The organism is Lyngbya sp. PCC 8106, from assembly GCF_000169095.1.
Taxonomy (GTDB): domain Bacteria; phylum Cyanobacteriota; class Cyanobacteriia; order Cyanobacteriales; family Microcoleaceae; genus Capilliphycus.
The window spans coordinates 87,501-130,768 of record NZ_AAVU01000018.1 but is presented as its reverse complement, the minus strand read 5'-3'; the positions used below and the strand labels follow the sequence as shown (position 1 = coordinate 130,768).

Genomic DNA, 43,268 nt, shown 5'->3' with positions numbered 1-43,268 from the left:
CTGTCCGAGAACCCCAAACCTCCGAAAAGTAAGAAGCGGCGGGGACATAAAAATATTCAGGAACATCCCATTGGTAAGTCTTATAGGCTGATTTACGAAGTCTGTACCCGAGATAAAATCGTTGTAGTTTACTGGTTCGGACATCACCAAAAAGATTTCCATAAACCCAAGTTTGAACAAGGGTTGAAAAGCCAACAGAGGAAGTGGAGACAACTTAAACGCTAAGTTGTTATCTGATCGTTCCTCCTAACCCCCTTTTTGATCCCCCCTAGCCCCCCTTAAAAAGGGGGGAATAAGATGAGGGAAAGGGTTTAAAAGTCCCCCTTTCTAAGGGGGATTTAGGGGGATTTAAAGGGATCTCCCAAAAACTCTAATGGAAGAGGGTATTTCCAGTAACAGTTAGAATAACTGTACCGGATAAAAATGCGAATTCAAGGAAATTCCAGAATGTCCTATACCGTGATCACGTTTGCACCTGTTCAGGGTTTCATCGAAAATTCTCGTAAACTCAGAGACTTATACGGAAGTTCATTTATATTATCATATCTCGCCAAAGTTCTTTGTGAAGACGCCCAACGATATTTTGAGTACGAAAAAGGGAAATCTCCTCAAGAAAACGATCCGGTTATTTCTCCTGCTGTTATCAATGTTACTCAAGGAACTCCTAACCAAATTATCATCCGAGGAGAATATCCCGAAGCCGAAGCCCAACGAATTTTTAATGATGCGTGGCGAACTATTGTTAGCAGTTGTCAAGAAGCAATTGAAACCAAAGATGAGAACAAAACTTGGAACTACAATTGGAGTCGAGTCTGGAATGCTTGGGGAAATTATAGTTGGGAATTATTCTATTTTTGTGGTGGAGAAACGATTACAGAAGCCCGACAAAAGTTAAATGAAATTAAGCACTCGCGAAGTTGGGTGGGAATTAATTGGATTGGGGAAAGTTCAACATTGTCGGGTATCGATGAAATTGCATGGCCTGGAATGACCGATCAATTTAACCCCAAAAAAGACAGTATTAGCGAAGTCAACCAACGCATTGAAACCTTTTATCAACACCTCAGCGACAAGTTTACCGAAGCAATTATTTCGCCCAAAGAACAGCTTAGTATTCCCGAATTGGTGAAACGTTTAATTACTTTAGATGATGTTGCCGAAAAGCTAAATATTGCAGAAAATGAATATCCTAGCATTCAAATTCCCCGCAGTTTTCAAGACATTAGCCGCCAAAATGAAAACTCCGAAGATAATCGCTGGACAGGTTGGTTTCAGGGAGATGGGGATAAAATTGGTGATTATCTCAAAAGTTTGAACACATCTAATGAACCCAAGGAAGAAGAAGAAAACCTCAATAAATTTAGTTCTGCGATGATGAAATGGGGTGAATATTTCAAACAAGAATTTAAAAAAGAAATTCAGGATACTCAGTTAAAAGAATCAAAAGGTCGAATTATCTATGCAGGAGGAGATGATTTTCTCGGTGTACTTTATCGCCAACAATCAAAAATAACCGCGCAAGAATGTCTGGAATGGTTTTATAAGTTTCCCGATATTTGGAAGCAACACAAGCAAAAAATAACGGTTAGTGTAGGTTTTGTTTGGGCGGCGCCGAACGTTCCCCAACGAGACGTTTTACAACATTGTCGAGAAGCCGAACAATCTGCTAAAAAATCAGGACGCGATCGCATTGCTTTGAGGATTTTATTTAACAGTGGAAATCATTTGGAGTGGAATTGTCCTTGGGGGTTGTTAAAAAATTTACTCACCCATTATCGCGATCGCAACCAACTAAAAGACGAACAAAACTGGACTCATTTGTATAACGATATTGCTGTTTTAGAGTCTCGCCATGCGTTTACCCGAGAACAAACTAAAGTAGCAGAAGCACTGTTTAAAGCCTATTTTCCCTCACAGTTTTGGGAAGATATTGTCGGTGATGATAACTACGAGAAAGCTTTTAATCATCCCCAACCCTTTCAAACGGGAATATTGGGGGAGAGAAAAAACTACACCAATAAAAACGGCGAACTAGAACTTGAAAATGTTCGCAAAGACATTAACAACTGGGTGATTAATCTCGGAAAAGTAGGATTTCACCTGTTCACATTCTCGGATAAAAAATCCAAAAATTAATCCGAAAATCAACTCCAAAAACCTTGCTTAACTCTGTGAATTATGCTAGAATATGTAATAATTATTCAACCGTTAGGTCTGCTCTACGGAAGTTCGGGGCGATTCCTCTCACCCGAAAATTTAGTCGGACGTTCCGGCAGACAATTTCCACCCACAGCAGCTACATTATCCGGTTTATTTGCTTACTACGCACATCAAAATAATCAACCCGAAATCCTCAAAGATTTGTTATTAGCGGGGCCGTTTTGGGCGAAAGAAAATAATCCTCAAAACTTCTACGTTCCGACTCCGTTTAACTGTTTAGTTAAAGATAATGAGATTCAACATCAAATGTTCTTCGACGGGGAAAACTGGAAGGTTTGGAAAGATAACCAGCCCCAAATTCCCCCGGATGATAAGTATCAAAAGGGAACTTGGGTAGCAATTAACGACTGGGAAAAACTACAAAATACTCAAACTAGGGAACAGCCAACCGTTCAAACAAACCCCTGGAAATTCTTACCCCATCTTCATCCTCGCCTCCAACAACAACAGCGCCGGGTGGCGACAGACGCCGACGAAACTCAAGGAAGTTTATTCTTAGAAAATGCGGTACAACTTGACCCCGAAACCTGCTTAATTTATCTTTCTAATACCAAAATTGATGAGGGTTGGTATCGGTTTGGAGGTGAGGGACATTTGGTGAATTTAAGCTGTAAAAAGTTGGAAAATCCCGGAAAAGATTTGTTTAATCAACCCTTGAAAAAAAGCTTTGCTTTAATTGTCCCTGCGGTTTGGGGGAGTAACCGTCATTCCTATCGCAGTCCAGAATGTGACCCTATAACTAACAATTTGGGTTGGCCAGAAAATCAAATTAACAGTCTTCTCACCCAACGTCCTCAACCCTTCCGTTATCGGTTGGGGAAACGAAAAACCGACGATAAACCCATCTCGGAACCCTTTTCAACCCAAACTTTAACGGACGAAAATGAGCGGAATTATCAACCGTCTGGGTTGCTTTCTCGCGGACGTTACGCCGTACCCGCAGGTACTGTTTATGTGTTAGAAAAATCCCTAGAAAAACCTTGGTATCAGTGGGATAAAAGTTGGTTTCCCCAAGAGGGTTTTTATTCCCTAAAACGTTGGGGCTGTGGGTTGGCGTTGCCGTTAGAAGGCGCAATTTTATCTTAACACAAATTTCGATAACTTTATCAAACATTATTCACCCTAAAAAAAGGAGTCTCAAACCATGTACAAACAATATTACGGCATTATTGATACTCTCGCACCCCTGCATATTGGGGCGAGTGCGGGAGAAGAAACGGGGAATTTAAACCTAATTTTTCGCGACCAATTTACCCAAACGGGTATTGTTCCGGGGAGTTCTATTCGGGGACGTTTTCGGGCGGATATGCGCTTAGAACGCCTACAATATGAGGAAAAAAATAATACCGATATTCCCGAAGAAATCGACGATAATTTTTGGTATGGACACGAAAGTATCGACGGTCAAAAAGACGGGGGAACCACCGAAGCAATTATTAAATTTGAATACGCTTCTCTTGTCTGGTTTCCGGTATTTTGTCCGGGTCAGCCGATTGTTTGGATTAGTTGTCCGCGTCTTTTAAAACGATTTCAATTAATTGCGAATATTCAAGCAGAAAAAATTCCCCAACATGACGCAGAAATTCCCCAACATGACGCGACAATTCCCCCACCTTACACCGCTTCAAAAACCCTGATGGGACGACAAGTTGATGTGAATAAAAAGGTTTTATTCTTTAACTTAGGATTCATGGAAATTGAACATGAAGTTGATGAAAATTACCTCGAAAAATGGATTCCCAAAGGCGCGAACCTTTCCGCTTCTAACCTCGTTGTTGTCGATGATAACGATATTTCTCTCCTCCACGATATGGGGCTGTACCGTCAAAGTCGAGTTAAATTGTTGGATAATGTCAAAAAAGTCGAGAGTGGTGCTTTTTTCAACGTAGAAGCGTTACCGGAAGGATGCGTTTTGGCGTTTCCTATTGCGGCTAAAAAACAGTCTTGGGAGAAGGATAATACATTCAAAGATGTCGATTGGACTAACGCCCTGAAATACCAAGTTTCCGAAGATGATGATTATAACTGGGAAATATTGGAAGCAGAAAGTTATCAAAAAGACCTTTATTTTGGAGGTTTGGAATCAATCGGTTTTGGTCGCTGTCGGGTCACAATTAATCATGTTAAAGGAGGGAAATAATCATGGGTTGGAATTCTTACGGTTTGGATAAAATCGCTCAAGAGTTGGTTTTAAACGCCAAATTGCGCGATTCAGATTCTCTCAATCAATCCTATAAAATGCGGATGGCTGTTGCTTACGGTTTAGAACGTTTCTGGGGTGAACATTTGCGACTTCAGAAAAAAGAACCCGAAAAGTCTGTATTTTGGAAAGAGACTTGGGATGCTTTGGAAAAGGTTTTGAAAAAAGCGGGAATTACATTACCCAATGACCCCGTTAATGTGGACGATACCAAAGCAGTTAAAGCCATGAGTGAACGTTTGTGGAATGAACTTAATCTCGAAAAACAACGGGTTGCTTTGGCTATTCTTACCCAACTTTGTGACTGTATTGTTTGGTGGACACAACGATATAAAGGACGAAGTAAGGAGTAGGCTAATTTGACTCACGAACCCCCACCAACTTTCCCCTAAAAGGAGTAGGCTAATTTGACTCAAGAACCCCCACCAACCTCCCCAATCCCTCCGCCTACGGCACCTCCCTTAAAAAGGGAGGCAGGAGGAGGCTAAGAGTCGGCTAATTTGACTCACGAACCTCTACCAACTTTCCCCTAAAAGGAGGAGGCTAATTGTTCCCTTTCCTCGTAGGAGAGGGTTAGGGAGAGGTCAATAAATTACTCAAATCTATCTTAATTCAAACAATGGTTGAAATTCCTGACATTAATAACAAAATTCCGATGATATTTCGGGCGCAAACCGCAGGGCGCTGTCAACTGCAAAGAATCGATACCCAACGCAGTAAAAACAAAGAAAAACAAGACGTTGAACTTTGGGCGTCTGAATGGATTGACAAATCCTATCCCGATGCACCACAATTTGGAAAAGGCGTACAAACTCGCACCTATAAAATTAACTGGCGGTTTGTAACAAATGGCGGTCAAGATGATGGGATTATTCGCCCAGTTATCGGCGCTTACGGTTGGCCCTATTATCCCGGTAGCAGCATGAAAGGGATTTTTAAAACCGCTTGTACTGACGAACAAAAACGGCGTTATTGTGGCGAAGAAATAACCAATGAAAATAACAAGAAAGACTGGAAACCGGGAATTTTGCGGTTTCAAGGCGGCTACCCCAATAATGAAAATTGGCGGGAAAATTTGGTGGATATTGTTCACCCGCAACAGTCCTGGCAAGTGGGAATAGAAGATAATGAATCTAGAGGCGCAAAAGCCTTGATTTCTCTGTATCAACCCGAATTAATCTTTGGAATTTCTGCGACTCAACGGGTTGACTGGGATGAGGTTTGGCAGATTTGGGAAACGGCGCTTTCAAAAGGGATTGGCTGTCGCGTTAGTACGGGATACGGACAGTCTCAAAATACTCCCGAAAAACCTCTTTATTCCGCACAGTTGAAAGGTCAAGGAATGGCACCGAAATTGTTGAACGGCAAGGGTGAATTTCGACCCAATATTTTTCGGGGGGCGATAAGGGGTCATGCTTTAAGAATCTTTGGCGGTTTAACTGATGAAACCCAAGCAATAAACTTAGTTGAAACCCTATTTGGGGGGATTCAAGGTGACGGAACTGTGGGATTATTAGCAATGTCTTTTGAAGAAATTTCCCTCACTCTCGGCAATTTTGGTCGGGGGAGTTATGAAGTTCCCACTTATAATATAGAAGGCAAACTCAACTGGTTTTTAACTCAATCTCTCCCCGAACACCAACAAAAAGCACTGACCAATTTGATCAAGGCTTTGACTCAGTTTGCGATGGTTTTTGGCGGGTTTGGGAAGTCCTGGCGACGGGCGGATCATCGTTTATTTTACCCCGATTATTATCAACAAAACAACCCCAAAGCGTTGATTGGTTGTCATTGGCAATGGACGGGTAAGCGATCGCTGATTACCGATGTGAAAGTTCGTAAAATAGATAAAGTGGGCGACTTTATTGATCAGGTACGACAGGTGGCGATGGACTGGATGGAACTTCAAGGTGTCGCCCCCACTCCCGAGGATTTTTGTCACCCTTGGCGGGAAGCCTGGCACCCCGATAAAGTCCAGGTTTGGGGACGGTTGGCGGATGAGGCGGAAGACAGTCGGGCGGTGAATTGGTTTCACGGGCCATATCGTCGGGGCGATCGCCAATTTCGCATTACAGAAGGGACGATTTATGAATCTCATCTGACGGGAAAAGTGAGTCAAGTCGGACGAATTTGGCATCGGATGTATCCGCTTGTGGTATTGAAGAAAGATCCCAACAATCCTAAAAAACCTATCCCCAAGAAAACTACTCAATTTTTAGAGTTATTCATCTTTTTTCCTGATAGTTCCCAAGATTCTGAGGAGTTTCTACAGTTTCTCAACTCTGAACAAAAACTGTTTAAAAAGTTGTGGCCCCAAACTTCGGACTAGGGAATAACGAGGTGGGGAGGTGGGGAGGTGGGGGGATAGGGAGATGGGGAGATGGGGAGATGGGGAGGTGGGGAGGTGAGGAGATGGGGAGATGGGGAGGTGGGGAGGTAAGGCTATATCAGCGAGCAAGATGCTCCCACTTTTTCCTTTTATAAAAATAACGGAGAGGCGTTTTTTCCTCTCCTTTTTTGATGGTTATTTATCCGCTTTAACCCAGGCGGTCGGGCAACCTTTGATTACCCCAAAATCCTAGTCATACACGGGACGTTTCCAACTAATCCGCTTTAACCCAGGCGGTCGGGGCAGTCGCCTAGATGAATCAATAGCATTAAACTACGGGACGTTTCCAACTAATCCGCTTTAACCCAGGCGGTAGGGATAGCAGAAAAAGCAATGAAGGAGATGGCTCAAGGGTGGTTTCCAACTAATCCGCTTTAACCCAGGCGGTAGGGGCAACGAAAGATCTTGAGAGCAAAATCTCCCAACTTGTTTCCAACTAATCCGCTTTAACCCAGGCGGTAGGGTCAAGACTTGATCGAGATCTTCACCTCCTTGGTGAAGTTTCCAACTAATCCGCTTTAACCCAGGCGGTCGGGAAAAGCGACCCGTTCGACGCGCTGATAATGTGTGAGATTTACTTGTTTCCAACTAATCCGCTTTAACCCAGGCGGTAGGGTCAATAGAATCCGTGACACTGAAAGATTTTTTCTCGTTTCCAACTAATCCGCTTTAACCCAGGCGGTAGGGAGAGAAAAGGGATATGTAGTTAAACAATTGTTTAAGTTTCCAACTAATCCGCTTTAACCCAGGCGGTAGGGAGACAACAACAAAACAATCGCTTATTTTACTCCTCTCGGTTCGTTTCCAACTAATCCGCTTTAACCCAGGCGGTAGGGTGCAGACGATTCTAAATTAAATAGAAAAATCTTAACAGGAGAGTTTCCAACTAATCCGCTTTAACCCAGGCGGTAGGGTGTACATTACAGAGGTATTTATCAACGGTAAGTCAATCGTTTCCAACTAATCCGCTTTAACCCAGGCGGTAGGGAAGTTTTACTAATCAGTGGTTCAAACCCTATTGTTTAGTTTCCAACTAATCCGCTTTAACCCAGGCGGTAGGGGGCTAGGATGTAGAACCCTTGCACAATCGATATTGTAGAAGCAAAAATCGAGGCTGTCAAAAAAATAGACAAAATCCTCCTCCTCAACTCCGTTCAAAAACGCTGAAACCCAGACCAGCAAGGGTATCGAGGCTCTCAACGAGAGAATGCGGGTTTGAACCCAATTTGATCGAGCCTCGCAAAAGCCAGTCAAAGCCAAAATCAAAGATGGTCCCCCAAGCGATCGCACTGATAGCCACCCTCCGCGAGATAATGACCAAAAATGCGATCGCCGAAAAAACTCAAACCCCATCGTGGGTTAATTCACAAACTCCATCCGAATAAAAGGAGAATAAGATCGCCGTTCCGCTTCGGGATTGGCTATTTTAATCTTATTAGGATATTTTGAACCCTCCTGATCTTCACGAATTGCCCTCCAAACCAACAGACGCCAATCTTCGATAGAAACCAAATAGCGATCAGTCGTATTACCCGGTTTAAGCCAGCGTAAACCATTCCCCATATTGAGATGTTCAGCTTTATCAAAAAGATCTTTTGAACCCGCAACCTTCGATAAAAACCGGAACGGATCGCACTCATCCAAAAGAGCCAAATTCTCAAAACAATCTTTAATCGCTTTCTGAGATAAAAAAGGAACCAAAGCCGACGGTTTGCGTATTTCTTCCCAAAACAGAAAACCGATAGCAGAAAGCGTTACCCCTTCCGAAGATATTTCAACGAGAGGATCGAACCATTTTCTTTCCAGATAATCAACGCTGTTTTCCCACTTTTCCTTAGAGATAAAAGATTCCCGATCAATTTCTTCAAATAAAGGTTTATAAGCCTCAAATTGCGCCCGTTTAAATTCCAAAGGAAGTGGGGGAAGTTCGAGTAAAGCCGTCGATTGTTCAAAAATATAATCGCACTTAATCCCTTTCAGCATTCCCAACAATACCGTATAAGGAACTAGAGCTTTATAGCCCCCAGTGGGATTGAGAATAATATTACTCGCATCATATTTTTCAACCTGTTTTAGAATAAATTTAACAAACTCCACTACGCCCGTTTTCCGAAAAAGTTCGGCATCGTAAACCTGAAGTCCAGGGATTTTTTCTACCAAAACGCCGATCCCTTTCCAGTAATATTCCAGATATTTCTTAACCGCGAGAGCGCAGCAATATCCATCGTTTGTATTGGAAGACAGCAAAACAATTTGATCTTCGTTGGTTATCCCGATCCGAAATAGAGAATGTATCTCAGCAGACAAAGAAGACTTCAAATTTTGGTCTTCAGGAACCAGATCTCGGAACGTAGAAAACAAACTTTCTACAGCATCTTCCATACTGTTTTGTCCGTCAACCCAGTTTAACAGTTCTGCGGGTTTAACACCTAGCTTTTTCGCCGCACTCGTACCGACTGAACAGATAATTGTTTTAACCATTGACTGAGGGATGAATTTTTGACAACTCTAGACTAACACCCGCAGGAAGAAGGGTCTTCCATGTGGGATAAAAGTTACTTGAGAGGAGCTTTTTCTGTTTTTTTTACCTTGTTAAATTAACTTCAATAAAACCTCAACTAACTTCTGAATCATGGGACGGTTTGAAACATCTTCCCCTCGTTTCAAACCGTGAATACTTCCCCGCAAAATCGGAATTTCGGCAACCAGTTGATCTTCTATTCCCTCCAAGTTACTCTCTAAAATGGCGACTGTTTTTAAATTCAATTCACCACAAAAATCTAACCAATCTGACACCAAATTCAAATCTCTGGAGATAATAACCGCATGAGTGGCGTATTGCATTATTAATCGGTTTTTACCATCAATTTTCCCACCTACATCAATTAAATTGAAGGATAACGGTGTATTTTTGACATCATCTGCCACTTTTTGAGCAAATTCTGGAGTAAATTTAGATTTGTAATTTTTCTTCAGCTTTTCTGCTAAGACTGGATTGGATCTAACGGTTTCTGCATACCACGAACCTTCCCCATCAGGACAAGCTGTAATAAAGTATGGATATGGGGCTTGACCTTTTCGGTGTAATGCGTCAATCACCTGTTTTAACCCATGTCTTAAACAAGATTTTCCCGAGTGAGGTGGCCCGCACAAAACAACTTTCATTGATTTTTTGTTAATACTATAAGTTAATGTAGTACAACATATTACTTTTTGTCAACTCTTTTCTTAATCAACACAATCTCCCAATTTATAGTTCGGATTATGAGTAATAGCAATTACATATTTCCCCATCTTCGGATCAAACACCCCAACCGCGCCAAATAAATGACTAACCTTGTGGGCGATCACAAAAGCGACAGGCATACTACAAGGGCCATTAATCCGCAGCAACTCCCCGCCTTTGAGTTCACCTGTATTCGACATTTCCTCCAAACGCGCCGATGCGTCTGTCACAATTTGGTTATTTTGGGCTGGATCACCAAACCCAATTTGCATCACTCCATCAACCATTTCAATTTTGTAAGTTGTCATCTCAATTTCTCCTGTGACTATTTTGATTTTACCTGGCGTTGGAAGATGGTCTTTCCAAAAGCTGAGAAAATCACAACTCGAAGCTGGAAGTTTGGTCTTCCGGTACATGATAAGCTCAAATCACATCAAGTTGGAATCCATTAATGTTGCAGTTTGAAGCCAGTCCCCAACCCGAACTTTTACAATGGTTAGCCAGAGGTTCTCTGAAACAAAACCTACTGAGATCTATTCGTTTGTGGGCGTGGCTGCACAGTTTGTATGGCAACAATCAACACCGTTTGTTATTAGAAGAACCCTTTACCTTTGCGGACTGGCGTAATGCCTTTTTTAGTTCAACTCATCCGAGAGGTGAAACCGTTCCTCCTGTACACGATATAAACTGTGCTTGTGCTAAAACAGTTGCAGAATGGATATTAGATCCAAACTGGAATGTGCAGGAACTTCAATGGCGAAAAACCCTGCAACAACATGATGAAATTGACCGCAGCGAATTAGATCAACTGTTTCAACAGCGATTATTTGGAGTTACTCGTCGTTCCCTGCAAACTGATTTGCATATTTTAGCCGAATTGGGTTGGCTAAAGCGACAGGAAACCAAATATTATCGGGTGCAAGAATTTCCCACATTACCCGTTAGTGAAAACTCAATATTCTATCAGCCTCAAGCCCTTCCTGTCCTCAATCCTGACTTAGAATTAATCGCTCAAAATCTCTCTCAACCCCTCAACGGTGTACAGCGATTTTTTATGGAAGTTGTGTACATTGTTTCTCCAGAAAAACAAGAACGAGTAGAAGATTGGCAGGAACATTTTAAACTCCTTTGGCAAGATAATCCAGTGCCGCCCGTGCGATTAATTTATCAGAGTTCACGAGTTAAAAAAACTGTGTGCTGTATTGTCTATCCGGTTTGTATTTATTACGCCCAAAGAGCGGTTTATTTATGTGGTTTTGGACAAACTCCAACCGCAAAAGGTCAATGGTACAATTACCGTTTAGATAAAATTATCGAGATTGAAGACTTATCTTGGACTGATTTAGATCTACCTCAATTGTTGTTTGACTCTCATCAAAAAAGAAATTTACCCACTCCCGATGAGATTCAAATGCAAATGGATGGAGTCGCTTGGGGTTTTGATTTTTACTTAGAACATCAGGTGATGCTTTTACGTTTTGATCGTCAGTTTAGTGATTATTATATTGAAGGAACATTTCGCCATCAAACCTTTCAATCTATTTCTTATGAAGACGCTGAACAGTTAATTATCAAACAGGGAAAAACGGAGAAACAACAACTCCTCAAAGTGCTGCATTCTCGTTCAAAAACGGATGCTTATTATCGACTCGACTATCGAGAGGGAGATACAAATGTTGAATTACGGTTGCGGTCTTGGCGACCCAAAGTAGAGGTTATTTTACCCCTCAAACTTCGTCAAAAAATTGCTCAAGAAGTGCAGCAAGAAGCTCAATTCTATTCTGAAAATTGGAGTTAAATTCAATGAAATCACCACAATTAACCGAACGTTTTGAACAGGCTTTAGTTTATGCTCATCGCCTACATATTCATCAAACTCGCAAAGTCGGAAATATCCCCTATATCTCTCATTTGTTGAGTGTTGCAGCTTTGGTATTAGAAGCAGGAGGAAACGAAAATGAAGCGATATCAGCGTTACTTCACGATAGTATTGAAGATCAGGGCGGTGTTCAAACTCGTGAAGAAATTCGTCAACAGTTTGGGGAGTCTGTTGTCAATATTGTTGAGGGATGTACAGAGTCAGAAACAGTTCCCAAACCCCCTTGGAAAGAACGAAAGTTACGCTATTTAGCCCAAATTGAAACAGCATCTCCTTCGGTGCAGTTAGTTTCATTAGCCGATAAGTTACATAATGGGCGATCGCTTTTATCAGAATGTCAGCAATTGGGGGATGATATTTGGAAAATTTTTCCAGTGGGAAAAACAGAAACGCTGTGGTTTTATAACTCCCTACTGCAAATTTATCAACAGACTTCCTATCATCAATTGGTAGAGGAGTTTCGCCAAGTGGTTAAAAGTTTGCAGTTATTATAGGGCTTCGCAAAGGTAAAATCTCCCTATCTCCCCATCTCCCTATTTCGCGAGTTAGGGATTTACCAGAGCGCTCGTCTAGGCTGTGTTGGTTCTAAACTCGAACGATTCGCCGTATCATCAGAAAAACGTTGATAGGGGAAACGTCCTGTTTCTGAGTTAAACCATTGCTCCCAAAGTTCGGTATTTTCTGTACTGGTAATTGTAGAATTGATAAAACTACCCCAATCTGTGTTATTCTGTGGAAAAATACAACCATAGTTTTCAAAACTCAACGGTTCTTGAGGAATCAAACGATAGGATTTCATGTCTTCCCCTTGCTTCCAGATTTCTCCAATCAGTAAAATTCCATCACTGGCGATCGCATCAATTTCATTACTTTTTAGACGTCGTAAACCTTCAGTTCGACTTCCTAAAAGTTGCCAGTCCGCTTCGGGATAAATCGGTTTAAAATTGGTATCAGTTGTTGTTCCTTGAATAAAAGCGATCAAAACATTACCGGGTGCAATCTGTTCTAATTCTTCTTCTGTTCTAAGAGTTGGATCGAAACGTTCAGCATTTTCTTGTTGAACTAATAACTGTATTCCTGTTGTGAAAAACGGGATTGAAAATTCAACCGTCTGTTCTCGTTCTACCGTAATACTATCGGCTCCGCAGACCAAATCAACAGTCCCATTTTCAACCGAACTAAACCGATTTTGAATCGTAACAGGTTTTAACTGAAGTTGAATTGATCGATTTAATTCTTGTTCGAGACGAAGATGAATTAACTCCATCAACTCCACCGAATACCCTTCAAAATTATTGCTTTCATTTGAATAGCTAAACGGAATCGCATCTTCACGCACACCCACCCTTAAAACCCCAGTCCGGTTCACTTTTTCCAAAACCGTTTCGGCGAGACTCGGAAGCTGAAAACCAACGGTCAACAAAAGGCTAAATAAAGAAATTGTAATTTTAGTGTTCATTTGACCCCATAAAAAAATTAAGAATAGACCATTTAGGAATAAATGACAAATTCCTAATCTCTGTCCCCGGTTTCCTGTTCAGGCTAATCTTCTTGAAAAATAACCTGTTGTCCAGACGGAGAAGTTGCATAGCCTAAAATTGCTTGTACAGCCGGACTTGCAGGTTGTTTATAAACATAATACAATTGTCGTTGATAGGGATAACTCAAAGAACCGGGTTGTACCCCTTCGATGGAAACCGTTCGCACCGTTTGCTGATTAACCACTTGAGTAAATGTCGCGTATCCAATCCCGTCTGTCCCCAATTGTCGCAACATTCCTGTCGTTTCATCTCGGGGTAAAGTCGTAATATTCGGTGTTGTTCCAAAGGTTCGACCCTGCAAAATCATCTCTTGAAACGCTTGATGAGTTCCGCTAACAGGGGGACGGTTAATCACTTGAATGGTTGCATTTGGCCCTCCAACTTCTGACCAATTCGTGATTTGTCCAGTGAAAATATTGTAGACTTGAGTATCGGTTAGTCCGCCTTGGTAGGGGTTATCCACACCGACGACAATGGCAATTTGATCAGAAGCAATCGGTAAAGCCTTTAACCCCTGGTTTTCCTCTTGAGGAGTCAGCGATCGCGATATTCCCGCAATATCAGCTTCTCCATTGAGAACGGCTTTAATCCCATTGTTGGTACCGTTCGCCACCGTGTCAACAGTAGCGTTTGGAAATTGACGCGAAAATCCTTGTTTGAGATTCTCAGTAATTGTTACCATACTGGTCGAACCATCAATTTTAATCTGAGTATTCGGGGGAACCGATACTGGGGTGGGAAAAATTTCCGCATCAGGAGGGGGAGGAGGCGCAACAGTGGGTTGAACGGTGGACGTGATATTTCCCGGTTGATCAGCAGGTTTCCTCATAAAAAACCAATACCCTAAACCCAGTAAAACTAGAAAAATTATAATATAAACAATGGGAGGTGGGCCACTCGACTTTGCCATAACCAATGTCTCCTTGATTAATGTTCTTTATGATCTAATCAGATGGTTGATGAGATTTTCTGAAAGTTTCCAAACGACGTGAAATTTCGTCTTCTGTCGCCAGACGTTCGATATCTCCACCAAGATTTTCCTCCGCGTTCATGGTGAGTTCTGCGAGTGCTTGCTGTTCGAGATTGCGCTGTTCGACTGTGTTTTTAATTTCCTCAAATTGCGATCGCGCTGAATTAATATTAAACTCATCATTAACTTTTTCCACCCATTCTAATGCCTGATTAATTTCTTGCATATCCTTGAAGTTTGCCAAATCGATTTGATAAGCTTCGAGTTTCATTCGTTCTTGATTCAACCGTTCTTGAGATAGATTAACATAGTCTTCTGCTCGTTTAACTTGCCCAGCGAGTTGCGGTAAAAATTTCTCAATTTGAATGGCTTTAGACAGGGCTAAACGGGCTTCCTGTTCATTGCCATTTTGTTGAGCAACCCAAGCCAATTGCTCTAATTTTTCAATTTCTTTAACTTTTGCTTGATACTTTTGTTGGGCGCGTTGGTAAGTAGAAGTTTGAGTAGAAACGGCTTCGGCTAGTTTTTTCACCGACTCTCGCATCAACTGCAAGGACTGTTCAGCAGCTTCTAGAGAAATTTGGGGTTCCGGGGACTCTGGTTGTCTTCCCCATAACCAGTTCCAAACTGCGAACATGGCTTTTCCACCTTTTTCTCCCATTAACCAATAGATCAACTTCTTCATAAGGGAATATCGTTAAGCTTGGATTTATTTCTAGTTTAATCGGTCGAGAGTCATCTGGGGTAAAATGTGAGCTAATATTTATACTTAAGACGATTGTTCACGAATCATCGCTAAGACCAAAGCATAAATAATCATATAAAAAAGTGAAATAAATAGACAAATCGGGATCAGTAACAAGATTAACCAAGGCACCACACTCGCCCCATAAAAGGCTTCTCCCATATTCACCCCTAAAATCAAACAGGAATTCGCATTTCCTTCATTCAGAACACAATTTCCTTGATCGGCTAAAAACCGCACTAAAATAATACCCAATACACTCGGAATAATCGGAATATACCAAATACAAAATAAAGACCAAAAAAATTGTTGGCGACCTCGTAACGTTAGATGAATCAAAATCACAATAATCGTGATCGCGATAAACGCTGGAAGAATTCCCTGGGGTGACATCATCAAAGGAAAATGCCAAGTCAGTTGAATGAATTTCTCGATTAAAATCCCTATATTCAATCCAAAAACCAGACATTGAGAAGATTGTTCTCCAACTAACACACAACCTTGAGTTTGGGAAAACAGAACCAAAAAAGATGCTGTTATAATGGGTAAAATAAAGCTATTAATCAGAATAAACAAACTTATTTTACTCAATTTATTATTCATAGTTTCTCATTCAAACTGACTGTTGTTATCTGAAGGAATGCAAGGCCTGCGCCCAAAAATTTAAAGTATTAACCACCCCAAACTAACAAACCTCCTCAATTCTAGCCTTTGGAGAGAGAGAATTGAGAAGGAAAAATGAGTCAAATAAGAAATTGTCAAATTTATTGAGAAACTTGAGCCATACTGCTGATATTTTCTAAGGCAATATTAGAACAAGTCCGTTTCACCAAACCCGTTAAAACCTTACCGGGGCCTATTTCAATCACCTGTTCAATTCCCTGTTGTGAAAGCTGTAAACAAGTTTCTCGCCAACGGACAGAACCCGTCATTTGTTGAACGAGGCGTTGTTTCAACCGATCTGATTGTGTAGTGGGAGTCGGGTCAACATTTGATAAGATTGGAAATTGAGCCTCCAAAAAATTAACCGTTGCTAAAATCTCCTCAAATTCTGTAGCCGCATTTGCCATCATCGGGGAGTGAAAGGCACCGGAAACATTCAATTTTACGACTCGTTTAGCTTTGACATTGGCAATAATCTGATCAACCGCTGCGGGTGTTCCTGAAATGACAACCTGCGCCGAACTATTATCATTAGCCAGAACAACATTTTCAGTGACTTGAAGTTGCTGTTCAAGTTGTTGGCGATCAAAGCCAATAAACGCCGCCATTTGACCTCCTGCGGCATTATTCATCAATTCTGCTCGTCGTTTAACCAACGTTAATCCTGTGGCAAAATCAAACACTCCAGCCGCATATAATGCCACATATTCACCCAAACTGTGACCCGCAACAACATCCGGAGAACGTCCTTGTTTTTTCAGGTGTTCAGCAAGGAGACTTTCCACGACATACAAACAAGGTTGAGTGTAGAGTGTACAAGAGAGTTTATCATCATCAGATTGACAGACATCAGAAACAGACCAACCGAGTATTTTTTCAGCAATATCTAACTGAGGTTGTACTGCGGGTAAATCAAATAAATCAGCACCCATCCCCACCGCTTGAGAACCCTGACCCGGAAAAACCCATGCTATTTTTGTCATTTCTATCTAAATTAATCGTTCAACACAAAAGAGGTAAAATTGTCAAAGATAAACAGGCTAAACTCCCCATTTAAAAATTGCCGCACCCCAGGTTAATCCAGCACCAAAACCAGAAGTGGCAATCACATCACCCGGTTTAATTTTGCCGGATCGAACCGCTTCATCGAGTGCAATGGGAATAGAAGCCGCCGAAGTATTGCCATAATTGGCAAGATTACTAATCACATTTTCCGAGGGAATATTGAGGCGTTGAGCCACCGCATCCATAATTCGCTGGTTAGCCTGATGTAGAATCAGCCAATTGATCTGATCAACCGTTAAGTCCGCTCGAAATAAAGCTTTTTCGATCACTTCTGGCACTTTTTTCACCGCAAAGCGATAGACCTCTTTCCCATTCATGGTAATCGGTTGATAAGTCCCTGAACTAACCGTAATCTGATCAATTAACGGTTGAGGCTGGGCTTGAAACGACAAGTTCAGACAACCATTTTGACTCCCATCACTTCGCAATTCAAACCCTAAAAGGCGATCGCAGTCTGAGGCTTGCAATACCACCGCCCCCGCACCATCGCCAAACAAAACACAAGTCCGTCGATCTGACCAGTCTACCCACCGGGAGAGAATATCACCCCCAATCAGGAGAACAGTTTTGTAGACCCCTGTACGGATAAACTGAGCAGCAGTGACCAGACCAAAGATAAAACCCGAACAAGCCGCAGTCAGATCAAAAGCCACCGCTTGAGGGGCGTCAAGTTGGGCTTGAATTTGACTAGCACTCCCAAATAAATCATCAGGAGTGGACGTCGCCAGTATAATCAGATCAATCTCCGACGAGTCAATTTGTGCCATTGCGATCGCCTGTTTTGAAGCCGCCGTTGCGAGCGAACACAAACTCGTTTGAGGATCTGCAACTCGGCGATCGCGAATTCCAGTTCGAGAAGCAATCCATTCGTCGGAAGTCTCAACGATTTGTGAAAGTCTTTGATTATCCAGAGAAACGGGCGGAGTAGCCGAGCCACTGCCAATCATTGCAATACCTGTATTCGTCATCTTTTCTATGGCAGGAGACTCCCGTTAGACCCTTCGATTTGCTCTAGGGCAAGCCTTCGATTTAACGGGAGAGGAATGCCAGTCCTTTATGTAGGTTTACAACTAGGTGACTTGAATAGCGAAGTAAGCGGGTGTTTTTGTCAGTTACACCTTGCTTCAACCTCTTTTTCTTCGGGAAAAACTGATACAAATCGTTGGCACTGATATACCCCTTAAGGGTAGAACGCCTAGTTTTGTATTCAACATAATCCCCGTTTTTGAAAGAATGCGTTCTTTTCATACCACCATAAGTATCACGAATTCCACCTTTTTTCACGGTTAAATCGTGCATTTTACGGGGTCTTGAAGGAAGACGTTCTACGATACCGAAGGTAAAAGGTGTCACCTGAATTACCCCCTTCCATTGGTATCCGGTTTGAAAACCAGTCGTATTAGGTGCGTATCGAATGAAGTGTCTAGATGCTAGAGCTATGGCATCCGATACATGAGCGTTGGGAGTCTGTTCGGCTTTGTTTTTAGACTTGGGAAGTTTGAGCCATTCCCTTGTAGCTGATGTCTCCCATCCCTTCACTAAGGCAACTGGAAAATATTTTCCTAGTTCTTTAATTAGGAATGTTTGACCTTGTGCTGCGACTGTAAAGCCCGGGCTGTCAGACTTATTGAGTCGTTCTATGTATGCGTGGGTAATGGGATACAATTGCCGCAATTCGTCTACAACTCTCAGTTCAAGTTGCTTGTTAGCTCGAATACTGGGAGGTAATTTAGATTGGCGACGATTATCAAAACGCTTTTGCCTGTGGTTACGCTTTTTGAATGACAGGCTTCTTTTAATCCGTCGCCCACGTCGAGTTCTGCGTAATACTGCTCTCTCTGTTAGCCGTTTTTGAACTTGCTTTTTGGGTAAGTTCAAGTTCAGTCCAATCAATGTATCTCGTTTGGACTGAACGGCTACACCTGTGAAGCAGGAACCTGGGTCAATGCCAAGACTAATATCTTGCATTTCTCTTCCTGTCGGTTCTTCTACTAGCTGAACGCAGAATACCTGTAAGTCGTTCTGTACTACTATTGCCTGGCCATCTCTAACCCAACGCCTTGCCCTAGATGATTTGGTAGGCATCGCTGGTGAGCCATCGGGATTGAGAACGGGTACACGCTTGTTAAACATTGGAGATAATCCAGTTAACTGTATTTGTGGATAAAACCACTACACCTCGCCCATTTTTTGCCGCGATTCCCAACAACTGGTTGGGTCAAACAGATAATTCTTGCGCTCTGTGGTACAAGAAAGTGTGTAACGTCAAAAAACTCAATGGGCTATTCAACTTGCTTTTTACTGCTTGAAGTCCAGTGTTTCTGCTCCATAAAACGTGTACAAAGCGTCACAAGAAGATACTTTGTGTGTTTATTTCCTGCTTCAAAGGGGGCATGGGAGCGGTTAACCCGACCCAGGCTTACGAGTCGAGCCGTGCTCGCTATAGCGTTCTAGGTTCAGTGACGCATTCCAATCACGATCAATCTGAGTTCCGCAGTTTTTACAGTTATAAACCCTTTCAGACAAAGGCATTGCCTGCTTATTCCCGCAGTTTGAACAGAGTTGACTAGACGGGAAGAACCTATCAGCTATGACTAACTTTGTTCCGTAACGTTCACACTTATACTGAAGTTGTCGTCTAGCTTCATGCAGTCCTAAATCACCAATAGATGCAGCTAATTTATGATTCGCCATCATTCCAGAAATGTTTAAATCTTCTATGACAACTACGCTGTGGTTTTTAGCAATATAAGTTGTCATTTTGTGAAGATAGTCTTTCCGAAGATTAGCCACTCGATGATGGAGCTTTTGGACAGACCGCTGGAATTTTTCCCAGTTCTTAGATCCTTTTACTTTTTTAGCAAGTTTTCTTTGAACTCTGGCTAGTTTTGCCCCCGCGTTTCTATAGGGTTTCAATCCCTTGAACTCAATACCAGAACTTAATACGGCCAGGGTTTTCACCCCGAAGTCCACACCCACTCTCTCTCGACTCTTAGGTGTAGGTTCAAAAGCCTTTTCAACGGAAAAGCTGATCTACCAGTCCCCCGCTTTTTTGTAGATTGTCACCTTTTTTGTTAAACAATCAGGCAAGGGTTCAAACGTTCTCACCCATTTAATGAAGGGTAACTTGTGGATTAATCCACCGAGTCGAATGGGTTTACCTGAATTGTCAATTGTAAACCGATCATTTTTACCTTTACATTTGAATTTTGGGTATTTACTCAACCCTTTGAAAAACCGCTTATATGCTTCTCCTAAATTGATGAAAGCATATTGATAAACCTTTGATGATAATTCTTTCATCCAGGGATAATCCGGCTTGACATGGTTGGTAAATAAACGTTTGAGAGTCTTGGTATTTGGCTTTAGTCCTTGATTGTAAGCGTCTGTCCACATCGCCAGACCCCAGTTATACACCCAGCGACCAAACCCAGCGTGGGTCGCCATCAACGTTTTTTGACGGTTGTTTAGCTTAAGTTTTGTTGTCAATGAGTGATTAGGAGCCATTGATGTTAAACTTGAAGTACCTACATTATACCTACATCTATGAAAAATAACAAGAGGGAAACCTGGTTAAAAGTAAGACTTTCAGAAGATGAACGCACCAAGTTACAAAGTTACGCTGACTCAAAAGGTTGGTCTATGTCACAGGTTGTCCGCGAATACATTCGCAAGCTACCAAAAAGTGACACAAAGTGACGCTAATCATGCACTAGATTAATTCTCCACAAGCTCCCGTTATCATCTTCGATTTAACGGGAGAAGCTGACGTATCCTTACTCAGAAGAACTCAGAAGTTAGAACCCGTGATCGTGTCCCTATTACTCAAAAGATCAATCGGAATGAATTGATGGTAAATGGGTTGATCAATCTCGCCTTACCTCTGTTTTCCATCAATTTTTTCCCAGTTGTTGAATTGAGCCTGCTCATCGTGAGATGACAGACAGACCACTTTTTTATCTTGTGTTTAACAATCGCATCTTATCAGTGTTCTGTACGCAAATTCGAGCGCAGGAATTGGATTCATCGGGGACTCCGTTAGGATCAGATGAGCGGGAAGTTCAAGTAAACTCCCCTCAATGACTGATGGCGACTACTGACCGCTTGCGGCTTTTTGATGAGGTTTTTGGTATTGAGATTGAATGCGTTCGAGTACACCGTTGTTAATTGCATCTCTGGCTGAACGAATGGCGTTACAAATCGTTGGTGCCTTAGACGAACCGTGACCGATGATGCAAACTCCTGCCACCCCGAGCAGCAGTCCGCCCCCATGTTCGACGTGATCAACCCGTTGTTTAAATCGTTTCAAACTGGGTTTGAGCATTGCTGCTCCAATTTGAGCGCGTAACCCCGTTGAGAGTTCGTCTTTGAGTAGATGTAATACAATTTCACCGACCCCTTCGGCAAACTTCAACAGAACATTACCCACAAAGCCATCACAAACAATCACATCATACTGACCCGATAATACATCCCGGCCTTCTGCATTGCCAGCAAAATTAATTTGCGTGTTTTCTTGCAGCATTTGGTAAGTTCTAACTGCGAGATCATTACCTTTACTGGCTTCCTCACCGATATTGAGCAAACCAATTCGAGGTTGATCAACTCCTAAAACATACTGGCTATAAATTGACCCCATCACCGCAAATTGTTCTAGAAATTTGGGGCGACAGTCTACATTAGCGCCCACATCGAGAACCAATACCGGAGAAGTGGGGTCTAAAGTCGGCATCACCGCCCCAATTGCGGGCCGATCAATTCCCCGTAGCCGACCCACCCGTAATAACGCCGCTGCCATTGCTGCCCCAGAGTGACCCGCCGAAACAACGGCATCTGCTCTTTTTTCTTTGAGCAAATTCATTGCTACATTAATGGAAGCCTTGGGCTTACGTTTGAGGGCGCCTAGCGGCTCTTCGTGCATTTCAATCATTCCTTCGGAGGGAACGATTTCAGGTGGAGGTGATACAGTTGGGTGATGCTTTAGACAAGCTTCGAGTTGTTGTTGATCTCCGACGAGCAACACTTCAACACCCAATTTTTCCTGTGCCATTAACGCTCCCGCCACAACTTCTGTGGGAGCAAAATCCCCACCCATAGCGTCAATTGCAATCCGTGTACGAGTTGAACCCATTGACCAATCTCAGAGAAACCTTAAAAATTTTACCAAACAGTTATCGCCCTTTATCAGTGATCCGTTTTTACAGTGATCACTTCACAGTAAACAGTAACCCGTTGTTTGAGTTAACAGTTCTCAGTTCTTTTGCCTGTAACCTTTACCCTGTACCCTGTTAACTTGCCACTGAAGATCTGAAAAAAGAGGAATTTAAGAATGTTAGATGTTTTTAGCTCGGGAGTCCTATTAGCATGGTTAGAGATGGCAGGTGTAGACCCAATTGAGTTGAATGCTGCCACTCATCAAGTTTGGCAAGGTGGACTCTCTAAGTTAATCTTACTCGATCAACCTGACCCCATTGCTAGCGATCTGGTTCAACAATACCTTGACCGACTCGCCGCACGGGGATTATCGGATCAGGTGCAAGGGGTCTGGATTCAAGCCGGCCCGATTTCTTTGGCGAATAATGTCGGGACAACACCGCTTCCGGCGGCTTCTCTAACGAAGGTGGCGACTTCGCTTGCGGCTTTACAACAATGGACTCCGGATTATCAATTTGAAACGTTGATCGCTACCTCTGGCCCGGTTGAAAATGGTGTCGTTCAAGGGGATTTAATTGTTGTCGGCAGTGGTGATCCGTTTTTTGTCTGGGAAGAAGGCTTTGCGTTGGGAAATACTCTCAACCAAATGGGGATTACTCAGGTGAGGGGAAATTTGATCATATCCGGGAATTTCTCGATGAATTATGAGTCGAATCCGATTAAAGCGGGTGAGTTTCTCAAACAGGCTTTAGATTCGAGATTGTGGCCGGCTGAAGCTGCCGCTCAATATGATCAACGAATGCCCCCCGGAACTGCTAGACCGATTGTGGCGATCGCCGGAACCGTTCAACCTCAGTATACTGCTGTTCAAGCCACTCCTCTGATTCGCCATCAGTCTTTACCCCTGGCAGAAATCATCAAACAAATGAATATTTACAGTAATAATTTGATGTCGGAGATGTTAGCTGAAAGTCTCGGCGGAGCAACTGTAGTTCGAGAAAAAGCCGCCTTAGCTGCGGGGGTTCCTGTTGAAGAAATTTCAATTATTAATGGCTCAGGATTAGGCCATGAAAATCAAATTTCTCCGAGAGCAGCCGTGAGAATGTTTATCGCACTCCAAGACAAATTAGAGGGGACAAATTTAAACGTTGCTGATTTATTTCCAGTCTCAGGACGAGATATTGGTACACTCGAATTTCGCAATATTCCCCGTCATTCTGCGGTCAAAACGGGGAGTTTATTTGATGTGAGTGCATTAGCGGGTGTCCTCCCCACCCGAGAACGGGGTGTCGTTTGGTTTGCGATTATTAACCGAGGAACCGGGTTAGATGATTTGCGGGATCAGCAAGATTGGTTACTACAACAATTAACGAGTCAATGGGGAACTCCGGCGACGTTACCCACTGCTATTTCTCCTCATATTGATGGTAGAAAACCTCAACTTGGAGATAGTAGTCGCAATCAAATTCTTTAATGTTATTTATCCTCAATTTTAATTTCTTTAGAGGTGGCTTTAGCTGCCTTTTTTTTCTAATATTGAGTGATAGAGTACGACGCATCTACTCCTCGTCCCTAACTTTTGAGAACAGTCCAATTTAACTCAAGTGGCCCTTTAAAAATACCCCTGTTCTGTAAAACTTATGTAAAGCTTGTGTAAAAACACTCCAACCCATCCGTATACATAACCCCATTTTAACCTTCAACCCTTAAATTCTTGATGTAGTTACAAAGAACGCCTTTTATCTATTGTCAGACTCCTGATTTTTAGCAGAGATTGATCATTCAAGTTTTCTAGAACTCAACAAAGCTTAGAAGCTAGAATTAGGGGTATTATTTTGATTTTCTAGAAAAAAGCATCTCATTCATTTGTGATGTAAAAAGGTGCATTTTTTACAGTAATACAGTGAACAGTTATCACTCAATCATTTCTGAACTTTTTTTCTCCTGAACTTCTGAACCTTATCTATTCACTTAACCTATGACTACCAATCAACTCACCGTTTTAGGCACTTACAAAACGAATTTTTTTGATGAAGGAGGGGCAACAATTCCAGCTTTTGATCCTGAGACAAATCGTTTATTTGTTATTAATGATGCGGAAGGTATTATCGATATTATCGATATTTCTAACCCGACAAACCCCACAAAAATTAGTGAACTCGATATTTCCAATTTTGGTAGAACTCCCACAGGTGTAGCCGTTCAAAACGGTATTGTTGCTGTAGCCGTTCGATCTGAAAGTGATATTGAACCCGGAAAAGCCGTTTTTTTTGACGCAGAAGGAAACGTTTTAAACTCTGTTGAAGTTGGAGTATTACCCGACTCTATTGCTTTCACTCCCGACGGAACAAAAGTGATTACGGCGAACGAAGGAGAACTCAGCGAAGACGGCGACGCCGAAGGAACAATTAGCATTATTGATATTTCCAATGGCGTTGAAAACCTCACCCTTTCTACCGCCGATTTTACCGCTTTTAATGGTCAAGAAGAAGAACTTCGTAGTCGAGGAGTTCGTATTTTAGCCGGAAAAACCGCATCGGAAGATTTGGAACCCGAAGCAATTGCTGTTTCTCCTGATAGCAAAACCGCCTTTATTACCCTCCAAGAAAATAACACCGTTGCAGTTGTTGATTTAGAAACGGCTAAAGTTACAGAATTACAACCTTTGGGTTTAAAAGATTGGAGTAAAGGCTTACCCGAAGTTACTCAATATCGATGGAATTTAAGTGAAGAAATCCTGGGAAAAACACCCGCCGGACAAGAAATTTTATTAGGGGGAATGTCAGGTTTATTCTTTGAAAAACAAGAAGGTGATACTTTACATTTTATCGTCACTCCTGACCGTGGCCCCAACGGAGATCCCACCGATGTTGATGGTGATGGTTTACCCGAACGTCCGTTTCCGTTACCCGATTATCAAGCCCGTTTAATTCGTTTTAGTGTCGATCAATCTACAAGCGAAATTAACATTAATGAACAAATTTTCTTAACTCGGGAAGTCGATAGCGAACAAGTTCCAATCACTGGACTTCCTAATATTCAAGCCGGAGAACGTGGCACTGCATACACTGACGAAGAAGCCGTTGATTTGCTTGGAAACCCCTTAGAAAATGATCCCTTTGGGGCCGATATGGAATCCATTATTGTCGCCCCAGACGGCACATTTTGGATGTCTGATGAATACCGTCCGGCGATTTATCATTTTGATGAAAGTGGGCAATTAATTGATCGATTTATTCCTGAAGGAACGGCAGCAGCAGCTAACCTTGAAGAAGGAACTTTCGGCACAGAAAGTTTACCGTCTGTTTATGCCCAACGTCGGGCAAATCGTGGCTTTGAAGGTATGGCATTGGATACCGACAACGGTAAACTTTATGCTTGGATTCAAAGTCCAATTGATAATCCTGATGTTGGTAATGATGCTAATTCTCGCAGTTCACAAGTTCTGAGAATTTTAGAAGTTAACCCCACTTCAGGAGAGTCAACGGGAGAATATATTTACTTCCTAGAAGGTTCCCCCGGAGTTGATAAAATTGGCGATGCAGTTTACAAAGGAAACGGTAAATTTCTGGTTATTGAACGGGATTCGGGAGTTGATGCAACCTCAGAAAAATTTGTGTTTGAAGTTGACCTGACTGGGGCGACAAATATCTTAGGAACCGAACTTTCCCAAGCGACAGATGAGAATGCGTTAGAAGGGAAAACCGCAGATGATTTAGTGGAATTGGGCGTACAAGCGGTTACAAAAACTAAAGTCTTAAATTTGCCTTCTTTGGGTTATATTGCTGGAGATAAAGCCGAAGGATTGGCACTTTTGCCGAACGGTTCTTTAGCGGTTATTAACGATAACGACTTTGGTTTATTACCCGAAGAAATTCCGGTTGATGGTTCGGTTGCAGTGAACCCCGACCCCACCCAAACGATATTGGGAATTATTGATTTCAGCAAGTTTAATCAACTCGATGCCAGCGACAGAGACGGGGAAATTAACCTTCAAAACTGGCCGACTTTGGGCTTATATCAACCTGATGAAATCAAAGCCTTTGAAGTTGACGGTCAGACCTATTATATTACCGCAAATGAAGGCGACGAACGAGAAGAAAACGTTCGAGTTGAGGATGTTATTCTTGACCCCGTTGCGTTTCCCAATGCGGAAGAATTGCAACAAGAAGAAAATCTTGGTCGCTTGAATATTTCTGGAATTGATGGGGATATTGATGGCGATGGCGACTTCGACCAACTCATCTCTTTTGGTGGACGTTCCTTCACTATTTTTGATAGCAAAGGCAATATTGTTTCGGATACAGGCGGAGAATTTGAACAAATAACTGCCGAACAATTCCCCGACTTTTTCAACTCCGATAACACCGAAAATAACTTCGATAACCGCAGTGATAACCGAGGCCCAGAACCCGAAGGAAACGCTATCGGAGAAGTCAACGGACGCCTCTATTCTTTCACCGGATTAGAACGAATTGGCGGTATCATGGTTTATGATATTACCGACCCCAAAACTCCCGAATTTGTTCAATATATCAATAACCGTGACTTTAGTGGCGACCCCGAAGCGGGAACCGCAGGAGATTTAGGCCCCGAAGGTTTAACGTTTATTTCCGCAGAAGATAGCCCCAGTGGACGCCCGCTTTTAGTTGTGGCGAATGAAGTCAGCGGAAGTACGACTGTTTATGATTTTGGGTCGGATGCAATTATTGGAAGTTCGGGTGATGAAACGTTACTCGGAACTGATAATAATGACCTGATTTTAGCCGAAGCTGGTGATGATTTAGTTGCGGGTTTGTTGGGTGATGATATTATCGATGGCGGCGAAGGTGATGATGTTCTACGAGGTGATTTAAACCGTCGTTCTCCCGGTGGAAATATTGGCGGAAATGACACCATTAACGGGGGTTTGGGTGATGACCGGATAGGCGGAAAAGCCGGAAATGATGCCTTGTTTGGGGACGAGGGCGATGATGAAATTTTCGGTGATGATGGCGATGACTTGCTGCGAGGGGGTTTGGGTGATGATGTCCTCACAGGTGATGATTTCTCCGGAGGTCAAGGCGCCGATACGTTTGTTTTAGCCATTGGAGAAGGAACCGATATTATTACTGATTTTGAAGTTGGTATTGATTTTATTGGGTTAACGGAAGGCTTGAGTTTTGAACAGTTAGCGTTAGAAACTCAAGGAAAAAATACCTTGATTAATTTCGGCGAGGACACGTTAGCCATTCTCGAAAAAGTTGAGGTTGCAAGTTTAACTTCAACCGATTTTACTTTGGTTTAACCCTTTGTAGGATGGGTCAGATAGTTAAGTGAATTAACACCTTAACAAACCTCCCGGTTTGACCCATCACAAAACAGTTTAACGTTTCCATTTTTTATTGAGTTTGATGGGTCAGAAGCGTTCAATTAATTGGAGTATTCATCCGTTTTAGGTCTGACCCATCCTACAACAAAACGAAGGACAAACTATCTACCAGGGGTTTTTTATGCTATCTAACCAAACAACATTAAGCCGCAATACGGTTTCGTCTGTTGAGTTTTTGGGTGAAGTCACTTTTCCGACTAACTTCAGCTTTGAAGATACAGAAGTTGGCGGACTTTCAGGTATTGTTTACGACTCAGATAACCAAGTTTTTTACAGCATTTCTGATGACCGTTCTCAAACTAATCCCGCCCGATTTTATACCCTAGAAATTGACCTCAACGATAGCAGTTTAGATGAAGGTGATATTAGTTTTGAGAAAGTCACAACGCTGTTAGATAAAAACGGGGAACCTTATCCTGAATTTAGTTTAGACCCCGAAGGAATTACCCTCACCGAAAACAACACCTTATTTATTTCTTCCGAAGGCGATGTCAACCGACTCATTAACCCGTTTATTAACGAATATTCCCTCAGTGGTGAACTTTTAGATGAACTTCCGGTTCCTGATAAATTTCTCCCCACCGCAGACCAAACAAGCGGAATTCGCAACAACTTAGCCTTTGAAAGTTTAACGATATCTCCCAACAATTGAGTTTGACCAGGGAGTGTTAATCATTTCTCGGTTTGTCTGGAAGATTTATACAAATCAAAAAGTTAATCATCCCAGATTTGGAAAAATTTTGACCCTGTTTGCAGTTTTGTTTCAGCACAAAAGCATGATAATAGACTTATAATCAAGCTAGTCGTTATGTTTTCCTGTCAATTAAAAGAAATACGGTCTATTTCTAGACTATAACAATTAGTCAATTTTTTAATTAAAAATTAGAGATAAATCCCCCATAATACAATATCACAACTCATCAAAAAAAGATATTGGTCTATACCTTTATTTAACATTTTTATAAATTACAAAATTTAGTTGATATTTAACTGAATCATAGTCCGGTCTTAACCTTTGACCTTTAAGATAAATATGACTAAAAATGCAAATCAAACGCACTGTAAATTTTGTGAAATTAACTACATTTTTCTGAAAATTTTATAGTTTTGATTTGCATTTCGATCTTTGGATTTGGAGAATACAAAATGTCTGTAATAGACGGAAAAACAGCTTCACAGGCCTACGTTTTTAACGTACCCGATGGCCCCGACGGCCCCCACTACGATATTCAACCCCTCGTTACCGTTGGTGATGAAGTTCCTCTCCTCGAAGGCGAATTTGGGGAATTTACCACCAGCGATAGCGAAACCTATCCGATGGTCGGAATACCCGACGGTTTAGGCTACACTGAGATTGACGGCCTCAAATACGTTTGGATGAACCACGAGTTGAGTAGTGGTGTAATTACAGACAACGCAGAAGGCGTAGTGAATGGGGCGCGAGTTTCCCTGTATGTATTTGATGAAAATTGGAATGCGATCGGCGGAAAAAACCTGATCGAAGACGTTGAAGTTGACGGTATTACCTACAGCTTGAACTCCGAAACCGGAAACTATGAAGACGCAGACGGTAACGTTTACAACTTCGCAGGCCATGATAACTTCTCTCGCTTCTGTTCGGGTTATCTAGCAGCCGAAGGGTTTGTCGATGAAAATGGTGAATCAATTCCCATCTTTTTTGCCCCCGAAGAAGTAGACGCCGGAACTGGAGTTGCTGTCACTCCCGATGGAACAGCATCCCCCATTGAAGGGTTTGGTTTGTTCTCCAAAGAACAAGTTTACCCCGCTTCTGAATATCGGGCGGATAACTCCGACAAAACTGTTTTGCTGTCAATGGAAGACGAAAACGACGGCGAAGTTTATATGTATGTTGGCGATCAAACAGACGAAGATCCCAACGGCTTCAACGATACTACAGATAGTTTATACGTTCTGCGAGTTAAAGATGCAGAGGGCAATATCTTCGGGTTTGAAGATATGGCTGAAAACGTTGAACTGACTGGAGAATGGGTACCCGTTCCCGACTTAGTAACCCTCAACCGTAGCCCCGAAGTTCTCTCCAGTTGGGTCAATACCGAGTTCAATACTCTTGAAGGTCAGACTCCTTTAGTTATTGCACATCGAGGTGCCAGTGGCGAACGTCCCGAACACACGTTAGAAGCCTACGAATTGGCAATTGAACAAGGTGCAGATTTTATTGAACCGGATCTTGTTCCGACAAAAGATGGGGTTTTAGTTGCCCGTCACGAAAACGAAATCTCCGGAACTACCGACGTTGCCGACCGTCCGGAATTTGCCGATCGCTTTACTACTAAAATGGTAGACGGTTCAGAAATTAGCGGTTGGTTTACAGAAGATTTTACATTAGAAGAACTGAAAACCCTACGGGCGAAAGAACGAATTCCTGGTGTTCGTCCGGAGAATACTGAATTTGATGGGTTGTTTGAAGTTCCGACTTTAGAAGAAGTTATCGATTTAGTCAAAGAAGTTGAAGCCGAAACTGGGAAGCAAATTGGGATTTATCCCGAAACCAAACACCCGACTTTCTTTGCCAAAGAAGGAACATTCCTTGATGGTACACCCATTGATATCAAGACATCCGAGATCCTAATTGATACTTTAGTTGAAAACGACTTTACTGATCCTGATCGGATTTTCATTCAATCATTTGAGATCGAAAACCTGCTGAGACTGCAAAACGTATTTATGCCAGAGGCGGGAATTGATCTTCCCTTAGTTCAGCTTACAGGTGATTTTGCCGAGTCCGAAAGCAGTTTTTCCTTCCCCTATGACGTTGTTTACAACTTCACTTCAGACAACGAAAATGCAGCCCCAGAAGCCTACGATAGCTTCCCAATTGAGTTTTCCGCCGATACCGACTACGGTGATTTAGCCAATCCGGAAGTGATTGATTATATTGGTGAAACCTACGCAGAAGGGTTAGGCCCCTGGAAAAATAGCTTTATCTTGCGTGAACCGTTAGAAGAAGCTGTTGATGGCGATGGCGATGGCGTTGCCCAAATCACCTCCCAACTGACCGGGGAAGTGTTACCGTTAGTAGAATGGGCGCATGATGCCGGAATGCAGGTTCACCCCTACACACTGCGGGTTGAGGAAAACTACTTAACCTTAAACCCCGATGGTACCCCTCAAACTTTAGCGGATGAAGCCCGTCAATTGATTGAAATTGGCGTTGATGGAATATTTATTGATAATCCCGGTATTGGGGATCAAGTTCGTGATCAAATTGTCGCGGAAATTGAAAACGGTCAACTGCGTTCAACCAATTTCCGTCGTCCCGAAGATATTCACGAAGACCCCAACAACCCCGGAGAGTTTTACCTCGTCACAACCGGACGCCCGGAACGCAACGGTTCCTTAACTGAAGACGCAGAAACTCCCGAAGAAGCCGATAATCCTTACGGTAAGCTACATCGCCTGATTCTAAATCCTGAAGATCCTACTGGGGATGCAACTTTTGAATTCTTATTAGAAGGTGGCCCGGAAACCGGGGTTAGCTACGACAACATGACTGTTGACAGCAATGGTAACGTTTTAATCCAAGAAGACGAAACTTCTTTTGGGGGAGATGTTCTCAACGCTGAAGGTCGCTACGGTAGTATTGTTTCTTACAATATTGCTGAAAATGAAGGGGTTGTTGGTGATGATCAAGTAGATTTCCTCTTTGAAAATAGTACCGCTTTCATCGATCCGACTCGATTGGGGAACTATGGTAGTTGGGAATCTTCTGGTATTATCGAAGTTCCTGGCGGTTATTTGTTTGATGTTCAAGCGGGAACGATTCGGGATACAGAACTTCCCGATGGTAGTATTGTCGGTACTAACGCAGAAGGTACTGTTTATTATGAAGGACAGTACGCCCGAGGCGGTCAACTGATTCTGAGTTTCCCGGCGGAAACGATTTCTGGTAGTGGTGAATTTGTTGGCGGTGATGCTAGCGAAATTCTCACAGGCAGCGCTGAAATGGATACTGTTGCTGGCGGTTTGGGTGATGACCTGATCGACGGTGGCGAGGGTGATGATGTTCTGCGGGGTGATGCAAACAGTCGTTCGACCGGTGGGACTGTTGGTGGTAATGATGAAATCTATGGTGGCCCCGGAAATGACCGTCTTGGCGGTAAAGCTGGAAATGACTTCCTATTTGGGGAAGTTGGCGACGATGAAATCTTCGGCGATGATGGCAATGACCTGTTAGATGGGGGTTTAGGACATGATACTTTAACCGGGGATGACTTCTCGGGTGGTACAGGTCGTGATACTTTTGTTCTGGCAGTCGGAGAGGGAACTGACCTGATTGTTGATTTTGAAGTCGGGATTGATTTATTCGGCTTGAAAGGCGGTTTGATGGCTGAAGAATTGTCTTTTACTCAAGCCGGAAGTGATACTGAAGTCGGCATGGGTAGCGATGTTCTCGCCTTGTTAGAAGGTGTTAATGCGAGCGATTTAACTGCTTTGATGGGTGGGGAAAGTGATCTGTTTTTAACAGTCTAGTTCACACCTGATTTTAGAACTGGGGAGTTCGTGCAACTCCCTGGTTTTTTGACCTCTGCTTTCTCACCTTTTGAGTCGCTGTTCACAACGGGAATTTCTACAACTTCATTTTTGACTTCTATCTAGAGGAAGATGTTATTGGTATCGCCGATAGTTTAACTTCTTGCCAAGAGTTGATTGGCTTAATCGCAATACTCTATGATGGCAATCGACAAATTGAATTGAATAACTAAATTAAACAAAAATTAAACTTTATACAGTGTTGAAACATTTTTTGGTGTCTACGGATTTGAATGACTTTTTTTTAGATAAAAAAGCATACACGATTTCTCTAAATCTAGCATACGACACAAAACAGAAAAAATCAAGCAAATTTTATCACTGAATATACTTCCATTTATATTTTGTTTATAAACGCTGAAGTCACTGCAAAATATTAGCTTTGCCCATTTTAAGCAAGAAAACTTTTGAACTAATTTGAGTATAATTCATATTTTTTTGATATTTTAACCATTTCTTAAATTTAAAATAAACATTAGTTAATTTTGATAAATTAACATTTCTAATGAAACTTAAAACCCAGAAAAATATAACTCAAAAGTGATGAGAGTTTCTGGGTGTAAGCTTTTGTTTGAGAGCTTATTTTTCAGCAAAAAATAGCAAAATTAAGGAGAATATGGCTAAGAACGTCATCATTATGATTGGTGACGGTATGGGCTGGGAAATGGCTCGTGCCGCTGCAATTCAGAAACAAATTAACGAAGGTGCTGAAGGAAATACCCTCAGTGATTTCTATACAGAAGGTGTCGGAGAAGGATTAAGCTTCCAAGAGTTAGACGGTTACTCCCTCGTCACCACTAGCAACACCTACATCGATGGTGACAAAGGAAATTCTGCTCTACAAGGCGATCCATTTGACCATGTTACGGGTACTGCTCCGGAACGGGAAGGATTCGAGTTTGATCCAAGTCCCGCTCAGGTTGAAGGATTTTTCCCCGAACTTCGGGATGAAGACGGTTTTGACGAAGATCCTGTTTTTGAGACTGAAACCACTGCACTAGAACTCGGTAACTTCTCTATCGGTTTTGATGCAACTCGCGTGAGCGAGACTACTAGCGGCTTTTTTGTCGCCGACACCGTTAGTGTGAATGCTCCGCTGTTTGATATCAGTAACCCTGAAGTTCTAGAAGTTGAAGATGGCATACTGGAAATCAGCAGTGCGGATCTGCTCGTTTCCCCAGAATTGGCTGCTGTCCTCGGCGATGAAAGCCTAGCGGGTGCTGATGTTGGGGATGCTCGGATTGATGCGGCGGTTTCCGGTGATGCGACTGCAACAATGGTTGAGTCTGGAGTCACTAGCGTTTTCTTAGACACTGAGCTACTCGATGAAGCTGCGGGTTTAGAATTAACCGGGGCTGACAGCGATGCAACTCCTGTCGAAGGTGAGTTCCAAGTCGGCTTTGAAATTACTGAAGGCACAGACTTTACTTTCAGTTTAGAAGACGGTTTTGCTCCGGTTTCTGGCTCTATCGAACACTCTGGTACAGTCAGTTTTGATTTAGTGACTCCCGTGGGTGAACCTCTGGGGGGCAACCTACCGTTTTATAACGTCAACAAAGGCCCTGAACTCCCTTGGGAGCGAATTGGAGAACCCACTGACGAAGTTGACGGCGTATTTGACGTTGAATACGTTAAGAGCCTTTACCCTGACTCTGCCGGAACTGCAACCGCGTTATACTCCGGTGAAAAGACCTACGTGGGTGCAATTGGGGTTGAAATCCATGAGCATGACCTCGAAACCCTCGGTGAAATAGCTCGGGATCTGGGTAAGTCCTTTGGTGCAGTCAGTTCTGTTCCCTTCAACCACGCTACACCGGCAGCAGCGATTTCTCACGTTAACCAACGCGGCAAAACCACCGAAGACAGTGTTGATGCGGAAGTTGATGAGTTTGGTCATGCTATCCCTGATAATGACAATATTCTGTACCAGATTCTCAACGAAACTCAGCCTGAACTCGTTCTCGGGGGAGGTCATCCGGATGGCCGTGGCGATGAACGCTACATGGATCTTGAAACCCTTGAAGAACTGCGTGCGGGTGAGTACGACTACACCTTCCTAGAACGGGGTGAAAACGCAGGTGAAACCCTACTAGAGGTTGCCTCTGAAATTGATGTTAACGCGGGTGAGAAGCTGTTTGGTTTGTATGGCGCTCGTGGTCAGGGCGGTAACTTACCTTGGAGTACAGCGAATGGAGACTACAGCAACGCAGGTTTGAGTAGCCGCACCGATGCAACTCGTCCTTTAGATGAAGGTGAAACAGTCGAGGAGTTCATTGCCAAAGAAGTGAGCTACAATGCGACTCTGCAAGAAATGACCACTGCAACACTTGATGTTCTCGGTGATGACCCCGATGGGTTCTGGGTGACAATTGAAAGTGGCGATCTTGACTGGGCAGCCCACGACAACAACCTTGACAACATGATCGGTACGACTTTTGACTTTGACGAGTCTGTACAGATTGTCATGGACTGGATTGAGGCCAATGGCGGTTATGAGGAAAACCTGCTGGTTGTTACGGCTGACCATGACCACTATTTAACCCTCAATAATGACTTCCCTGAGTTACTGCGTGAAGTGGGTGCTGAAGGGTTAACAACAGCCGTTGATGAGAACGGTGAAGCCATTATCGTTGAAAATGAGGACGGCAACCCTGTTAAACTCGACAACGAAGATCCGGCGGCTTCTGGTCATTTCTGGGGTTCTGATCCCGAGGTGAAATATGGTTGGGGAACTCACACCACAATTCCAGTACCTGTTTACTACGAAGGTGCGGGTTCTGAGGCGTTAGATGCGCTTGAAGGCGAAGGCTTCACTAGCTATGGCGAAGAAATTTCAGGTATTCCGGGTCATGTAGACCAAACTCACCTCGCTCACGTTCAGGCTTTATCCTTAACTGAAACTGAGAACTATATCAATGGCTTTGATGCCGATGAAGAACTGGTCGGTACTGAAGATGCTGACTTAATTATGGCTCGTCTCGGTAACGATACCGCCGCAGGTGAAATGGGAGATGACGTCATCTTTGGGGGCGAAGGTGATGATGTCCTCCGAGGTGATGCTAATAGTCGTTCTCCCGGTGGTACTGTTGGCGGCGATGACACCATCTTCGGGGGTCAAGGTAATGATCGCATCGGAGGTAAAGCCGGAGATGATCAACTTCATGGCGATGAAGGGGATGACGAAATCTTCGGTGATGACGGCGATGACCTGTTAGATGGTGGTTTAGGTAACGATATTCTCACTGGAGATGACTTCTCTGGCGGTGAAGGAATGGATACTTTTGTTTTAGCAGAGGGAGAGGGAACTGACCTGATTGTTGATTTTGAAGTGGGTATCGATTTCTTGGGCTTGAAAGGCGGCTTGATGGCCGAAGAATTGTCTTTTACTCAAGCCGGAAGTGGTACTGAAGTCGGTACTGGTAGCGAAGTTCTCGCGATTTTAGAAGGCGTTAATTCCGACGATTTAATGGCTTTAATGGGTGGCGATAGCGATCCATTCTTAATGGTCTAATTTCCATTCTTTATTATGAACTGGGGAGTTGCATATACTCCTCAGTTTTTTCCTGCTTTTTTTGGGGTAATTACACAATAAATCGAAGGTAATATCAAAAACTTTAACTATATTTAACTTAAGTATAATCCTATCTTAAACTTTAGATGATATCCTTTTTTTCTGAGTCTAGTAAAAATAATTTGTTTAATAAAATTACAGGCTCAACTCTTTTTTTGCGATCATTTCAAACAGAATCAAAAGCGAAAAAATCTGATCTGTTTCGATGATCAAATTTACAAAAATATGAGTAAGTCTGGGTGCAGTACCAAACGATTTAATCAATTCATCAAAACTTAGCATCTACCAAAAATTATGGAAAACATCAAACTCGTTGGTTTTGCATCACTTCCGGCTGATACTTTTGCAGAAGGGCCGCCTGCGGGTGGAAATAATGGCAACGGTGAACCCATTTCTGCCAACGGAAGAACAGGCCCCTTTGATGGACAACCCGTTCAGGGATTTAGCGGCGTACAATTTGCCCCCGGAAGCGACGGCGATACATTTTGGTTTCTCTCCGATAATGGTTTTGGTAATATCCGCAATAGTTCTGATTATTTGCTGCGTGTCTATCAAGTTGATCCTGATTTTGTCGGTACAGAAAGTGGTGATGGAAGTGTAGATGTTCAAGGTTTTGTGCAACTCTCTGACCCCAATAATTTAATCCCGTTTGAAATTATCAACGAAGGAACAGAAGACCGTTTATTAACCGGATCGGACTTTGATATTGAGTCCATTGTTGTTCGAGAGAATCAAATTTGGATCGGAGATGAATTCGGCCCTTATTTGTTGGAATTTGATAGTAATGGTGTATTGCAACAAGCCCCAATTGCCACACCGAATATTCCCACCCTCAACACGTTAAACGGACAAGAACCGATCATTATTGGACACCGAGGTGCGAGTGGCCCCCGCCCAGAACACACCCTTGATGGTTTCCGGTTGGCGTTGGAACAAGGGTCAGATTTCATTGAAACCGACTATGTGATGACAAAAGATGGGGTTCCTATCGTTCGTCACGAACCCCTACTTAATAACACCACCGATATTTTAGATCGCCCAGAATTTAGCGATCGCGAAACGACAAAAGTTATTGATGGGGTTGAATACACGGGATTTTTTGCCGAAGATTTTACCCTAGAAGAAATCAAAACCCTACGGGCAAAACAACCGCTTTCAGTACGAAGTGATGCCTTTGATGGGGATTATGAAATTCCCACAATGGCGGAAGTTATTGAGTTGGTTAAAGACTATGAAGCCGAAACCGGAAAGAAAGTCGGTATCGTTCACGAACTGAAACACAACCAATATTTTGATAGTATTGGTCTGAATGTTGAGGAAGCAACGGTTCAGGTTTTAGTTGAGGAAAACTTTACCGACCCCGAACAAAATATTATCCAAACCTTTCAAATTGCACCCCTGATTCGTCTGGATAAAGAAATTATGCCAGAAGCAGGAATTGATGTACCTTTGCATCAACTCACCGGGGCTGCAACGGAAGATTCTAGTCCGGGTTTCTCTTTCCCCTACGATATTATCGCTAATTTTAGCAATCCTGATTTCACCGAAGAAGATGCCCGCGAAGTTTATGGAGATTTAGTTGATATTATCGATTTGGGTGCCGATACCGGATACGGTGATTTATTGGCATTGCCAGAATTTTATGACTTCATGGCAACTTACGCCGAAGCCGTTAACCCCTGGAAAAATACCATTCTCCTGCGGGAAGGACTCGAAGAACCCGTTGATGGGGATGGCAATGGAGAAGCAGAAATTCGCAGCCAGTTAACCGGGGAAGTTTTTCCGTTAATTGAACTCGCCCACGATGCGGGATTATTGGTTAATGTTTATACCCTGCGCGATGAAGAACGCTATTTAACTCTCGATCCCGATGGTTTGGTACAAACTCCCGCTGATGAAGCCGAAGATTTAATTCAGTTGGGGGCAGATGGGTTAATTGGTGACTTCCCTTTAACGATCGATCAGGTACGCGATCAAATTGTTGCTGAAGAAGTGCGATCGCCGCAAAATCCTGACTTACAGTTTAATACATTAACAGGCGAACCACCCATTGTTATTGCCCACCGAGGATCTAGCGGAGAACGTCCAGAACACACTCTAGAAGCCTACGAACGGGCGATCACGCAAGGGGCTGATTTCATCGAACCCGACTTGGTTTCTACCAAAGATGGGATCTTAATTGCCCGTCACGAAAACGAACTTTCCGGTACAACCGATGTTGCGGACAGACCCGAATTTGCGGATCGTTTTGCGACTAAAATGATTGATGGTCGGGAATTTTCCGGTTGGTTTAGTGAAGATTTCACATTAGAAGAAATCAAAACCCTGCGAAGTATTGAACGCATTCCCGAACTGCGTCCCGAAAATACCGAATTTGACGGGTTGTTTGAAGTTCCCACACTTGCAGAAGTAATTCAATTGGTCAAGGATATTGAAGCCGAAACCGGAAAAGAAATCGGCATTTATCCCGAAACCAAACATCCCACCTACTTCGACGAAATTGGTCTTTCCCTAGAAGAACCGCTAATTCAAACTTTGGTTGACACCGACTTTACCGATCCTGATCGGGTATTTATTCAATCCTTTGAAGTCGGCAACCTCCAGACATTAAACAACTCCATTATGCCCGATGCGGGTGTGGATTTACCGTTGGTTCAACTGGTTGGCGGAGGCGGTGCGCCCTATGATTTAGTTGTGAGTGGAGATGAACGTACCTATGCCGATTTAATCACCCCCGAAGGACTCGAAGAAGTTGCTACTTATGCCGATGGAATTGGGCCGTCTAAGCGTCGAATTCTACCCGCTGAGACTGTTGATAATGATGGAGATGGTGAACCGGATGACTTGAATGGTGATGGCACTATTAGCGATGCGGATCGGGTTTTGGGCGAACCGACTTCTGTAATTGAGGATGCCCATGATGCGGGTTTATTGGTTCATCCTTACACCCTGCGTAATGAAGACTTCTTCCTAGCTAGCGACTACAACGGCGACCCAGGCGAGGAATTTGAACAGTTGATCGAATTGGGTGTCGATGGCTTCTTTACCGACTTCCCGGCGACTGGACGGGTGGAAGTGGATCAGGAGATTGAACTGCCGAATTTATCTGGTTCTCGCGGTTATGAGGGTATGGCTTATAGTCCTGATTTAACCACCTTGTATCCTCTGTTAGAAGGGGCTGTTCAAGGTGATCCTGAAAATGCCCTACGAATTTATCAAGCGGATGCTGAAACCGGAGAATTTACCGGGTTAGTTGGTCTATATCCAACTGATGTTCCGGGTCATGCGATCGGTGATTTTACTCCAATTAATGAGGATGAATTCCTTGTTATTGAACGCGATGGTGGTCAAGGAGAATCTGCCGAATTCAAGAAGATTTTCAAGATCGATATTTCTGAGGTTGATGAAAACAATTTTGTTGAGAAAGAAGAACTCGTCGATCTGTTGAATATTGCTGACCCCGATGACCTCAATGGTGATGGTGAAACAACGTTTAGTTTCCCGTTTGTCACTATTGAAGATGTGTTGGTTCTCGATGAAAAAACCATTTTGGTTGCTAACGATAATAACTATCCTTTCTCCCTCGGTCGGGGGCCGGATATCGACAACAATGAAATCATCCAACTCGAACTTGATGAACCGCTTAATCTTGATCCCCGTTTGGGTATTCCTGTTGCGGTTGAACCGACTGATGGAGATGATGTTTTAACGGGTTCAGCCAATAGTGAGACCATTGCGGGTCTTCTCGGTAATGATGAAATTAACGGGGGTGACGGCGATGATATTCTTCGAGGTGATTTAAACAATCGTTCTCCTGGCGGTTCTTTTGGGGGAAATGATATCATTTCTGGCGGTTTGGGTAACGATGAAATTGGCGGAAAAGGTGGAAATGATTCCCTGTTTGGTGACGAAGGTGATGATTTAATTTGGGGCGATGATGGCGATGATATTCTTCGCGGTGGTTTAGGAAATGACACCTTAACGGGTGATGATTTCTCCGGTGGTGAAGGTGTTGATACCTTTGTTTTGGCTATCGGGGAAGGAACTGATACTATTGTTGATTTTGAAGTTGGAATGGATGTAATTGGTTTAGCGAATTTAACGTTTGCTGGTCTGAGTTTGACTTCTGAAAATGGCAATACTACGGTCGCATTTGGCGATGAAACCTTAGCAATTATAGAAGGTGTTGAGGTTCTCTCTGAATCTGCATTCTCAATCGTTTAATCGGGTTATTTAACGCCGTTTAGATTTATCGATCAACCTGGGAATTAAGCTTAGAATTCTCGGGTTTTTTGTTGTCTGCTATTATTTGAATAGGATATTTTGAGGAGATAATAAAGCACAGTACCACTTCGGATACTGATTGTCTGTACGGATATTGCGATCGCTATTTCAGCAAGAACCGAACCCAGACCGACGTGAACTTTTGATAAGTTAGACAAGTAATTGTATAACCAGCAAGATTTTCAGACTTCGTTGGAGTATTTTCCTAACATCAGGTTTTGGTATTACTAGGTTTTCACTATTCCTAGACAGATACATTGCTAATCCTCATCTGGGTCAGACTGTTATAGAGTCTTGAGATGTGTGTGTTTAGGGAAGGGATAACGAAATGCTGGAGATGGGTAGATTAAGGATTTGTGTGAAATAATCAACGAGGATAGTATTGAGAGGAAGGTAGTGAATGGCTGCGACTGACTATAAAGACTATTATGCAATTTTGGGTTTAAGTAAAACGGCGACTGCCGATGAGATCAAGAAAGCTTATCGTAGATTAGCGCGTAAGTATCACCCGGATCTGAACCCGGGCGATAAAACAGCGGAAGCTCGCTTTAAGGAAGTGAATGAAGCCTATGAAGTGTTGTCTGATCCGCAAAATCGCCAAAAATATGATCAATATGGTCAATACTGGAATCAAGCGGGAGGCTCAGGTGGATGGCCCTCGAGTGGGAAAACAACAGTAGATTTTAATAACTTAGATTTTAGTCAGTTTAGTAGTTTTGATGAGTTTATCAATTCTTTATTAGGTCGAACTGGAGCGGGGACTCGCCCGGGTGGGTCTGGAAGTCGCAGCTACTCCTATCGAACCAGTACAGGTAAAACGACGGGATTTGGTGGCGGTTTTAATGATTTTTCCTCGGGTTATAGCAGAAGCAGCTCTAAAAGTTCTTCTTTAGATCAAGAAGCGACTATCTCTTTAAGTTTGAGTGAGGCTTTCCGAGGCGTTAAAAAGCAAGTGGGTGGGGGCGAAGTTTCGATTCCAGCAGGTGTCAAGTCGGGAAGTAAAATTCGGGTTCGGGGTCAAGGTCAAGTCGATCCCTATACGCAGCAACGGGGTGATTTGTACTTGAAAGTAGAGATTTTACCGCACTCGTTTTTTCAGTTTGATGGTGAGAATTTAATCTGTGAAGTTCCGGTGACTCCTGATGAATTGGTGTTAGGTGGAGCCATTGAAGTTCCAACTCCCGATGGTTTGGTGACGATGAATATTCCAGGGGGTATTCGTTCAGGACAAACGCTACGATTACGGGGTAAGGGTTGGATCAAACCGAAAGGCGGTGGCCGCACCGATCAATTTGTGAAGTTGGTGGTTGTTCCGCCCAAAGATCTAAGTTCGATAGAGCGAGAGTATTATGAGAAAATTAGGGCAAATCGGAGTTTTGATCCCCGGAGTGATTTACACCAAATAAAGCTTTAAATTCTCGATCAAGATGACAACTGAGGGAAAAGAAACATAACTAGACTTTTCCCCAGTCCCCCTAATTTTAATTAAAGATTATGACCTCTTTTGACTCACGAAAATGCAGGTTCGGTTGCTTGGTCTGTTATTTCCTGAAATTGAATAATATCTTGTCTGGGGTCTACATGAGCCACCTTAACCGTAAACCGTTCTCCCAGTTCAGCGTTACGATTTAATCGCATCGGTAACTCAACCGCCAGTTCTTCGAGGAGAAGCAGCCCTAAATTACTATCTTCGCGCAGCCAACGTAATAAAATAGCTTCCCACGTTTGATCAAGGTGACGGCGCAGAAACTCTAAACTCCAATAACGATTAGTTTCTCGTTCGACTTTTGAGGCTTCCTTGACAGCAGGGCCTAAACTCATCACCATCTCTTGCATCTGCTCAGTTGAAAAGGGAGGAGTTTCTCCTCGTAGATGAGCTTTAATTTGAAAATGCGTCAGTAAATCACTATAGCGACGAATGGGAGAAGTCACTTGAGTATAGGTTTCTAAAGCTAAACTGGCATGGCGAGCAGGCGTTAAACTGACTTCACTGCGGGGCATATAACGACGCATCGCACAAGAACGCACAGCTCCAGCAGGTAGTAGCAGAAGTTCTTCGGCCGGTGGTAATTCAGGTTGGGGTTGACTGCGATAAGGTAAGTCTAAATTATGAGCCTGACCATAACGAGCAGCCACTTCACCAGTTAAAATCATCATTTCAGCGACAATTTGCCGAGAAGGGGAATCATCTAAAACTTTAATGGTGATTTCGTCTTCCTCGACTTTAATCAGAGACTCAGGCATATAAATACTAATTGCGCCTTGAGAGTCTCGCCACTGTTTACGTCGTTTTGTCCAGGTCGCCAGTGCTTCTATCTCAGGTTCGGCTGTGATACCCAAATGCAGCATCTCGTCAACATCATCATAGGTGAGGCGGTAGGTCGGCTTAATCGTGCTGGCATGGATACTATAATCTTTGACCTGGCCGCTTTCATCTAAAATCACACCAAAGCTTAAAGCACAACACAGTTTACCCTCGACTAGACTCATCGGGCCAGTCGCTAGTTCAGAGGGAAACATCGGGATAATCCCCGTCGGTAAATATACTGTTGTGGTACGTCGTCGAGCTTCGAGATCGAGTTCATCGCCCGGACAAAGCAAACGGGTTGGATCAGCAATATGAATCCATAATCGCTGCTGACCATCTGCCATAAATTCTACACTCAAACCATCATCAATCTCACGGGTACTCTCATCATCGATAGTATAGACTTTGAGATCGGTGAGATCAAGACGGTCTGTATCGGGATCGGGCGGCTGAGAATCTAGAAGCTGTTGAGCCACTTCAAATACCTGCATAGGAAACTGTGTGGGAATCTGAGTGCGACGTAGTGATAAATTCTCGTGAGGACTCCAGATCCCCAAATCCACCAGCAGCTCCAATGCACCACTTGCTGTTTGGGGACGTTCTAAAGTGGCTAAAGTTTCAAAGGCTGAAGTCGCATGAGATGCTTCTTCTCCGTTTAAAGCTAAACGTTCTAAAGCATCTAAGCGAGGTCGGTCACTATTCTGCCATTCTGCAACCGTTCCAGATAAACACTCTTTGACACGATTCCAAAATTCTTGCGTTTCTTGTAGTCGCTGCTGCTCAACCTGTTGCTGATGTTTGATCTCTGCGACTTGATTGGGTGAGCGAGGTTCGTAGCGATCACCTTTTTGTTTAAAGTAAAGCTTGTCATCACAAAGGAGGAGATGACTAGCATAGCATTGGTGAGAATCCTTCGCAGAGAACAACAGCATTGCCATTTCTTGGGGATTGACTGTTTCTCCCTGCTCAACCAAAATTTCCCAAGCAATCTCTAGACTTGAGGGATCGATATAAGGCTCTAATTCTTGAAAGAACGTCGGTATATCGGATGGCTTGTAAGTTTGTCCTGCTACTTCGTAAGTGACTTGTCGAGGATGAATCGTATGAGAT

Annotated in this window: 27 protein-coding genes, 1 pseudogene and 1 CRISPR repeat array (1 of these 29 only partly in view); of the genes and pseudogenes, 15 read left to right on the top strand and 13 right to left on the bottom strand. The window is 43.0% G+C overall.

Features of this window, described 5'->3' with window-relative positions; all coding sequences use genetic code 11:
* From L8106_RS33655 to L8106_RS14050, 6 genes are all read left to right on the top strand, one after another.
* Positions 1 to 225, top strand: a 225-nt coding sequence (locus L8106_RS33655; protein WP_009784995.1) for a type II toxin-antitoxin system RelE/ParE family toxin, incomplete at its 5' end; no start/stop codon positions are given.
* 222 nt (positions 226 to 447) lie between these two features.
* Positions 448 to 2,136 carry a type III-B CRISPR-associated protein Cas10/Cmr2 gene (locus L8106_RS14070; RefSeq protein ID WP_039896293.1) on the top strand — a complete coding sequence of 563 codons (1,689 nt, stop codon included), beginning with the start codon at positions 448 to 450 and terminating at the stop codon, positions 2,134 to 2,136.
* A gap of 42 nt (positions 2,137 to 2,178) precedes the next feature.
* Complete coding sequence (locus L8106_RS14065; protein WP_009784993.1) at positions 2,179 to 3,306, top strand: type III-B CRISPR module-associated Cmr3 family protein; 1,128 nt, start codon at positions 2,179 to 2,181, stop codon at positions 3,304 to 3,306.
* 58 nt (positions 3,307 to 3,364) lie between these two features.
* Positions 3,365 to 4,360, top strand: coding sequence for an RAMP superfamily CRISPR-associated protein (locus tag L8106_RS14060; RefSeq protein WP_009784992.1), 996 nt, complete (start codon positions 3,365 to 3,367; stop codon positions 4,358 to 4,360).
* Between the two features lie 2 nt (positions 4,361 to 4,362).
* A complete protein-coding gene (locus L8106_RS14055) occupies positions 4,363 to 4,773 on the top strand; it encodes a hypothetical protein (protein ID WP_009784991.1) in 411 nt (136 codons plus the stop codon).
* Positions 4,774 to 5,039: 266 nt separating this feature from the next.
* Positions 5,040 to 6,749, top strand: a complete 1,710-nt coding sequence (locus L8106_RS14050) for a hypothetical protein (RefSeq protein WP_009784990.1) — start codon at positions 5,040 to 5,042, stop codon at positions 6,747 to 6,749.
* Between the two features lie 190 nt (positions 6,750 to 6,939).
* Positions 6,940 to 7,870: direct repeats of the CRISPR family, unit length 36 nt; unit sequence GTTTCCAACTAATCCGCTTTAACCCAGGCGGTAGGG.
* A 298-nt stretch (positions 7,871 to 8,168) separates the two neighbouring features.
* On the opposite strand, the gene L8106_RS14045 is transcribed toward L8106_RS14050, so the two are convergent.
* The 3 genes from L8106_RS14045 to L8106_RS14035 form a co-directional block, all read right to left on the bottom strand.
* Positions 8,169 to 9,290: a putative CRISPR-associated protein gene (locus L8106_RS14045; RefSeq protein ID WP_009784987.1), complete on the bottom strand. Its 1,122-nt coding sequence runs from the start codon at positions 9,288 to 9,290 to the stop codon at positions 8,169 to 8,171.
* Positions 9,291 to 9,401: 111 nt separating this feature from the next.
* Positions 9,402 to 9,974, bottom strand: a complete 573-nt coding sequence (locus L8106_RS14040) for a hypothetical protein (protein ID WP_009784986.1) — start codon at positions 9,972 to 9,974, stop codon at positions 9,402 to 9,404.
* 63 nt (positions 9,975 to 10,037) lie between these two features.
* Positions 10,038 to 10,451: a CRISPR-associated protein Csx3 gene (locus L8106_RS14035; protein ID WP_232228478.1), complete on the bottom strand. Its 414-nt coding sequence runs from the start codon at positions 10,449 to 10,451 to the stop codon at positions 10,038 to 10,040.
* A 35-nt stretch (positions 10,452 to 10,486) separates the two neighbouring features.
* On the opposite strand from L8106_RS14035, the gene L8106_RS14030 reads away from it, so the two are divergent.
* Both L8106_RS14030 and L8106_RS14025 read left to right on the top strand, forming a co-directional pair.
* The gene (locus L8106_RS14030; RefSeq protein WP_009784984.1) at positions 10,487 to 11,833 is read left to right on the top strand and encodes a TIGR03985 family CRISPR-associated protein; all 1,347 of its coding nucleotides are present in this window, start codon (positions 10,487 to 10,489) and stop codon (positions 11,831 to 11,833) included.
* Positions 11,834 to 11,838: 5 nt separating this feature from the next.
* Positions 11,839 to 12,408 (top strand): HD domain-containing protein, encoded by a 570-nt coding sequence (locus L8106_RS14025; protein ID WP_009784983.1) that lies wholly within the window; start codon positions 11,839 to 11,841, stop codon positions 12,406 to 12,408.
* A 59-nt stretch (positions 12,409 to 12,467) separates the two neighbouring features.
* On the opposite strand, the gene L8106_RS14020 is transcribed toward L8106_RS14025, so the two are convergent.
* The 9 genes and pseudogenes from L8106_RS14020 to plsX all read right to left on the bottom strand — a co-directional run bounded on the left by L8106_RS14020 (position 12,468) and on the right by plsX (position 22,029).
* The gene (locus tag L8106_RS14020; protein ID WP_009784982.1) at positions 12,468 to 13,373 is read right to left on the bottom strand and encodes an amino acid ABC transporter substrate-binding protein; all 906 of its coding nucleotides are present in this window, start codon (positions 13,371 to 13,373) and stop codon (positions 12,468 to 12,470) included.
* Between the two features lie 83 nt (positions 13,374 to 13,456).
* The gene (locus tag L8106_RS14015) at positions 13,457 to 14,365 is read right to left on the bottom strand and encodes a phosphate ABC transporter substrate-binding protein (protein ID WP_009784981.1); all 909 of its coding nucleotides are present in this window, start codon (positions 14,363 to 14,365) and stop codon (positions 13,457 to 13,459) included.
* A 34-nt stretch (positions 14,366 to 14,399) separates the two neighbouring features.
* Entirely contained in the window at positions 14,400 to 15,110 is a 711-nt protein-coding gene (locus tag L8106_RS14010; RefSeq protein ID WP_009784980.1) for a PspA/IM30 family protein, read from the bottom strand.
* Between the two features lie 84 nt (positions 15,111 to 15,194).
* Positions 15,195 to 15,773: a hypothetical protein gene (locus tag L8106_RS14005; protein ID WP_009784979.1), complete on the bottom strand. Its 579-nt coding sequence runs from the start codon at positions 15,771 to 15,773 to the stop codon at positions 15,195 to 15,197.
* A 161-nt stretch (positions 15,774 to 15,934) separates the two neighbouring features.
* On the bottom strand, positions 15,935 to 16,816 hold the full coding sequence (fabD, locus tag L8106_RS14000) for an ACP S-malonyltransferase (protein ID WP_009784978.1): 882 nt from the start codon (positions 16,814 to 16,816) through the stop codon (positions 15,935 to 15,937).
* Positions 16,817 to 16,873: 57 nt separating this feature from the next.
* Complete coding sequence (locus L8106_RS13995) at positions 16,874 to 17,866, bottom strand: beta-ketoacyl-ACP synthase III (RefSeq protein ID WP_009784977.1); 993 nt, start codon at positions 17,864 to 17,866, stop codon at positions 16,874 to 16,876.
* 61 nt (positions 17,867 to 17,927) lie between these two features.
* Positions 17,928 to 19,031 (bottom strand): RRXRR domain-containing protein, encoded by a 1,104-nt coding sequence (locus L8106_RS13990; RefSeq protein WP_009784976.1) that lies wholly within the window; start codon positions 19,029 to 19,031, stop codon positions 17,928 to 17,930.
* A gap of 270 nt (positions 19,032 to 19,301) precedes the next feature.
* A pseudogene (locus L8106_RS13985) lies at positions 19,302 to 20,405 on the bottom strand (RNA-guided endonuclease InsQ/TnpB family protein).
* Positions 20,406 to 20,991: 586 nt separating this feature from the next.
* A complete protein-coding gene (gene plsX, locus L8106_RS13980; RefSeq protein ID WP_009784973.1) occupies positions 20,992 to 22,029 on the bottom strand; it encodes a phosphate acyltransferase PlsX in 1,038 nt (345 codons plus the stop codon).
* Positions 22,030 to 22,227: 198 nt separating this feature from the next.
* Here plsX and L8106_RS13975 point away from each other — a divergent pair, with 198 nt between their 5' ends.
* The 7 genes from L8106_RS13975 to L8106_RS13945 all read left to right on the top strand — a co-directional run bounded on the left by L8106_RS13975 (position 22,228) and on the right by L8106_RS13945 (position 41,264).
* Positions 22,228 to 23,526, top strand: coding sequence for a D-alanyl-D-alanine carboxypeptidase (locus L8106_RS13975; RefSeq protein WP_009784972.1), 1,299 nt, complete (start codon positions 22,228 to 22,230; stop codon positions 23,524 to 23,526).
* A gap of 504 nt (positions 23,527 to 24,030) precedes the next feature.
* On the top strand, positions 24,031 to 27,339 hold the full coding sequence (locus L8106_RS13970) for a choice-of-anchor I family protein (RefSeq protein ID WP_009784971.1): 3,309 nt from the start codon (positions 24,031 to 24,033) through the stop codon (positions 27,337 to 27,339).
* Between the two features lie 205 nt (positions 27,340 to 27,544).
* Entirely contained in the window at positions 27,545 to 28,075 is a 531-nt protein-coding gene (locus tag L8106_RS13965) for an esterase-like activity of phytase family protein (RefSeq protein WP_009784970.1), read from the top strand.
* A gap of 494 nt (positions 28,076 to 28,569) precedes the next feature.
* Positions 28,570 to 31,935 (top strand): glycerophosphodiester phosphodiesterase family protein, encoded by a 3,366-nt coding sequence (locus tag L8106_RS30550; protein ID WP_009784969.1) that lies wholly within the window; start codon positions 28,570 to 28,572, stop codon positions 31,933 to 31,935.
* A gap of 676 nt (positions 31,936 to 32,611) precedes the next feature.
* Complete coding sequence (locus L8106_RS34360) at positions 32,612 to 35,506, top strand: alkaline phosphatase (RefSeq protein WP_083798410.1); 2,895 nt, start codon at positions 32,612 to 32,614, stop codon at positions 35,504 to 35,506.
* Between the two features lie 354 nt (positions 35,507 to 35,860).
* On the top strand, positions 35,861 to 39,790 hold the full coding sequence (locus L8106_RS33645) for a glycerophosphodiester phosphodiesterase family protein (RefSeq protein WP_009784966.1): 3,930 nt from the start codon (positions 35,861 to 35,863) through the stop codon (positions 39,788 to 39,790).
* 460 nt (positions 39,791 to 40,250) lie between these two features.
* Positions 40,251 to 41,264: a DnaJ C-terminal domain-containing protein gene (locus L8106_RS13945; protein WP_009784965.1), complete on the top strand. Its 1,014-nt coding sequence runs from the start codon at positions 40,251 to 40,253 to the stop codon at positions 41,262 to 41,264.
* A gap of 95 nt (positions 41,265 to 41,359) precedes the next feature.
* Here L8106_RS13945 and L8106_RS13940 read toward each other — a convergent pair whose 3' ends face one another.
* On the bottom strand, positions 41,360 to 43,268 hold the 3' portion of the coding sequence (locus tag L8106_RS13940; protein WP_009784964.1) for a ribonuclease catalytic domain-containing protein. The gene runs 110 nt beyond the window's last position; 1,909 of the gene's 2,019 nt are visible here — the last part of the coding sequence; the start codon falls outside the window, past its right edge — the gene reads right to left on this strand; its stop codon occupies positions 41,360 to 41,362.

What these genes read in the sequence shown, in the direction of transcription:
- L8106_RS14065 (WP_009784993.1), top strand. Translation starts at nt 2,179, where the DNA reads ATGCTAGAATATGTAATAATTATTCAACCGTTAGGTCTGCTCTACGGA.
- L8106_RS14005 (WP_009784979.1), bottom strand. Translation starts at nt 15,773, where the DNA reads ATGAATAATAAATTGAGTAAAATAAGTTTGTTTATTCTGATTAATAGC.
- L8106_RS13945 (WP_009784965.1), top strand. Translation starts at nt 40,251, where the DNA reads ATGGCTGCGACTGACTATAAAGACTATTATGCAATTTTGGGTTTAAGT.
- L8106_RS14040 (WP_009784986.1), bottom strand. Translation starts at nt 9,974, where the DNA reads ATGAAAGTTGTTTTGTGCGGGCCACCTCACTCGGGAAAATCTTGTTTA.
- L8106_RS13995 (WP_009784977.1), bottom strand. Translation starts at nt 17,866, where the DNA reads ATGACGAATACAGGTATTGCAATGATTGGCAGTGGCTCGGCTACTCCG.
- L8106_RS14050 (WP_009784990.1), top strand. Translation starts at nt 5,040, where the DNA reads ATGGTTGAAATTCCTGACATTAATAACAAAATTCCGATGATATTTCGG.
- L8106_RS14060 (WP_009784992.1), top strand. Translation starts at nt 3,365, where the DNA reads ATGTACAAACAATATTACGGCATTATTGATACTCTCGCACCCCTGCAT.
- L8106_RS14015 (WP_009784981.1), bottom strand. Translation starts at nt 14,365, where the DNA reads ATGGCAAAGTCGAGTGGCCCACCTCCCATTGTTTATATTATAATTTTT.
- L8106_RS13970 (WP_009784971.1), top strand. Translation starts at nt 24,031, where the DNA reads ATGACTACCAATCAACTCACCGTTTTAGGCACTTACAAAACGAATTTT.
- L8106_RS14025 (WP_009784983.1), top strand. Translation starts at nt 11,839, where the DNA reads ATGAAATCACCACAATTAACCGAACGTTTTGAACAGGCTTTAGTTTAT.
- L8106_RS14070 (WP_039896293.1), top strand. Translation starts at nt 448, where the DNA reads ATGTCCTATACCGTGATCACGTTTGCACCTGTTCAGGGTTTCATCGAA.
- L8106_RS14045 (WP_009784987.1), bottom strand. Translation starts at nt 9,290, where the DNA reads ATGGTTAAAACAATTATCTGTTCAGTCGGTACGAGTGCGGCGAAAAAG.
- L8106_RS13965 (WP_009784970.1), top strand. Translation starts at nt 27,545, where the DNA reads ATGCTATCTAACCAAACAACATTAAGCCGCAATACGGTTTCGTCTGTT.
- fabD (WP_009784978.1), bottom strand. Translation starts at nt 16,816, where the DNA reads ATGACAAAAATAGCATGGGTTTTTCCGGGTCAGGGTTCTCAAGCGGTG.
- L8106_RS14030 (WP_009784984.1), top strand. Translation starts at nt 10,487, where the DNA reads ATGTTGCAGTTTGAAGCCAGTCCCCAACCCGAACTTTTACAATGGTTA.
- L8106_RS14055 (WP_009784991.1), top strand. Translation starts at nt 4,363, where the DNA reads ATGGGTTGGAATTCTTACGGTTTGGATAAAATCGCTCAAGAGTTGGTT.
- L8106_RS34360 (WP_083798410.1), top strand. Translation starts at nt 32,612, where the DNA reads ATGGCTAAGAACGTCATCATTATGATTGGTGACGGTATGGGCTGGGAA.
- L8106_RS14020 (WP_009784982.1), bottom strand. Translation starts at nt 13,373, where the DNA reads ATGAACACTAAAATTACAATTTCTTTATTTAGCCTTTTGTTGACCGTT.
- L8106_RS30550 (WP_009784969.1), top strand. Translation starts at nt 28,570, where the DNA reads ATGTCTGTAATAGACGGAAAAACAGCTTCACAGGCCTACGTTTTTAAC.
- L8106_RS14010 (WP_009784980.1), bottom strand. Translation starts at nt 15,110, where the DNA reads ATGAAGAAGTTGATCTATTGGTTAATGGGAGAAAAAGGTGGAAAAGCC.
- L8106_RS14035 (WP_232228478.1), bottom strand. Translation starts at nt 10,451, where the DNA reads ATGTACCGGAAGACCAAACTTCCAGCTTCGAGTTGTGATTTTCTCAGC.
- L8106_RS13990 (WP_009784976.1), bottom strand. Translation starts at nt 19,031, where the DNA reads ATGTTTAACAAGCGTGTACCCGTTCTCAATCCCGATGGCTCACCAGCG.
- plsX (WP_009784973.1), bottom strand. Translation starts at nt 22,029, where the DNA reads ATGGGTTCAACTCGTACACGGATTGCAATTGACGCTATGGGTGGGGAT.
- L8106_RS13975 (WP_009784972.1), top strand. Translation starts at nt 22,228, where the DNA reads ATGTTAGATGTTTTTAGCTCGGGAGTCCTATTAGCATGGTTAGAGATG.
- L8106_RS33645 (WP_009784966.1), top strand. Translation starts at nt 35,861, where the DNA reads ATGGAAAACATCAAACTCGTTGGTTTTGCATCACTTCCGGCTGATACT.